47 protein-coding genes and 4 tRNA genes (1 of these 51 running past the window's edge) are annotated in these 57,671 nt (G+C 64.1%); 40 read left to right on the top strand and 11 right to left on the bottom strand.

What is annotated here, in order from left to right:
• Both ACLCGK_RS27310 and ACLCGK_RS27305 read left to right on the top strand, forming a co-directional pair.
• A protein-coding gene (locus tag ACLCGK_RS27310) for a tRNA dihydrouridine synthase (RefSeq protein ID WP_410953328.1) crosses the window boundary here: on the top strand, positions 1-506 show its 3' portion. Its footprint begins 466 nt before the window's first position; the window shows 506 of its 972 coding nt (coding positions 467-972); the start codon falls outside the window, past its left edge; it ends in the stop codon at positions 504-506.
• 234 nt (positions 507-740) lie between these two features.
• Positions 741-1,184: an Hsp20 family protein gene (locus ACLCGK_RS27305; protein WP_003260273.1), complete on the top strand. Its 444-nt coding sequence runs from the start codon at positions 741-743 to the stop codon at positions 1,182-1,184.
• A gap of 100 nt (positions 1,185-1,284) precedes the next feature.
• Here the strand turns inward: ACLCGK_RS27305 and ACLCGK_RS27300 are convergent, their stop codons facing one another.
• On the bottom strand, positions 1,285-4,581 hold the full coding sequence (locus tag ACLCGK_RS27300; RefSeq protein ID WP_169775189.1) for a PAS domain S-box protein: 3,297 nt from the start codon (positions 4,579-4,581) through the stop codon (positions 1,285-1,287).
• Between the two features lie 62 nt (positions 4,582-4,643).
• Positions 4,644-5,522, bottom strand: a complete 879-nt coding sequence (locus tag ACLCGK_RS27295; RefSeq protein WP_410953327.1) for a LysR family transcriptional regulator — start codon at positions 5,520-5,522, stop codon at positions 4,644-4,646.
• Between the two features lie 131 nt (positions 5,523-5,653).
• Between ACLCGK_RS27295 and leuC the strand changes: the two genes are divergently transcribed.
• The 22 genes from leuC to ACLCGK_RS27185 all read left to right on the top strand — a co-directional run bounded on the left by leuC (position 5,654) and on the right by ACLCGK_RS27185 (position 26,666).
• Positions 5,654-7,087: a 3-isopropylmalate dehydratase large subunit gene (leuC, locus tag ACLCGK_RS27290; protein ID WP_013971600.1), complete on the top strand. Its 1,434-nt coding sequence runs from the start codon at positions 5,654-5,656 to the stop codon at positions 7,085-7,087.
• Entirely contained in the window at positions 7,084-7,728 is a 645-nt protein-coding gene (leuD, locus tag ACLCGK_RS27285; RefSeq protein WP_410953326.1) for a 3-isopropylmalate dehydratase small subunit, read from the top strand. Before leuC ends, leuD begins: the two co-directional genes overlap by 4 nt.
• 66 nt (positions 7,729-7,794) lie before the next feature.
• The gene (locus ACLCGK_RS27280) at positions 7,795-8,559 is read left to right on the top strand and encodes a class I SAM-dependent methyltransferase (protein ID WP_015269432.1); all 765 of its coding nucleotides are present in this window, start codon (positions 7,795-7,797) and stop codon (positions 8,557-8,559) included.
• Between the two features lie 54 nt (positions 8,560-8,613).
• Positions 8,614-9,696 carry a 3-isopropylmalate dehydrogenase gene (gene leuB, locus ACLCGK_RS27275; protein ID WP_013971603.1) on the top strand — a complete coding sequence of 361 codons (1,083 nt, stop codon included), beginning with the start codon at positions 8,614-8,616 and terminating at the stop codon, positions 9,694-9,696.
• Between the two features lie 63 nt (positions 9,697-9,759).
• Positions 9,760-10,872 carry an aspartate-semialdehyde dehydrogenase gene (gene asd / locus ACLCGK_RS27270; protein ID WP_023660790.1) on the top strand — a complete coding sequence of 371 codons (1,113 nt, stop codon included), beginning with the start codon at positions 9,760-9,762 and terminating at the stop codon, positions 10,870-10,872.
• Between the two features lie 673 nt (positions 10,873-11,545).
• Complete coding sequence (locus ACLCGK_RS27265) at positions 11,546-11,746, top strand: hypothetical protein (protein WP_410953325.1); 201 nt, start codon at positions 11,546-11,548, stop codon at positions 11,744-11,746.
• Positions 11,743-12,747 carry an aspartate-semialdehyde dehydrogenase gene (locus ACLCGK_RS27260; RefSeq protein WP_410953324.1) on the top strand — a complete coding sequence of 335 codons (1,005 nt, stop codon included), beginning with the start codon at positions 11,743-11,745 and terminating at the stop codon, positions 12,745-12,747. Before ACLCGK_RS27265 ends, ACLCGK_RS27260 begins: the two co-directional genes overlap by 4 nt.
• A 71-nt stretch (positions 12,748-12,818) precedes the next feature.
• Positions 12,819-15,551 (top strand): FimV/HubP family polar landmark protein, encoded by a 2,733-nt coding sequence (locus tag ACLCGK_RS27255; RefSeq protein ID WP_410953323.1) that lies wholly within the window; start codon positions 12,819-12,821, stop codon positions 15,549-15,551.
• 197 nt (positions 15,552-15,748) lie between these two features.
• A complete protein-coding gene (gene truA / locus ACLCGK_RS27250; protein ID WP_025338241.1) occupies positions 15,749-16,609 on the top strand; it encodes a tRNA pseudouridine(38-40) synthase TruA in 861 nt (286 codons plus the stop codon).
• Positions 16,610-16,670: 61 nt separating this feature from the next.
• The gene (locus ACLCGK_RS27245) at positions 16,671-17,291 is read left to right on the top strand and encodes a phosphoribosylanthranilate isomerase (RefSeq protein ID WP_013971608.1); all 621 of its coding nucleotides are present in this window, start codon (positions 16,671-16,673) and stop codon (positions 17,289-17,291) included.
• Between the two features lie 223 nt (positions 17,292-17,514).
• Positions 17,515-18,408 carry an acetyl-CoA carboxylase, carboxyltransferase subunit beta gene (accD, locus tag ACLCGK_RS27240; protein ID WP_013971609.1) on the top strand — a complete coding sequence of 298 codons (894 nt, stop codon included), beginning with the start codon at positions 17,515-17,517 and terminating at the stop codon, positions 18,406-18,408.
• Complete coding sequence (folC, locus tag ACLCGK_RS27235) at positions 18,408-19,715, top strand: bifunctional tetrahydrofolate synthase/dihydrofolate synthase (RefSeq protein WP_410953322.1); 1,308 nt, start codon at positions 18,408-18,410, stop codon at positions 19,713-19,715. The genes accD and folC overlap by 1 nt, the downstream gene beginning before the upstream one ends.
• Positions 19,699-20,364 (top strand): SPOR domain-containing protein, encoded by a 666-nt coding sequence (locus tag ACLCGK_RS27230; protein ID WP_410953321.1) that lies wholly within the window; start codon positions 19,699-19,701, stop codon positions 20,362-20,364. The genes folC and ACLCGK_RS27230 overlap by 17 nt, the downstream gene beginning before the upstream one ends.
• A gap of 287 nt (positions 20,365-20,651) precedes the next feature.
• Positions 20,652-21,209: a CvpA family protein gene (locus ACLCGK_RS27225; RefSeq protein WP_013971612.1), complete on the top strand. Its 558-nt coding sequence runs from the start codon at positions 20,652-20,654 to the stop codon at positions 21,207-21,209.
• Positions 21,210-21,251: 42 nt separating this feature from the next.
• Complete coding sequence (gene purF / locus ACLCGK_RS27220) at positions 21,252-22,757, top strand: amidophosphoribosyltransferase (RefSeq protein ID WP_013971613.1); 1,506 nt, start codon at positions 21,252-21,254, stop codon at positions 22,755-22,757.
• A 16-nt stretch (positions 22,758-22,773) separates the two neighbouring features.
• Positions 22,774-23,985, top strand: coding sequence for an O-succinylhomoserine sulfhydrylase (locus ACLCGK_RS27215; RefSeq protein WP_003258500.1), 1,212 nt, complete (start codon positions 22,774-22,776; stop codon positions 23,983-23,985).
• Complete coding sequence (locus tag ACLCGK_RS27210; RefSeq protein WP_013971614.1) at positions 23,982-24,755, top strand: SDR family oxidoreductase; 774 nt, start codon at positions 23,982-23,984, stop codon at positions 24,753-24,755. Before ACLCGK_RS27215 ends, ACLCGK_RS27210 begins: the two co-directional genes overlap by 4 nt.
• A 258-nt stretch (positions 24,756-25,013) precedes the next feature.
• Positions 25,014-25,089: transfer RNA gene (locus ACLCGK_RS27205), tRNA-Val, on the top strand.
• Positions 25,090-25,155: 66 nt separating this feature from the next.
• A tRNA-Asp gene (locus tag ACLCGK_RS27200) sits at positions 25,156-25,232 on the top strand.
• Between the two features lie 99 nt (positions 25,233-25,331).
• A tRNA-Asp gene (locus tag ACLCGK_RS27195) sits at positions 25,332-25,408 on the top strand.
• Between the two features lie 141 nt (positions 25,409-25,549).
• Positions 25,550-25,626: transfer RNA gene (locus tag ACLCGK_RS27190), tRNA-Asp, on the top strand.
• 200 nt (positions 25,627-25,826) lie between these two features.
• Complete coding sequence (locus ACLCGK_RS27185; protein ID WP_410953180.1) at positions 25,827-26,666, top strand: DUF2242 domain-containing protein; 840 nt, start codon at positions 25,827-25,829, stop codon at positions 26,664-26,666.
• A gap of 207 nt (positions 26,667-26,873) precedes the next feature.
• Here ACLCGK_RS27185 and ACLCGK_RS27180 read toward each other — a convergent pair whose 3' ends face one another.
• Positions 26,874-27,743, bottom strand: coding sequence for a DMT family transporter (locus ACLCGK_RS27180; RefSeq protein WP_410953181.1), 870 nt, complete (start codon positions 27,741-27,743; stop codon positions 26,874-26,876).
• Positions 27,744-27,864: 121 nt separating this feature from the next.
• Between ACLCGK_RS27180 and ACLCGK_RS27175 the strand changes: the two genes are divergently transcribed.
• Entirely contained in the window at positions 27,865-29,274 is a 1,410-nt protein-coding gene (locus tag ACLCGK_RS27175) for a PLP-dependent aminotransferase family protein (RefSeq protein ID WP_410953182.1), read from the top strand.
• A gap of 347 nt (positions 29,275-29,621) precedes the next feature.
• Here the strand turns inward: ACLCGK_RS27175 and ACLCGK_RS27170 are convergent, their stop codons facing one another.
• The 3 genes from ACLCGK_RS27170 to ACLCGK_RS27160 form a co-directional block, all read right to left on the bottom strand.
• Positions 29,622-30,662 carry an AraC family transcriptional regulator gene (locus tag ACLCGK_RS27170; protein ID WP_410953183.1) on the bottom strand — a complete coding sequence of 347 codons (1,041 nt, stop codon included), beginning with the start codon at positions 30,660-30,662 and terminating at the stop codon, positions 29,622-29,624.
• 4 nt (positions 30,663-30,666) lie between these two features.
• Positions 30,667-31,785, bottom strand: a complete 1,119-nt coding sequence (locus tag ACLCGK_RS27165; RefSeq protein WP_410953184.1) for a nitrilase-related carbon-nitrogen hydrolase — start codon at positions 31,783-31,785, stop codon at positions 30,667-30,669.
• Positions 31,786-31,953: 168 nt separating this feature from the next.
• Positions 31,954-32,919 (bottom strand): GlxA family transcriptional regulator, encoded by a 966-nt coding sequence (locus tag ACLCGK_RS27160; RefSeq protein ID WP_410953185.1) that lies wholly within the window; start codon positions 32,917-32,919, stop codon positions 31,954-31,956.
• A gap of 96 nt (positions 32,920-33,015) precedes the next feature.
• On the opposite strand from ACLCGK_RS27160, the gene ACLCGK_RS27155 reads away from it, so the two are divergent.
• From ACLCGK_RS27155 to ACLCGK_RS27145, 3 genes are all read left to right on the top strand, one after another.
• A complete protein-coding gene (locus ACLCGK_RS27155) occupies positions 33,016-33,465 on the top strand; it encodes a tautomerase family protein (RefSeq protein WP_410953186.1) in 450 nt (149 codons plus the stop codon).
• Positions 33,466-33,669: 204 nt separating this feature from the next.
• Complete coding sequence (locus ACLCGK_RS27150; protein WP_410953187.1) at positions 33,670-35,706, top strand: FAD-dependent oxidoreductase; 2,037 nt, start codon at positions 33,670-33,672, stop codon at positions 35,704-35,706.
• Between the two features lie 135 nt (positions 35,707-35,841).
• Positions 35,842-36,732, top strand: a complete 891-nt coding sequence (locus ACLCGK_RS27145) for a 1-aminocyclopropane-1-carboxylate deaminase/D-cysteine desulfhydrase (protein WP_410953188.1) — start codon at positions 35,842-35,844, stop codon at positions 36,730-36,732.
• Here ACLCGK_RS27145 and ACLCGK_RS27140 read toward each other — a convergent pair.
• On the bottom strand, positions 36,723-37,268 hold the full coding sequence (locus ACLCGK_RS27140; protein WP_003260150.1) for a cytochrome b: 546 nt from the start codon (positions 37,266-37,268) through the stop codon (positions 36,723-36,725). The genes ACLCGK_RS27145 and ACLCGK_RS27140 overlap by 10 nt on opposite strands.
• 224 nt (positions 37,269-37,492) lie before the next feature.
• Positions 37,493-38,425, bottom strand: coding sequence for a DUF1853 family protein (locus ACLCGK_RS27135; protein WP_410953189.1), 933 nt, complete (start codon positions 38,423-38,425; stop codon positions 37,493-37,495).
• An 88-nt stretch (positions 38,426-38,513) separates the two neighbouring features.
• Here ACLCGK_RS27135 and ACLCGK_RS27130 point away from each other — a divergent pair, with 88 nt between their 5' ends.
• From ACLCGK_RS27130 to ACLCGK_RS27080, 11 genes are all read left to right on the top strand, one after another.
• A complete protein-coding gene (locus ACLCGK_RS27130) occupies positions 38,514-39,404 on the top strand; it encodes an NAD(+) kinase (protein ID WP_013971624.1) in 891 nt (296 codons plus the stop codon).
• Complete coding sequence (locus tag ACLCGK_RS27125; protein WP_013971625.1) at positions 39,404-40,375, top strand: metallophosphoesterase; 972 nt, start codon at positions 39,404-39,406, stop codon at positions 40,373-40,375. Before ACLCGK_RS27130 ends, ACLCGK_RS27125 begins: the two co-directional genes overlap by 1 nt.
• Complete coding sequence (locus ACLCGK_RS27120; protein WP_410953190.1) at positions 40,372-41,250, top strand: rhomboid family intramembrane serine protease; 879 nt, start codon at positions 40,372-40,374, stop codon at positions 41,248-41,250. The genes ACLCGK_RS27125 and ACLCGK_RS27120 overlap by 4 nt, the downstream gene beginning before the upstream one ends.
• A 13-nt stretch (positions 41,251-41,263) precedes the next feature.
• A complete protein-coding gene (locus tag ACLCGK_RS27115) occupies positions 41,264-41,524 on the top strand; it encodes a YeaC family protein (protein WP_003260154.1) in 261 nt (86 codons plus the stop codon).
• Entirely contained in the window at positions 41,521-42,351 is an 831-nt protein-coding gene (locus tag ACLCGK_RS27110) for a DUF2797 domain-containing protein (protein WP_075044170.1), read from the top strand. The genes ACLCGK_RS27115 and ACLCGK_RS27110 overlap by 4 nt, the downstream gene beginning before the upstream one ends.
• Before the next feature lie 13 nt (positions 42,352-42,364).
• Complete coding sequence (gene pepN, locus ACLCGK_RS27105; protein ID WP_410953191.1) at positions 42,365-45,022, top strand: aminopeptidase N; 2,658 nt, start codon at positions 42,365-42,367, stop codon at positions 45,020-45,022.
• Positions 45,023-45,316: 294 nt separating this feature from the next.
• Positions 45,317-46,336, top strand: coding sequence for a WD40/YVTN/BNR-like repeat-containing protein (locus ACLCGK_RS27100; protein WP_410953192.1), 1,020 nt, complete (start codon positions 45,317-45,319; stop codon positions 46,334-46,336).
• Between the two features lie 20 nt (positions 46,337-46,356).
• A complete protein-coding gene (locus ACLCGK_RS27095; RefSeq protein WP_024086538.1) occupies positions 46,357-48,732 on the top strand; it encodes an efflux RND transporter permease subunit in 2,376 nt (791 codons plus the stop codon).
• 163 nt (positions 48,733-48,895) lie between these two features.
• Entirely contained in the window at positions 48,896-49,186 is a 291-nt protein-coding gene (locus ACLCGK_RS27090) for a DUF5629 family protein (protein WP_013971631.1), read from the top strand.
• A complete protein-coding gene (locus ACLCGK_RS27085; RefSeq protein WP_410953193.1) occupies positions 49,152-50,282 on the top strand; it encodes a lactonase family protein in 1,131 nt (376 codons plus the stop codon). Before ACLCGK_RS27090 ends, ACLCGK_RS27085 begins: the two co-directional genes overlap by 35 nt.
• Before the next feature lie 122 nt (positions 50,283-50,404).
• On the top strand, positions 50,405-50,584 hold the full coding sequence (locus tag ACLCGK_RS27080; RefSeq protein WP_012271225.1) for a hypothetical protein: 180 nt from the start codon (positions 50,405-50,407) through the stop codon (positions 50,582-50,584).
• A 121-nt stretch (positions 50,585-50,705) separates the two neighbouring features.
• Here ACLCGK_RS27080 and ACLCGK_RS27075 read toward each other — a convergent pair whose 3' ends face one another.
• The 3 genes from ACLCGK_RS27075 to ACLCGK_RS27065 are packed head-to-tail and all read right to left on the bottom strand — an operon-like array spanning position 50,706 to position 56,175.
• Complete coding sequence (locus ACLCGK_RS27075) at positions 50,706-51,299, bottom strand: glutathione S-transferase (protein ID WP_047595235.1); 594 nt, start codon at positions 51,297-51,299, stop codon at positions 50,706-50,708.
• Positions 51,296-54,940, bottom strand: a complete 3,645-nt coding sequence (locus ACLCGK_RS27070) for an AAA family ATPase (protein WP_410953194.1) — start codon at positions 54,938-54,940, stop codon at positions 51,296-51,298. The genes ACLCGK_RS27075 and ACLCGK_RS27070 overlap by 4 nt, the downstream gene beginning before the upstream one ends.
• Complete coding sequence (locus ACLCGK_RS27065; RefSeq protein WP_013971635.1) at positions 54,937-56,175, bottom strand: exonuclease SbcCD subunit D C-terminal domain-containing protein; 1,239 nt, start codon at positions 56,173-56,175, stop codon at positions 54,937-54,939. Before ACLCGK_RS27065 ends, ACLCGK_RS27070 begins: the two co-directional genes overlap by 4 nt.
• A 307-nt stretch (positions 56,176-56,482) precedes the next feature.
• On the opposite strand from ACLCGK_RS27065, the gene ACLCGK_RS27060 reads away from it, so the two are divergent.
• Positions 56,483-57,671: DUF6531 domain-containing protein (locus ACLCGK_RS27060; protein ID WP_410953320.1), on the top strand; the 1,189-nt coding region annotated here is incomplete at its 3' end.

The following is a 57,671-nucleotide window of genomic DNA, read 5'->3' as shown; positions in this document are numbered from 1 at the left end:
CGCTGGCCGAAGGCGGTTCGGCGCACCTGGTGGTGCATGCGCGGACGAAGGTCGAGGGCTACAAGCCCCCGGCCCACTGGGAGTGGGTGGCGCGGGTGCAGGATGTGGTCAAGGTGCCAGTGTTCGCCAACGGCGAGATCTGGACCGTGGATGACTGGAGGCGTTGTCGTGAGGTCAGTGGCGCCGAAGATATCATGCTGGGCCGTGGGCTGGTTTCGCGCCCCGATCTTGGGCTGCAGATTGCCGCGGCGCGTGACGGGCGGGAGTACCGGCCGATGAGCTGGGACGACCTGCTGCCGTTGCTTCGCGAGTTTTGGCGTCAGGCCCAGGCCAAGTTGTCGCCGCGCTATGCACCGGGGCGGATGAAGCAGTGGCTGGCGATGCTGACCCGCAGTTATCCCGAAGCGGTTGTGCTGTTTGCCGAATTGCGGCGGGAGGATGACTGTGCGCGGATCAGCCGGTTGCTGGGGGTTGAGGCGGTTTCCTTGGAGGCTTGTGTTGCCTGATCCGGCCCTTTCGCGGGCTCGCCCGCTCCCACAGGGACCTCACGGATTCTGAGCCCTGTGCAGTACCTGTGGGAGCGGGCGTGCCCGCGAAGAGGCCATCAAATCCAGTGCAGGAATCCAGATTTTTTCTCCCCGCCCCTTGAAAGCATTTCCCTCGGCCATATCTCTTGAGTACGCGATGCCGAAGTCGGGTCGCGTAATGACTTACTTGCTGAATCTCAGGAGTTCATGACCATGACTACCGCTTTCTCTCTCGCTCCACTGTTCCGCCATTCCGTTGGTTTCGACCGTTTCAACGACCTGTTCGAATCCGCGGCACGTAACGAGGCCGGTAGCAGCTACCCGCCCTACAATGTGGAAAAGCATGGCGATGACCACTACCGTATCGTGGTTGCTGCAGCCGGTTTCCAGGAAGAGGACCTCGACCTGCAGGTTGAAAAAGGTGTCCTGACCGTGACCGGTGGCAAGCGCGACAATGGCCCTGCTGAAGTGACCTACCTGCATCAGGGTATCGCGCAGCGCGCCTTCAAGCTGTCGTTCCGCCTGGCCGACCATATCGAAGTCAAGGCCGCCGGCCTGGCCAATGGCCTGCTCAGCATCGACCTGCTGCGCATCGTGCCTGAAGAGGCCAAGGCCAAGCGCATTCCGATCAACGGCGACAAGCCAGCGCTGAACTGATCGTGTAGATGTGAAAAAGGGCACCCCTAGGGGTGCCCTTTTTTGTGGCGGCTGTCTTGCACAACATCCAGAAGCTGGCGCGATCACTGTGGGAGCGGTTTCAGTAATCCGCCGGCGCCTCCAGCAACATCTGCCGGAACTCCGGCAACGGCAGCGGCCGGCTGTGCAAGTACCCCTGGTACAGGTGGCACCCCAGCCGTTCCAGAAACTCCAGTTGTTCGGTCAGTTCCACCCCTTCGGCAATCACCGTCAACTCCAGGCTGCGAGCCATGGCGACGATAGCGCGGACGATTTCGGCGTCGTTGGGGTCTTCCGGCGCATCGCGCACGAAGGTCTGGTCGATCTTCAGCGCATCCACTGGCAGGCGTTTCAGGTAGGTCAGCGAGGAATAACCGGTGCCGAAGTCATCCATGGCAAAGCTCACCCCGTAGCGCTTCAGCTCGCGCATCTTGCTGATGGTGTCCTCCAGGTTCTGGATGACGATGCCTTCGGTAATTTCCAGCGTCAGCATTCGCCGTGGCAGGCGGTAATCGTCCAGGCTGCGCAGCACCCGCCCGACAAAGTCGTTCTGGCGGAACTGCCGTGGGCTGATGTTCACGCACAAGCTGAAATCATCGGCGTCGATCAGCCCGTCGCCGAGCATGCGTGCGCAGGCATCGCAAGCTTCGTCGAGTATCCAGCTGCCAACTTCCAGGATCAGGCCGCTTTCTTCCAGCACCTGAATGAATTGCGCCGGTGGCTGCTGACCCAGTTGTGGATGATGCCAGCGCAGCAGCACCTCGGCACCGACGATGCGGTTGTCGCGCGCATCCACCTGTGGCTGGAAGTGCAGCGCCAACTCGCCGCGGGCCAGGGCCAGGCGCAGGTCGTTTTCCATGCGCAGGCGCTCGCTGGCAGCCTTCTGCATGGTGGTATGGAACAGCTGGGTGGTGTTGCGCCCGGAATCCTTGGCACGGTACAGGGCGATATCGGCACGCTTGAGCAGGTCGGCCGGGGTGGCGCCGTGGTCAGGGATCAGCGCCACGCCGATGCTGGGTGTTACCTGCAGGCGCTGGCCATCCAGCGACATCGGCTCGGCCAGCAGTTCGCGCAGGGTATCGGCCAGCCCGCGGACTTTCTCTTCGACCAGCTCGCGGCTGCCTTCCAGGCCGCTGAGCAATACCACGAACTCATCGCCACCCAGGCGCGCCACGGTGTCTTCCAGGCGCACACTGGCTTCCAGCCGCGCTGTGATGATCTTCAGCACCGTGTCGCCCACCGGGTGGCCCAGCGAGTCGTTGATGTGCTTGAAGTGGTCGAGGTCGAGGAACAGCAGGGCGCCGCGAAGGTTGTGGCGCCTGAGCAGGGCGATCTGCTGGCTCAGGCGGTCCATCAGCAGGGCGCGGTTGGGCAGGTTGGTCAGCGGGTCGTGGTAGGCCAGGTGGCGAATCTGTGCCTGGGCGTTTTTCAGCTGGCTGACATCGCGGGCGGTTACCAGCAGGCAGTCCACCTCATTGAGGGTGATCGGCTCCACCGACACTTCCACGGTGAGGATGTCGCCGCGCTTGTTGCGCCCTAGCATCTCGCGATGATGCACCCGGCCACGCTCGCGCAACTCGGCCAGCAGGGCGCTGCGCTGCTTGTCGTCGGCCCAGATGCCGATCTCGTACACCGTGCGGCCGACCACGTCGGCGGCGTTGTAGCCGGTCAGGCGGCAGAAACCGTCGTTGATTTCCAGGTAGCGACCGCTGTAGCGTTCGGTGATGGTGATGGCGTCAGGGCTGGAGTGGAAGGCCTTGGCAAACTTCTCCTCGCTGGACTTCAGCGCCGCCTCGGCGCGCTGCTGCTGGGTGATGTCGCGCAGGGTGGTAACACTGCAAGGCTGGTCATCGACGGTGATCAGGCGGCTGGAAATCACGCAGGTCAGCGGTGCCCCATTGCGGTGGTTGACCACTACGGCGACGTTGCTCAGGGCCTGTTCGCGGATTACCCGCTCTATGCGTTGCGCGCGCTCGATGGACTCCGCCCACAGGCCGATTTCCTCGGCGGTGCGGCCGATCACCTGCTCGGTGCTCCAGCCGAAGGTCTGGGTGAACGCCGGATTGATCTCGATGAACTGCCCGGTGTCCTGGCGGGTGACACAGATTGGGTCGGGGCTGACCTGGAACAGGCTGGCGAACTTCTCTTCCGAAGCGCTCAGGCGCTGTTCGCGCTCCACCTGGTCGGTGATGTCGAGCAAAGTGCCAGCCATGCGCAGCGGGTTGCCCTGCTCGTCGCGGTACAGCCGGGCGCGGCTTTCGATGTAGCGCGAGATGCCGTTTTCCAGCTGTACCCGGTAGGTGATCTGGTAGTTGCCTGCAGGTCCTTCGCGCAGGCTGCGGTAAGCCTGGCGCATCGAATTGCGCTCTTGCTCCGGGACCCCTTCGAAAAACGCGTCGAACGATTCGTGAAACGGGATGGGCGGCAGGCCGTGCAGCTGCGCGGCGCGCGCCGAACCGTAGAGCATGCCGCTGGGAATATGCCAGTCCCAGGTGCCCAGCTGTGCCGAATCCAGGGCCAGGTCCAGGCGCTCCTGGCTGTCCTTCAAGGCCTGCTCGGCACGTTTGCGCTCGGTGGTGTCGATAAAGGTGCTGAGCAGGAAGGTCCCGCCCTCCAGTTCGATGCCCTGGGTACAGAGGATGCCGTCATGTACCTTGCCGCTGGTAGCGCGGAACTGGACTTCCATTATCAAAGGGCCAGTGTTGCCACGGGTCGACTCCAGCAACTGGTGGCGCTGTTCGGGGTTTGCCCACAGGCCAAGCTCCAGGCTGGTCTTGCCGATCACCTGGCTGCCGGGCCAGCCGAACATGTCTTCGAAGTGCTGGTTGACCTCGAAAATCATGCCGTCGTGGCGTCGGGTGAGCAAAATGGCATTGGGGCTGAGGTGGAACAGGGTGGCGAAGCGTTTTTCCGAATTGATCAACGCCGTTTCCCGCTCGCGCTGGCGGGTGATTTCACGGATCACCCCGATCATCTGCGGCCGGCCGTTCGGGTCGTGGGTCAGGCTGCCGTTGATCTCCAGCCAGTGCAGGCTGCCGTCCGGCCAGCGGATACGGTGGCGCATGGCCTGCTCCACCGGTTCGCCGTTGAACACTGCCTGGAACACCTGGCGTGTGCGCGCACGGTCTTCCTCCGGCAGCAGGTCGAGGTAGTCGATATCTGCGGGGAGCGGGCGCTGCGGGTCGAAGCCGAACAGGGCCTGGGTGCCCCGTGACCAGCTCACCCGGCCGCTGTCGATATCCCATAGCCAGGCACCCAGCCGTGCGCCGTTGAGTGCGGCCAGCAACTGTGGGGCGTTCTGCCAGGCCTGTTCCGACTCCTGAGGGTCGGCCGCTGGTATGCGCGGCAGGCGCAAAAAGCGATTCGCTGATTTGGGCATCGGTACCAGACCTTTGGCGTATGACGCGTCCTTGGAGGTGGCAATACCGGGCTGACGACCGGTCAGGCGGGCCCCGCGTGGCTGTCGAGCAGGGCCATGAATGCCCTGGCCGCGTTCGAAAGCGTACGCTCCGTGTGCAAAATGTAGCCTAGCTGGCGAGACAGCTGTATGCCCGGCAAGGCGATGGGTGCAACCTGTTCGTCGAGCATGGTGCGCGGCAGCACGCTCCAGGCCAGGCCGATGGACACCATCATCTTGATGGTTTCCAGATAGTTGGTACTCATGGCGATGTTCGGCGTCAGGCCCTGGCTTTCGAACAGGCGCTGAACAATGTGGTGGGTAAAAGTGTTGCCGCCCGGGAACACGGCCGGGTGGCGGGCGACGTCGGCCAGGCTGACCGTGTTGTTGTTGGCCAGCGGGTGCTCGGGAGCGGCGACGAAGTCCAGGGCGTCGTCCCATACCGGCACGGCCTTGACCAGGTGGTGCGGCTCGGGTGCCAGGGTGATAACGGCAATCTCGGCGCGGCCATGGAGGATTTCGTCGTAGGCCTGTTCCGAATCCATGAACTGAATATCCAGCGCCACTGCCGGGTATTCCCGGGTGAAGGCCCGCAGCAGCGGGGGAAGGCGGTGCAAGCCGATATGGTGGCTGGTGGCCAGGGTCAGGCGACCACTCACTTCACCGGTCAAATTGGTCAGTGCGCGCCGGGTATCATCGAGGACGTTGAGGATCTGGTAGGCGCGGGGAAGCAGGGCGCGGCCCGCCTCGGTCAGGGTCACCTCGCGGCCCAGCCGGTCGAACAGGCGCACATCCAGTTGCTGTTCCAGTCCGGCGATGCGTTTGCTGACGGCCGGTTGAGTCAGGAACAGGCGGTCGGCCGCCCCGGAAAAACTACCGGTTTCGGCAATTGCGATGAAGGCGCTAAGGTTGGCCAGATCCATGGGGTCGCATTCCTGTTGGTTATCCAAAGCATAAAAATTATGAATTTGAGTTATTCAATCTAACCCCCTAGCATCGACCGCACAAGCCAAGGGGTCTTTGGCATAGAAAGACGCTGATGAGGAACAGTCTGATGGCTGGCAAAACGCTCTACGACAAACTCTGGGAAGCCCATGAGGTCAAGCGCCGTGATGACGGCTCGTCCTTGATCTACATCGACCGTCACATCATCCACGAAGTGACGTCGCCCCAGGCCTTCGAAGGCCTGCGCCTGGCCAACCGCAAACCTTGGCGCATCGACGCCAACATCGCCACGCCTGACCACAACGTGCCGACCACGCCAGAGCGCAAGGGCGGTATCGAGGCCATCGTCGACCAGGTGTCGCGCCTGCAGGTGCAGACCCTTGACGAGAACTGTGACGAATATGGCATCGTCGAATTCAAGATGAATGACGAGCGTCAAGGCATCGTCCACGTCATCAGCCCGGAGCAGGGTGCCACCTTGCCTGGCATGACTGTGGTCTGCGGTGACTCGCACACCTCCACCCACGGCGCCTTCGGTGCCCTGGCCCACGGTATCGGCACTTCCGAGGTAGAGCACGTGCTCGCTACCCAGTGCCTGGTCGCCAAGAAAATGAAGAACATGCTGGTGCGCGTGGAAGGCCAGTTGCCTGCCGGCGTAACCGCCAAGGACATCGTCCTGGCCGTGATCGGCAAGATCGGTACCGCCGGTGGTAACGGCCACGCCATGGAATTTGCTGGCAGCGCCATCCGCGAATTGTCGATGGAAGGCCGCATGACCATCTGCAACATGTCCATCGAAGCCGGTGCCCGCGTAGGCCTGGTGGCGGTGGACGACACCACTGTTGCCTATGTCGAAGGCCGCCCGTACGCGCCGAAGGGCGAGCAGTGGAAGCAGGCGGTCGAAGCCTGGAAAGGCCTGGTCTCCGACGCTGACGCGGTGTTCGACACCGTGGTCGAGCTCGACGCTGCGCAAATCAAGCCGCAGGTCAGCTGGGGCACTTCGCCGGAGATGGTCCTCGCTGTCGACCAGCGCGTGCCGGACCCGGCTGCCGAGCCTGACCTGATCAAACGTGGTTCGATCGAGCGTGCCCTCAAGTACATGGGCCTCGCCGCCAACCAGGCGATCACCGATATCAAGCTCGACCGCGTGTTCATCGGTTCGTGCACCAACTCGCGTATCGAAGACCTGCGCGCTGCCGCCGAAATCGCCAAGGGCCGCAAGGTCGCGGCCAACGTCAAGCAGGCGCTGGTGGTGCCGGGCTCGGGCCTGGTCAAGGCCCAGGCCGAGCGCGAAGGCCTGGACAAGATCTTCCTCGAGGCCGGTTTCGAATGGCGTGAGCCAGGCTGCTCGATGTGCCTGGCGATGAACCCGGACCGCCTGGAGAGCGGCGAGCATTGCGCGTCTACCTCCAACCGCAACTTCGAAGGCCGTCAGGGGGCCGGTGGCCGCACCCACCTGGTCAGCCCGGCCATGGCCGCCGCCGCCGCGGTGACCGGCCACTTCATCGATGTCCGCGAGTTGATCCAAGGGAGCGCAGCATGAAAGCCTTTACCCAGCACACTGGCCTCGTCGCGCCGTTGGACCGTGCCAACGTCGACACCGACCAGATCATCCCCAAGCAGTTCCTGAAGTCGATCAAGCGCACCGGCTTCGGCCCCAACCTGTTCGACGAGTGGCGTTACCTGGACGTGGGCCAGCCTTACCAGGACAACAGCAAGCGCCCGCTGAACGAGGAGTTCGTGCTCAACCACGAACGCTACCAGGGTGCCAGCGTGTTGCTGGCGCGGGAGAACTTCGGTTGCGGCTCCAGCCGTGAGCACGCCCCATGGGCGCTGGACGAGTACGGCTTCCGCAGTGTGATCGCGCCAAGCTTTGCCGACATCTTCTTCAACAACAGCTTCAAGAACGGCTTGCTGCCGATCATCCTCAGCGACGAGGAAGTCGACGAGCTGTTCAAGCAGGTCGAAGCCATCCCGGGCTATCAGCTGACCATCGACCTGCAGGCGCAGGCGGTGACCCGTCCGGATGGCAAGGTGCTGCACTTCGAGATCGATGCGTTCCGCAAGCACTGCTTGCTCAACGGCCTGGACGACATCGGCCTGACCCTGCAGGACAGCGATGCGATCAAGGCCTTCGAAGGCAAGCACCGCGCCGGGCAGCCTTGGCTGTTCCGTGATGCCTGAATGATGTAGTTGGGTTTGCCGGCGATAGGGCCAGTAGAGACAACCCAAAACCAAAAGGATCGAGACATGACCAGCACCCAGCACACCGATGTGGTCCAACGCCAGTTCGGCGAACAGGCCAGCGCCTACCTCAGCAGCGCCGTGCACGCCCAAGGCAGTGAATTCGGCCTGCTGCAAGACGCGCTGGCAGGGCGGGGCCATGCCCGCGTGCTCGACCTTGGCTGCGGTGCCGGTCATGTCAGTTTCCACGTCGCCCCTCTGGTTGCCGAAGTGGTCGCCTACGACCTCTCGCAAGCCATGCTCGACGTGGTCGCCAGTGCCGCCGCCGAGCGCGGCCTGGCCAATATCACCACCGAACGCGGTGCCGCCGAACGCCTGCCGTTCGCCGACGCCTCGTTCGACTTCGTCTTCAGCCGCTACTCGGCCCACCACTGGAGCGATCTGGGTCTGGCCCTGCGCGAAGTGCGCCGAGTGCTCAAGCCGGGTGGCGTGGCGGCGTTCATCGACGTCATGTCGCCGGGCAGCCCGCTGCTCGACACCTACCTGCAAACGGTCGAAGTACTGCGCGACACCAGCCACGTGCGCGATTATTCCGCTGCCGAATGGCAACGCCAGGTCAGCGAGGCTGGCCTGCATGTACGCAGCCACACCCGCCAGCCGCTGCGCCTGGAGTTTTCCAGCTGGGTCGAGCGCATGCGCACCCCCGAGCCAATGCGCGTGGCAATTCGCCAATTGCAGCAAGCCATGGGCGAAGAAGTACGGCAGTATTACCAGATCGAGGCCGATGGTTCGTTCAGCACCGATGTGCTGGTGTTGTGGGCCGAGCGTTAAGAACTTTTCGGTGGGGCCCGCTTGGCCGCACCGCGTGATTGGATAGAGGAAAGCATGAGCAAGCAGATTCTGATTCTCCCAGGTGACGGTATCGGCCCGGAAATCATGGCCGAGGCGGTCAAGGTGCTGGAGCTGGCCAACGACAAGTTCCAGCTCGGCTTCAGCCTGGAGCACGATGTGATCGGTGGCGCCGCCATCGACAAGCACGGCGTGCCGCTGGCCGACGAGACCCTGGAGCGTGCGCGCAAGGCCGATGCCGTGCTGCTGGGCGCCGTGGGCGGGCCGAAGTGGGACAAGATCGAGCGTGACATTCGCCCCGAGCGCGGCCTGCTGAAAATCCGTTCGCAACTGGGCCTGTTCGCCAACCTGCGCCCGGCCATCCTCTACCCGCAACTGGCCGATGCCTCGTCGCTCAAGCCAGAGATCGTTTCCGGCCTGGACATCCTCATCGTCCGTGAGCTGACCGGCGGTATCTACTTCGGTGCCCCGCGTGGCCAGCGCGAGCTGGAAGGCGGCGAGCGCCAGGCCTACGACACGCTGCCGTACAGCGAAAGCGAAGTGCGCCGCATTGCCCGTGTCGGTTTCGACATGGCCCGCGTGCGCGGCAAGAAGCTGTGCTCGGTAGACAAGGCCAACGTCCTGGCTTCCAGCCAGCTGTGGCGTGAAGTGGTCGAGGACGTGGCCAAGGACTACCCGGATGTTGAACTGAGCCACATGTACGTCGACAACGCCGCCATGCAGCTGGTGCGTGCGCCCAAGCAGTTCGATGTGATGGTGACCGACAACATGTTCGGTGACATTCTGTCGGATGAAGCTTCCATGCTGACCGGCTCCATCGGCATGCTGCCTTCGGCGTCGCTGGATGCCGACAACAAGGGCATGTACGAGCCGTGCCACGGCTCGGCCCCGGACATCGCAGGCCTTGGCATCGCCAACCCGCTGGCGACCATCCTGTCGGTGTCGATGATGCTGCGTTACAGCTTCAATCAGTCGGCTGCCGCCGAGGCGATCGAGAAGGCCGTGAGCCTGGTCCTGGACCAGGGGCTGCGCACCGGCGACATCTTCTCGGAAGGCTGCCGCAAAGTTGGTACGCAGGAAATGGGCGACGCAGTAGTCGCAGCGCTGCGGAATCTGTAATCTCTCTGGCCCGCCACCCAAAATTCCCGGTGGCGGCCCACTTTTAGCAAAGGTGTAGTTGCGATGAAACGTGTAGGTCTGATCGGTTGGCGCGGTATGGTCGGTTCCGTGCTCATGCAGCGGATGCTGGAGGAGCAGGATTTCGACCTCATCGAGCCGGTGTTCTTCACCACCTCCAATGTTGGCGGCCAGGGCCCGAACGTGGGCAAGGATACAGCACCGCTCAAGGATGCTTATTCGATCGAAGAACTCAAGACCCTCGACGTTATCCTGACCTGCCAGGGCGGCGACTACACCAACGAGGTCTTCCCCAAGCTGCGTGAAGCCGGCTGGCAGGGTTACTGGATCGACGCCGCCTCGTCCCTGCGCATGCAGGATGACGCGGTGATCATCCTCGACCCGGTCAACCGCAAGGTCATCGACCAGCAGCTGGACGCGGGTACCAAGAACTACATCGGCGGCAATTGCACCGTCAGCCTGATGCTGATGGGCCTGGGTGGCCTGTTCGAAGCCGGCCTGGTCGAGTGGATGAGCGCCATGACCTACCAGGCGGCCTCGGGTGCCGGTGCGCAGAACATGCGCGAGCTGATCAAGCAGATGGGTGCTACCCATGCTGCCGTCGCCGATGACCTGGCCAACCCGGCCAGCGCCATCCTCGACATCGACCGCAAGGTTGCCGAGACCATGCGCAGCGAAGCGTTCCCGACCGAGAACTTCGGCGTGCCACTGGCTGGCAGCCTGATCCCGTGGATCGACAAGGAACTGCCGAACGGCCAGAGCCGTGAAGAGTGGAAGGCCCAGGCCGAGACCAACAAGATCCTCGGCCGCTTCAAGAGCCCGATCCCGGTCGACGGCATCTGCGTGCGCATCGGCGCCATGCGTTGCCACAGCCAGGCGCTGACCATCAAGCTGAACAAGGACGTGCCGCTGGCCGATATCGAAGGCATGATCAGCCAGCACAACCCTTGGGTGAAGCTGGTACCTAACCAGCGTGAAATCAGCATGCAGGAGCTGACACCGACCAAGGTTACCGGCACCCTGAACATCCCGGTTGGCCGCCTGCGCAAGCTGAACATGGGGTCCCAGTACCTGGGCGCGTTCACCGTAGGTGACCAGCTGCTGTGGGGCGCGGCTGAGCCGCTGCGCCGCATGCTGCGGATTCTGCTGGAGCGTTGATCGCTCCGGTCTGACCGAAAACCCGCGCTGGCGACAGCGCGGGTTTTTTTATTTCCGATCCATCTTCGCTTTCGCTTTCGCTTTTGCTTCTAGGCGCGCGATAGATCAGGCGCCGCCGATTGCGACTTCAGGAGGCCGAGCGAAGGGATTGCGGAGGGAGGTGACGGGCATGGATGCCCGTCAAGCGCTGAGGCCCCATGGATGGGGCCTGCAGCGCGTCCTCCCGGGAGCAAGCCCGTAGCGAGGGGACCCCGGAGCGAAGCGCAGGGGCCGGATGATGGGAGCCGACGGTTTTTGGTTCCTTTTTGCCACGACAAAAAGGGACCCGCCGTAAGGGCGGAAAGGTGACTTGGCGCCACCATCGCGAATGAATGTCTACTCGATGCGAATGCCCACATCCAAAAGCCAAAAAGCCAAAAAGCCAAAAAGCCAAAAAGCTTAAGCGACGGTTTTGATATGGCGAACAGTCCGTTTGCGATGGCGACGCTGATTCACCTTTTCGCCCTTACGGCGAGTCACTTTTTGTCAAACGCGACAAAAAGTAACCAAAAAACGCTGCGCTCCCATCATCCGGCCCCTCCGCTACGCTACGGGGTTCCCTCGCGCCGGTCTTGCTCCCGGGAGTACGCGCTGCAGGCCCCATCCATGGGGCCTCAGCGCTTGACGGGCATCCATGCCCGTCACCTCCCTCCGCAAGACCTCTGCTCGGCCTCCTGAAGTCGCGAAGATCAAGATCAAGATCAAGATCAAGATCAAGATCAAGATCAAGAGCAAGAGCAGCGCAGCTCTAGGTTTGGGCCAGCACAGACAAAACTCTACAATCCGAGTAAAGTGCCGCCCCCCGCCGTTTTCAGCAAAAGGATCCCTTCCATGACACACCCTTTGGACATCGCCGTCGTTGGCGCCACCGGCAGCGTCGGTGAAGCCCTGGTGCAGATCCTCGAAGAACTGGCTTTCCCGGTCGCCACCCTGCACCTGCTGGCCAGCATGGAATCGGCGGGCAGTAGCGTGATGTTCGCCGGCAAGAAGCTGAAGGTACGTGAGGTGGACAGCTTCGACTTTGCCCAGGTCAAGCTGGCCTTTTTCGCCGCAGGCGCCGCAGTCAGCCGAAGCTTTGCCAGCAAGGCGCTGCAGGCAGGCTGCACGGTCATCGACCTGTCCGCTGGTCTGGACGACGCCCTGGCTCTGGTGCCCGAAGCCAACGCCGAACGCCTGGTTGACCTGGCATTGCCCGCGCGCATCGTCAGCCCGTGCTCGGCCGCGGTTGCCCTGGCCGTTGCTCTGGCACCGCTCAAGCGCCTGCTGGATATCGAGCGGGTGCAGGTGATGGCCGCGCTGGCGGTGTCCGCACAAGGTCGGGAAGCTGTCAACGAACTCGCCCGGCAAACTGCCGAGCTGCTCAATGCCCGGCCCCTGGAGCCGCGCTTCTTCGATCGCCAGGTGGCGTTCAACATGTTGGCCCAGGTCGGTGCCGCCGATAAGCAAGGCCACACCGCCCTGGAGCGCCGCCTGGTCGGTGAGCTGCGTGTGCTGCTGGGCCTGCCTGAACTGAAGATTTCCGTGAGCTGCGTTCAAGTCCCGGTATTTTTCGGCGATAGCTTCAGTGTGGCGGTACAGAGCCGTCGCCCGGTCGACCTGGAGGCGGTCAACCAGGCCCTCGAGGCGGCTGACAGCGTCGAACTGGTGGAGCGCGACGATTATCCGACTCCGGTAGGCGACGCAGTAGGCCAGGACGTGGTCTATGTTGGTCGTGTACGGCATGGTGTTGATGAAGACCAGCAACTCAACCTCTGGCTGACCACCGACAACGTGCGCAAAGGCGCCGCGCTCAATGCTGTGCAAGTGGCACAATTGTTGATTAAACACATGCCGTAAAAGATACTGGCGAGCACTATTGTCCTGCTCTGCATGCAGGTTTCAGGACGCTTCATACAAGGGAAGAGGTCATGCTTCGAATTCGCAAACTGGTTCTGGCCATGGCTGCAGCATCGGCGCTGTCGTCGGGCATGGCGAATGCCCTGGGCCTGGGGGAACTGACCCTCAAATCGGCACAGAACCAGCCCCTGGACGCCGAGATCGAACTGCTCGACGTGCGCGACCTCACCGCTGCCGAAGTGGCACCGAGCCTGGCGCCGCCGGAAGATTTCAGCAAGGCCGGGGTGGCATTCCCAACCTACCTCGAAGACCTAACCTTCACACCGGTGATCAACCCCAACGGCAAGAGCGTGCTGCGTGTTACCTCCAGCCAGCCGCTACCGGAGCCGGTGGTAAAGTTCCTGGTCCAGGTGATGTGGCCGCAGGGCCGCCTGCTGCGTGACTACAGCGTGCTGCTCGACCAGGCCAAGGCCCAGGGCGACAAGCCTGCGGCAGGCAATGTCGCGCCAGCGGTGACCGCTGCCGACAGCTATACCACCCAGCGCCGGGACACCCTGTGGCAGATTGCCGCGCGCAATACCCAGGGCGGCTCGATCCAGCAGACCATGATCGCGATTCAGGCCCTGAACCCGGACGCGTTCATCGGCAACAACATCAACCAGCTGAAGGTTGGCCAGGTGTTGCGCCTGCCCGACCAGCAGCAGATCCAGAACATCCCGCAGGGCGAGGCGACCGCCGAGGTGGCCGAACAGTATGCTGCCTGGCGTGAAGGCCGTCGCCTGGGCCCGCGTGCCCGCCAGCTGGACGCCACTCGCCGCGGTGCCGCCGAGGCAGCTCCGGCGCGTATCGCCCAGGGCGACAACCTGCGCCTGGTCAGCCCGGGCAACCAGGCCGGTGCTGGCCAGGCCAAGGCCCTCAATGACAAGCTGGCGGTGGCCCAGGAAAGCCTGGACACCAGTCGACGCGACAACGAAGAGCTCAAGAGCCGCATGGCCGACCTGCAGAGCCAGCTGGACAAGCTGCAGCGTCTGATCGAGTTGAAGAACAACCAGCTGGCCCGCCTTGAAGCGCAGGGGGCGGCTGCACCGGCCGAACCGATCGTTAAGCCTGCGCCTGACGCTGTCGATACCTCACCCAAACCGGTGTCTGCCGCCGAAGCTGCACCTGCCGCCGGCCAGCCAGGTAGCGTCGTCGACGAAATCATGGGCAACCCGCTGCTGCTCGGGCTGATTGCCGGTAGTGCCTTCCTCGTACTGTTGCTTCTGCTGCTGTTGCTGGCGCGCAAGCGCAAGGCCCAGCAGGAGGCTGAAAAGCACCTGCGCATGGCGCGGGCGCTGGAAGAAGAGCAGGGCGCAGGCTTTGACAGCGATAGCGCAAGCTTCGATGGCGTAGAAGTCTCGGCGCCGAGCGTGACCCTGTCGCCGGCCGTGGTCGCCGCTTCGGCTGCCGCCGCCACCGCCGCGGAAAAAACGGCGGCACCCGCCTCCGAAGCGCAACCTGAACCGCAAGCCGACCCCCATGCCGCGCTGCTGGCGGAAGTCGAGCAATGCGTGGCCGAAGGCCGCCTGAACCGCGCTACCGACCTGTTGGAACCTGCCGTGGCCGCCGCGCCGCAGCGTGACGACCTGCGCCTGAAACTGATGGATGTGTACGCCCGCCAGGGTGACCAGAGCGCGTTCGTCGAGCAGGAGCGCAAGTTGCCGGCCAGTGAGCAGAACAGTGAAGCGGTTGCCGGGCTGAAAGAGCGCTACCCGGCCATGCTCGGCCTGGCCGCTGCCGGCCTGGGCGCGGCGGCCCTGGCTGCCGAGATGGATGAGCAGTACGTGCAGGAGCTGTTGCAGGATCAGCCTGATACGCCAGTGGTTGCCGATGTGGCGCCGGAGGAAGTGCCGGCGGTCGAGCCAGAGGTGGCGATAGAACCAGAGGCTGTTGCCCTGGCGGAACCTGAAGCAGCGCTCGAACCCGAAGTTGATCTGGATGCTGAGCTGGATGCCTTCGATGAAGTGCCGACCCTCGATGCGCCGGGCCTGGACGAGCAGGACCTGGACAGTGCCTTCGACCTGAGCCTGGGTGACGACCTGCCTGAGCAAGACCCGCTGGCAGCGCCGCTGCTGGACGAATCTGTGGCCAAGCAACCTGTAGTCGAAGAGCCGGTACTGGATGAACCTGTACTGGAATCGGTTCAGCCGGAAGACGAGCCGTTTGCGGTGGACGCCGAGCTACAGGCCGACGCTGACGCCGAATTCGAGGCCATGCTGGCACAGGCCGAGCCACAGCCCGCTGTGGACCTTTCCGACTTCGACCTCGACATCAGCGAGCCGGTTGCCCCGGCAGCCCCGGCTGCGGTCGACGAAACCCCGGTAGATGTCGCCGCCGAGTTGGCTGCCTTCGACAGCGAGCCAGCGTTCGACCCGCTTTCCGAGTTCGATCTGCCATCCGACTTCGATCTTTCGCTGTCGCTGGAAGACGATTCGCCGGCAGCCAAGAGCTTTACCTCGGAGCTGGACGACGTCAACGCTGAGCTGGACAAGCTGTCGCAGAGCCTTGAGTCGCCGTCGCTGGAGCCGCATTTCACCAGCGAGGATGCGGCTGCCCAGCCCGAGCCCGAGCCCGAGCCACTGGACGACCTGGACTTCGACTTCTTCTCCGGAAGCGACGAAGTGGCCACCAAGCTAGACCTGGCCCGGGCCTATATCGACATGGGCGACAACCAAGGCGCACGCGACATTCTCGATGAAGTGGTCAAGGATGGCGACGACAGCCAGCGTCAGGAGGCCGAGGACATGCTCTCCCGGTTGGTCTGATGTAAGCAGGGCCGGCCTCTTCGCGGGCTTGCCCGCTCCCACAGGATCTCCAAAGATTTTCGACCTTGTGAGTAACCTGTGGGAGCGGGCGAGCCCGCGAAGAGGCCCTCAAATGCGGTGCATATTCAACGGCAGCCCTACACGGCTGCCGTTGTCGTTATAATCCCCGCCATTCCGTACACCCCCCCACAGGTTTCATGCTCTTGGACATCATCGACACCGCCGCCGCCGAGTCCGCGGCCGAAGGCTACTCCCGCATCGCCCTGGGCGTGGAATACAAAGGCGCGCGCTACCGTGGCTGGCAGCGCCAGGCCAGTGGCGTGCCCAGTGTCCAGCAGGCCCTGGAGCAGGCGCTGTCCAAGGTGGCCAACGAGCCCATCTCGGTAATCTGCGCCGGGCGCACCGACGCCGGTGTGCATGGCTGTGGGCAGATCGTGCACTTCGACACCCGCGCCGTGCGCGATGAGCGCGCCTGGACCATGGGCACCAACTTCAACCTGCCCCATGACATCAGCGTGGTCTGGTCGCGGCCGATGCCGGCCGACTTCCATGCCCGCTTCAAGGCCTGCGCCCGGCGTTACCGCTACGTCATCTACAACGACCCGATCCGCCCGGCCCACCTGGCCGAGGAAGTCACCTGGAACCACCGCCCGCTGGATGTCGAACGCATGGCCGAAGCCGCGCAGTATCTGCTTGGTACCCATGACTTCAGTGCCTTCCGCGCCAGCCAGTGCCAGGCCAAGTCGCCGATCAAGCACATCTACCATCTGCGCGTCACCCGCCATGGCCAGATGATCGTGCTGGACGTGCGCGCCACGGCTTTCCTGCACCACATGGTGCGTAACATTGCCGGTGTACTGATGACCATCGGTGCCGGAGAGCGCCCGGTCACCTGGGCGCGTGAGGTGCTGGAAGGGCGCAACCGCCGCGAAGGTGGGGTCACGGCGCACCCATACGGCCTCTACCTGGTGCAGGTGGAGTACCCCGAGGAGTACGCGCTGCCCAAGCGTTACATCGGTCCACACTTTTTGACCGGTTACGAAGCATTGGCAGACTGACGGGCGAAAAGTCATTTGCTAACATCCGGCCTTTCACCGTAACAAGCAGGGTTCGCTGTCCATGAGCAATGTTCGCAGCAAGATCTGCGGGATTACCCGCATCGAAGACGCACTGGCTGCTGCCGAAGCGGGGGCCGATGCCATCGGCTTCGTCTTCTATGCCAAGAGCCCGCGCGCCGTGGACGTGCGCCAGGCGCGGGCGATCATTGCCGAGCTGCCGCCGTTCGTGACCACGGTCGGTTTGTTCGTCAATGCTTCGCGCTGCGAGCTGAACGAGATTCTCGAAGTGGTTCCGCTGGACCTGCTACAGTTCCACGGCGACGAAACCCCACAGGACTGCGAAGGCTACCACCGCCCCTGGATCAAGGCCCTGCGCGTACGCCCGGGCGACGACCTGGAGGCGGCCTGCCGGCTTTACGCTGGTGCCCGCGGCATTCTGCTGGACACCTACGTGCCGGGCGTACCCGGAGGCACCGGTGAAGCGTTCGACTGGTCGCTGGTGCCTGCGCGCCTGAGCAAGCCGATCATTCTGGCGGGCGGGCTGTCTGCCGACAATGTCGGCCAGGCCATCGCCCAGGTACGGCCGTACGCGGTGGATGTCAGTGGCGGCGTGGAGCAAGCCAAGGGCATCAAGGATGCGGCGAAGATCGAGGCCTTCATGCGTGCGGTGAAACAGGCGTGATGGCAGATGTGACGGCTGGCTGCGCGCCATCGTCCATAGCTTTCGCAGCCCTGCGGGGCAGCCGCCTGCGCCTGTGGCGGCAACACAACACATTAGCGGTGGGGTGGCGCGCTGGTAGTCCCGGCGGCCGGTCCATCATCGTTTCATAAAAGATTTTGAGCTCAAGGGCAGGGTAGGGCCCGGCGACACCGGACCACGCCTGCCAATACTGGAGAAAGAAAGCATGAGCAACTGGTTAGTCGACAAACTGATCCCTTCGATCATGCGTTCCGAGGTGAAGAAGAGCTCGGTGCCTGAAGGCCTGTGGCACAAATGCCCGGCCTGCGAGGCCGTGCTGTATCGTCCGGAGCTGGAAAAGACCCTGGATGTCTGCCCCAAGTGCAACCACCACATGCGCATCGGCGCACGTGCGCGCATCGACATCTTCCTCGACGCCGATGGCCGTGCCGAACTGGGCGCCGACCTGGAGCCGGTCGATCGCCTGAAGTTCCGTGATGGCAAGAAGTACAAGGACCGCCTGGCTGGCGCGCAGAAGCAAACCGGCGAGAAGGACGCCCTGATCTCCATGAGCGGCACCCTGATGGGCATGCCGATCGTGGTCAGCGCCTTCGAGTTCTCGTTCATGGGCGGCTCCATGGGTGCCATCGTCGGCGAGCGCTTCGTGCGCGCGGCCAACTATGCCCTGGAGCACCGCTGCCCGATGGTCTGCTTCTCCGCCTCGGGCGGTGCACGCATGCAGGAAGCGCTGATCTCGCTGATGCAGATGGCCAAGACCTCGGCCGTGCTGGCGCGCCTGCGCGAAGAAGGTATCCCGTTCATCTCGGTACTGACCGACCCTGTGTACGGTGGTGTCTCCGCCAGCCTGGCCATGCTCGGTGACGTGATCGTCGGCGAGCCGAAGGCACTGATCGGCTTCGCCGGCCCGCGCGTGATCGAGCAGACCGTGCGCGAGAAGCTGCCGGAAGGCTTCCAGCGCAGTGAGTTCCTGCTGGAGCACGGCGCCATCGACCTGATCATCTCTCGTGGCGAGCTGCGCCCGCGTCTGGCCCGCCTGCTGGCGCAGATGACCGGCCAGGAAACCCCGGAGCAAGCGCGTGAGGCGGCTGCCGTCGCGTGATGAAACAACGATCCCTGGGCGAATGGCTCGCCTACCTCGAGCAGTTGCACCCCTCGGCCATCGACATGGGCCTTGAGCGGTCGCAGAAGGTGCTTGCCCGGCTGGCGCTGGGCAAGCTGGCGCCACGTGTGGTAACGGTGACCGGCACCAACGGCAAGGGCTCGACCTGTGCCTTTGTGGCCTCGCTGCTGCGTGCCCAGGGGTTGAAGGTTGGCGTGTACAGCTCGCCGCACCTGTTGCGTTACAACGAGCGGGTGCTGATCGATGGCCAAGAGGCCAGCGATGAGCGCCTGTGCGAAGCCTTCGCCGCCGTCGAGGCGGCGCGGGGCGAAATTTCCCTGACCTACTTCGAGATGGGCACTCTGGCCGCGTTCTGGTTGTTCTACCAGTCGCAGCTGGATGCCGTGGTACTGGAAGTGGGGCTTGGTGGCCGCCTGGACACCGTGAACGTGGTGGATGCCGACTTGGCCCTGGTGACCAGCATCGGCGTCGATCATGTCGATTACCTGGGTGATACCCGCGAGCTGGTGGCCTTCGAGAAGGCAGGCATCTTCCGTCAGGGCAAGCCGGCACTGTGCGGTGACCTGGATCCGCCTCAGCCGCTGCTGGACAAGGCCGCCGAACTGGCTGCGCCGCTGTTCCTGCGTGGTCGTGACTTCGACCTGGCCATTGCCGATGGCAGCTGGAACTGGCGGGGTACTGCGGCTGATGGAGCGCCGGTAGAGCTGCTTGGCCTGCCTTTGCTCGACCTGCCCATGGAAAACGCCACGCTGGCCCTGCAGGCCTACCTGCTGATGGGTCTGCCCTGGGACGCCGGGCAGATTCGCCAGGCGCTGCTGGATACCCGCATCACGGGTCGCCTCGACCGTCGCCAGCTGAGCTGGCAGGGCAAGCCGGTGGAACTGTTGCTGGATGTCGGGCACAACCCGCACGCCGCGGGGTATCTGGCCCGGCGCCTGGCGGCCCGGCCGCTGAAGGGGCGCCGCCTGGCGGTGTTCGGCCTGCTCGCCGACAAGGACCTGGACGGTGTTGTCGCGCCGCTGCAGGGGCTGGTCGACGACTGGGCAGTGGCGCCACTGGATACCCCGCGCAGCCGCCCGGCTGCGGAGCTGGCCACGGCCTTGACGAACGTCGGCGCCGCGGTGAAGTCTTATGCCAGCGTCGATGCTGCCCTTGAAGGGCAATGCGCGCAGGCAACGGCGGATGACCAGATCTTGCTGTTCGGTTCGTTTTTCTGTGTTGCCCAGGCACTGGAATGGCTGGAGCGGCACGCCCAGGAGGGTGGAGTAGATGGCAGTGCTGGATAAAGGGATGAAACAGCGCATGGTGGGTGCGTTGGTGCTGGTGGCGCTGGCGGTGATTTTCCTGCCGATGCTGTTCACCCGCGAGGACGAGATGCGTCAGGTGCGCGTCGATGCCCCGCAGGCGCCGGCCATGCCAAGCCTGCCGGAAGTGAAGGTGGAGCCGGTCGCCGTGCCGGAGCCGCAGGCCATTGCGCAAGAGCCGCAACAGCCACCGGTGGTGGTGGACGAGTCCACCGCGCCGGCGAGCACGCCCAGCCAGCCGATTACACCGTCACCACAGACCCAGCCTCAAGTGCAGGTGCAGCCCCCGCCTCAGCCTGCCAAGCCGCAGGCGCCTGTGGCCAAGGTCGAGCCTCAGCCGGCAGCCAAGCCGGCCGCGCCGACGGCGCCATCGAAGATCGACGTCAATGGCCTGCCGGTCAGCTGGTCGATCCAGTTGGCCAGCCTGTCCAACCGTGCCGGGGCCGAAAAGCTGCAGCAAACCTTGCGTAGCCAGGGTTACAACGCCTATATCCGCTCGGCGGGTGGCATGAACCGCGTGTACGTGGGGCCGCTGATCGAGCGGGCCGAGGCCGAGCGCGTGCGCGACGCCATCAACCGCCAGAACAGCCTCAAGGGCTTCGTGGTGCGCTTCCAGCCTGAGCGCAGCTGATAACCCGGAGGGCGGCTTTGCCGCTCATTCGCGGGTTCTGTATAGGTCTTGCAGCGGCGCGGTCCATGTGGGAGCGGCCTTGTGTCGCGAAAGGGCCGCGAAGCGGCCCCAAGATCTCAACGACACAGCCAGAATCGCCGGGGCCGCTTTGCGGCCCTTTCGCGACACAAGGCCGCTCCCACAAAGATCGCGTAAGCCCGGGTAGCGCTAATCACCTGACATTCCGCTTACCCAAGCCCCCGCCGCTCTGTTAAAATGCGCCGCCTCAAACGTCTGCAGGCAGCACCGTGGCATTTACCTTGGTTGATTGGGCGATCATCGCGATCATCGCCGTCTCCACACTGATCAGTCTCAAGCGCGGCTTCGTCAAGGAAGCCTTGTCCTTGCTCATCTGGATCATTGCCGGTGCGGTTGCCTGGATGTTCGGCGGTTCGCTCTCGGTGTATCTTGAAAGCTACATCCAGACGCCGTCGATGCGCGTCATCGCCGGCTGCGCCATTCTTTTCGTCGCCACCTTGCTGGTGGGGGCCATGATCAACTTCCTCATCGGCGAGCTGATTCGCGTGACCGGGCTGTCCGGCACCGATCGTTTCCTGGGCATGGCCTTCGGCGCCGCGCGCGGGGCCTTGCTGGTGGTGGTGGCCATCGGGCTGATCAGCCTGGGGCCGGTTCAACAAGATACCTGGTGGCAGGAATCACGCCTGATACCACAATTTCTCTTGGTCGCCGACTGGTCGAAAAACCTGATCCTGGGTTTTACCGGCCAGTGGACACCTAGTGGGCTGATCGGCACTCCAGCTGATCTTCCGTTCAAGGAACAGTTGCTCGGGCCGGCAAAGCCCTGAGCACTATTCACTCAAGTTTCGTCAAAGTAGGGGTTGCGTCGCATGTGTGGCATCGTCGGTATCGTCGGTAAGTCGAACGTCAATCAGGCGCTGTATGACGCGCTTACGGTCCTCCAGCACCGCGGCCAGGACGCTGCCGGTATCGTGACCAGCCATGACGGCCGGTTGTTCCTGCGCAAGGATAATGGCCTGGTGCGCGACGTGTTCCAGCAGCGCCACATGCAGCGCCTGGTCGGCAGCATCGGTATTGGCCACGTGCGCTACCCGACGGCGGGCAGCTCGACCTCGGCCGAGGCGCAGCCGTTCTACGTCAACTCGCCGTATGGCATCACCCTGGCACACAACGGCAACCTGACCAACGTCGAGCAGCTGGCCAAGGAAATCTACGAGTCCGACCTGCGCCACGTCAACACCAACTCCGACTCGGAAGTACTTCTGAACGTGTTCGCCCATGAGCTGGCGGTGCGTGGCAAGCTGCAGCCGACCGAAGAAGACGTGTTCGCCGCGGTTTCCCACGTGCACAGCCGCTGCGTCGGCGGTTACGCCGTGGTGGCGATGATCACCGGCTACGGCATCGTCGGCTTCCGTGACCCCAACGGCATCCGCCCGGTGGTGTTCGGCCAGCGTCACACCGACGAAGGCGTGGAATACATGATCGCTTCGGAAAGCGTGGCCCTGGACGTGCTCGGCTTCACCCTGATCCGCGACCTGGCGCCGGGCGAAGCGGTGTACATCACCGAAGAAGGCCAGCTGTACACCAAGCAGTGCGCCGAAGCACCAAAGCTGCAGCCGTGCATCTTCGAGCATGTCTACCTGGCCCGTCCGGACTCGATCATGGATGGCGTGTCGGTGTACAAGGCCCGTCTGCGCATGGGTGAAAAACTGGCCGACAAGATCATGCGCGAACGTCCCGAGCATGACATCGACGTGGTCATCCCGATCCCGGACACCAGCCGCACCGCGGCCCTGGAGCTGGCCAATCGTCTGGGCGTGAAGTTCCGCGAAGGTTTCGTCAAGAACCGCTACATCGGCCGTACCTTCATCATGCCAGGCCAGGCCGCGCGCAAGAAATCGGTACGCCAGAAGCTCAATGCCATCGAACTGGAGTTCCGCGGCAAGAACGTGATGCTGGTGGACGACTCGATCGTGCGCGGCACCACCTGCAAGCAGATCATCCAGATGGCCCGCGAAGCCGGCGCCAAGAACGTCTACTTCTGCTCCGCAGCCCCTGCCGTGCGCTACCCCAACGTCTACGGCATCGACATGCCGAGTGTTCACGAACTGATCGCCCACAACCGTACCACCGAACAGGTGGCCGAGTTGATTGGCGCCGACTGGCTGGTCTACCAGGACCTGCCGGACCTGATCGACTCGGTCGGTGGCGGCAAGATCAAGATCGATCAGTTCGATTGTGCGGTGTTCAACGGTGAGTATGTTACTGGCGATATCGACGAAGCCTACCTCGACCGCATCGAGCAGGCTCGTAACGACCTGGCCAAGGCCAAGAACCAGGCGGTCAGTGCGATCATCGACCTCTACAACAACTGATTTCGGGAGCGACGGCATGACGGATCAATGGGATGCCGGACGACTGGACAGTGACCTCGAGGGTGTCGGTTTCGACACCCTGGCGGTGCGCGCCGGTCAAAACCGTACACCGGAGGCCGAGCACAGCGAAGCGCTGTTCCTGACCTCCAGCTATGTGTTCCGCACGGCTGCCGATGCGGCCGCGCGCTTTGCCGGCGAAACGCCGGGCAACGTCTATTCGCGCTACACCAACCCGTCGGTGCGTGCCTTCGAGGAGCGCCTGGCGGCCATGGAAGGCGCCGAGCAGGCTGTGGGCACCTCCACCGGCATGGCGGCGATCCTCGCCGTGGTGATGTCGCTGTGCAGTGCCGGTGACCATGTGCTGGTGTCGCAGAGTGTGTTCGGCTCGACCATCAGCCTGTTCGAGAAGTACTTCAAGCGCTTTGGCGTGCAGGTGGACTACGTGCCACTGGTCGACCTCGCCGGCTGGGAAAAGGCCATCAAGGCCAATACCAAGCTGCTGATCGTCGAATCGCCGTCCAACCCGCTGGCAGAGCTGGTCGATATCACCGCGCTCAGCGAAATCGCCCATGCCCACGGCGCCATGCTGGTGGTGGACAACTGCTTCAGCACCCCGGCGCTGCAGCAGCCGCTGAAGCTGGGTGCCGACATCGTGTTCCACTCGGCCACCAAGTTCATCGACGGCCAGGGCCGCTGCATGGGTGGCGTGGTTGCCGGCCGTGCCGAGCAGATGAAAGAAGTGGTGGGCTTCCTGCGTACCGCAGGCCCCACCCTCAGCCCGTTCAACGCCTGGATCTTCACCAAGGGCCTGGAAACCCTGCGCCTGCGCATGCGTGCGCACTGCGAAAGCGCCCAGCTGCTGGCCGAATGGCTGGAGCAGCAGGAGGGCGTGGAGAAGGTGCATTACGCCGGCCTGCCGAGCCACCCGCAGCACGAACTGGCCAAGCGCCAGATGAGTGGCTTCGGTGCGGTGGTCAGCTTCGAGGTCAAGGGTGGCAAAGAAGGCGCCTGGCGCTTCATCGACGCTACCCGGGTGATTTCCATCACCACCAACCTGGGTGACAGCAAGACCACCATCGCCCACCCGGCCACCACCTCCCACGGTCGCCTGACGCCGCAGGAGCGTGAAGCCGCGGGTATCCGCGACAGCCTGATCCGGGTTGCCGTGGGTCTGGAAGATGTGGCCGACCTGCAGGCCGACCTGGCGCGCGGGTTGGCGGCACTGTGATTGAAATCCGCGGCGGTACGCCCGGCCATAACGGCCGGGTAGCCCTGGTGACCGGTGCCGCACGCGGCATCGGCCTGGGTATTGCCGCCTGGTTGATCTGCGAAGGCTGGCAGGTGGTGCTCAGCGACCTCGACCGCCAGCGCGGCGCAAAGGCGGCCAAGGCGCTGGGTGACAATGCCTGGTTCATCACCATGGACGTTGCCGACGAGGCCCAGGTCAGCGCCGGGGTGTCGGAGGTGCTGGGGCAGTTTGGTCGCCTGGACGCGCTGGTGTGCAATGCGGCCATCGCCAACCCGCACAACCAGACCCTGGAAAGCCTGAGCCTGGCGCAGTGGAACCGGGTGCTGGCGGTCAACCTCAACGGCCCGATGCTGCTGGCCAAGCATTGTGCGCCGTACCTGCGTGCGCACAATGGGGCGATCGTCAATCTCACCTCCACCCGGGCGCGGCAATCCGAACCCGATACCGAGGCCTACGCAGCGAGCAAGGGCGGGCTGGTGGCCTTGACCCATGCCTTGGCCATGAGCCTGGGCCCGGAGATTCGCGTCAATGCGGTGAGCCCGGGCTGGATCGATGCCCGTGATCCGTCGCAGCGCCGTGCCGAGCCGTTGACCGAGGCGGACCATGCCCAGCACCCGACGGGCAGGGTAGGGACGGTGGAAGACGTGGCGGCCATGGTTGCCTGGCTGTTGTCTCGGCAAGCGGCGTTCGTCACCGGCCAGGAGTTCGTGGTCGATGGCGGCATGACCCGCAAGATGATCTACACCTGAGCATTCTGCATATCCTGTACCGGCCTCTTCGCGGGCACGCCCGCTCCCACAGGTATTTCTCATATGCCAGCATCTGTGGAGATCCTGTGGGAGCGGGCGTGCCCGCGAAGAGGCCAGTACAGGCTATCGACAGCCGCAGACAGGTAAACCGCTTTTTGCTCCTTTCTGAAAAAAATTCAATGGGGCTATTGACTTAGCTTCGCCACCTGCGTAAATTTCGCGGCCTCAGCGAAGCAAACGCAACAAGCAACATCGCGAGGGTGATTAGCTCAGCCGGGAGAGCATCTGCCTTACAAGCAGAGGGTCGGCGGTTCGATCCCGTCATCACCCACCACTTCCTGAGATGTTCCTGGTGCTTCAGGTTTCGCAAGAAACCGATAGCCAGAGAGGAACGCACTGCGCAGCGGTAGTTCAGTCGGTTAGAATACCGGCCTGTCACGCCGGGGGTCGCGGGTTCGAGTCCCGTCCGCTGCGCCATTTTTCAGTATCAGATGGGTGCCTGGCACCGGTCTGAAGCCACAAGGTAAACGCCTTGGGCTGATCCCAGTTTCAATCGGGCGAAAGCCTGAACGATACGCAGCGGTAGTTCAGTCGGTTAGAATACCGGCCTGTCACGCCGGGGGTCGCGGGTTCGAGTCCCGTCCGCTGCGCCATCTTCGTTTCAAGGTCCCTTGAACACCTTGAAGAAAACACAAAAGAAGCGATCACGTTATCGCTTTTTTTGTGCCTGTCCTGAGGCCATCGCGCCGGAAGGGTAGACCCAGGTTTCAATCGGGCGCAAGCCTGAATGATACGCAGCGGTAGTTCAGTCGGTTAGAATACCGGCCTGTCACGCCGGGGGTCGCGGGTTCGAGTCCCGTCCGCTGCGCCATCTTCGCTTCGAGGCCCCTTGAACGTCTCGAAGCAACGAGAAAGCGACCTTAGGGTCGCTTTTTTCGTTTCTGCGTCTGGCAATTGCCGGCCTTGACCCAGATTTACACGAACCTGACAGACTCTTCACCGATCAGCGGTTCCTGTGCCTGCCTGCTGTGTTGCACAATAGGCACCTTCTTGACTTACCCGGAATTCGCAATGACCAGATCTTCCGTCTTTGGTGCGCTCGGGCTGGCCCTGGTGCTGGCGGGCGTGACCGGTTGTTCCTCGAAAAAAGCCGCCGTCTACGAGCACGAGAACTTCGATGACTCGGGCACCTTCTCGCGCAGCTTCCCGGTGAGCGATGCCGGCTCCTGCGAGGCCGCCCGACGCGCCTTGCTCAGCCAGGGTTACATCATCACCAGCAGCGGCGCCAACCAGGTGGTGGGCAACAAGAGCTTCCAGCAGAACAGCGAGAACCACCTGCAGATCAGTTTCAACGTCACCTGTGCGCCGGATGTGAGCGACGAGCAGCGTTCGACCATGTTCGCCAACGCCCTGCAGGACCGCTACGCCCTGAAAAAGTCCAACACCTCCGCCAGCCTGGGGGTTGGTGTACTGGGGTCGGTATCGATGCCGATCGGCTCCAGCGACGACTCGATGGTCAAGGTGGCCAGCGAGACTGTGACAGCGGCTCAGTTCTATGACCGCTATTTCGCCTTGGTTGAGAGCTACTTGCCAAAGCCCAAGGCTAGGCAGGAGAGCAAGGCCAAGGTCGAGGAGCCCGCACCGAAGGTCGACGCGCCAGCGGCTGCCTTGGGGTTGCCGGAGCCGGCCGCCGCAGCGCCGGTGGCACCGGCCCCGGTTGCTGAGCCTTTGGTTGATGCGGCGCCAGCCCCGGCCCCTGTAGCCCCGGCCAGCGAGGCGGTAGCAGCGCCGGTGCTGGATGACAGCCAGGGCTCGCAGCCAGTGGCACCGCCGGCTGAGGCTGCGCCTATTGAAGTACAACAGCAAGCACAGCCTGCCGAGGCCGCTGAGCCCGCGTCCCCCGCCCTCTGATGGCTTGCCTGTAGGGGTAAACCCGCTCCCACAGGTACTGCGCAGTTCTCAACATCTGCGCGGTACCGCCATGGGGCAAAATCCTCCGTGCCCATGAACTTGGCCCTGTGCTGTGCAACTGCCCCGGTCCGAACAGCTTACGGAGGTCCCCAAGGCGCGCTGCGGCTTGGCGAAGCCTTCCCAATTCGCTTTTTTCTGGATCGACATCTACAAGGCGTACTTCTTGGCCCCGGCAACACAGATGACAGCCCCCAGCGTCACCACAAGCATCATCCAGCTGACCTGTTCGTGCAGCAGCAACGCTGCCAGCCCAAGCCCCATGAACGGCTGAAAGAGTTGCAACTGGCCCACTGCTGCAATGCCACCCTGGACCAGCCCTCGGTACCAGAACACAAAACCGATCAGCATGCTGAACAGTGAAACGTAGCCGAGGCTGAACCACGCAGGGGCGCTTACTTTGGCGAAGGCATCTGGTGTCGGAAGATTAGTGATTGTCAGTAGTAGCATCAGCGGCAACGCCACCAGCAACGCCCAACTGATCACCTGCCAACCCCCCAACGTCCGCGACAGCCGCGCCCCTTCGGCATAACCCAACCCACAGACGATGACCGCCCCCATCATCAGCAAATCGCCCAGCGCCGATGCCTCCCCACCATTCATAAGCGCATAACCAACGACGATTCCGGCACCCGTCAACGAGAACAACCAGAACAGTGGCCGAGGTCGCTCACCGCCCCGCAGCACGGCAAACCCTGCGGTACACAGCGGCAGCAGCCCGACAAAGACAATGGAATGCGCAGAGGTTACATGCTGCAGGGCCAGTGCCGTCAGCAGCGGGAAACCGATTACCACGCCCAACGCTGTTACCGCCAATGACCACAGGTCACCGCGTTCAGGGCGAGGCTGGCGCAGCACAAGCAAGAAAAGCGCCCCCAACAGAGCGGCAATCGTTGCCCTGGCACAGGTCAGGAACGTCGGTTCGAAGGCCGTCACTGCCACACGGGTGGCCGGCAGCGAGCCGGCGAAGATGGCGACGCCTATGAAGCCGTTGATCCATCCGCTTGTTGATTTTTCCATCGCCCAGTCCTCGATAAGTCTGGGTTCAGTACATCACTGACGCGTTCACCAAGGCCATGTACAATCCAATACAGTTTGACCGAACTGTTATGCACATTAATCCAGCACAGTTGAGGGTGCGATGAAACGCAGTGGAACGCTGATTCGGACCGTCATGGGTGAGGTGCAGGCGAGGATAGCCTCCCGGACCTACACACCCGGTACGCGGATCCCTTCGGTCCGGGCAATGGCGCAGGCCATGCAGGTATCGGTTTCTACCGTACTTGAGGCCTATGAACGGTTGATGGCAGAGGGGGTGCTCAGCGCCCGCCCTGGCTCTGGCTACTACGTGGCAGGGCCCGTGGCGCCCTTGGCACTGACCGAACTCGGCCCCAGGCTCGATCGTGAGGTCGACCCGCTGTGGATCTCGCGCCAGTCTCTTGAAACCTCCAGCGATGCGCTGAAACCAGGGTGCGGGTGGCTGCCTGCCTCCTGGATGTACGAAGCCGGCATGCGTAAAGCGCTGCGAGTCGCTGCCCGTTCCGACACGGTAAAACTGGCCGAGTACGCGTCGCCGCTCGGGCATCCGCCGCTCAGGCAGTTCCTGTCGCGACGGCTGGCTGGCATCGGCATCGAAGCCCCGCTGGAACAGATCATGCTCACCGAATCGGGCACCCACGCCATCGACCTGATTTGCCGTTTTCTGCTGGAACCGGGGGACACGGTCCTGGTCGACGACCCCTGCTATTTCAATTTTCACGCACTGCTCAAAGCCCACAGGGTGAACATTGTCGGGGTACCCTACACGCAGACAGGCCCGGACATCGAGGCGTTCGGCGCAGCCCTGCTCAGGCACGCACCCAGGTTGTACATCACCAATTCCGGCATCCACAACCCAACCGGGGCCAGCCTGTCCCCGGTCACCGCGCACAGGCTGCTGAAGCTGGCCGACACCTCTAGCCTGGTGATCGTGGAGGACGACATCTTCGCTGATTTCGAGAATACGCCCGCGCCACGGCTGTCTGCCTTCGACGGCCTCTCGCGTGTGATTCAGATAGGCAGCTTTTCCAAGACCATCTCTGCTTCAATCCGATGCGGCTACATCGCCGCCCGTGGTGAATGGATCGAGAGCCTGGTCGACCTGAAGATCGCGACCACCTTCGGCGGCGGACGCTTGGCCGCGGACATCATCTATCAAGCGATTACGGATAGCGGGTACCGAAAACACATGGAAGGTGTCCGCCACCGGTTAGGCGAGGCAATGGACAGAACGGTGCCGAGGCTTCAGGCCATTGGTATCAAGCCGTGGATAATTCCCCAGGCAGGCATGTACCTCTGGTGCCAGCTCCCTCAAGGCAAGGATGCAGCAACGCTGGCCAGGACCTGCCTGAATGAAGGTGTAGTGTTGGCGCCCGGTAATGCGTTCAGCCAATCCATGACGGCGGGGGATTTCCTGCGCTTCAACGTTGCTCAATCGGGTGACGGCAAACTCTACGAAGTGTTGAAAAGGGCGCTGAGTGCGCAGTCGCCAGAGCACTTAGTGCCAAGCTGAGCTTGTCATGGGGCACACCTGCGACAGAAATGGCTACGGCATGCTCGCGCACCGCACGGGGGAGCGCAGCCAGCACTGTGCACGCGTAGTTCGGCTTGGGCCTGCCGTCTAAAGCCTGCATGACCTACAAACGGCTAATATCAAGTAGCACGGGGCTAACGATTGCTGGGCACCGGATCATAAGCTTGTCATCAATCCTTCATCCTTCCTGCCTAGGGTGAGGCGACAGTTACCAGGAAAAATGAGTGAAGAGGGCTTAGGGCTATGGACGAATACCAAGAAGAACTTCTCGAATTCCAGGCTTATGAACTGGACACCCCGGAACCGGCTGACGACGCCACCGAGCTCTAGCCCACCCGCCGCTGGCTGCGGCGAAACTCCCCCGGCGTAAGGCCCGTCCAGCGCTTGAAAGCGCGCTGGAAGGCCTCGGCCGATGCAAACCCCAACAGATAGGCGATCTCGCCAAAGGCCAACTCCGTATCGCGGATATAGGTCTCGGCCAGGTCGCGCCGTGTTTCACTGAGCAGGTCGCGAAAGCGCGTGCCTTCCTCGGCCAGTTTGCGGCGCAAGGTCCAGGTCGGCAGTTGCAGGTGCAGCGCCACTTCTTCCAGGTCCGGTTCACGGCCACCATTTAGCAACGGGCCCAGCAGGTGGGTAATGCGCTCACCCAGGCTGCGCACCCGCGTACGCTGCAGCATTTCCGCCTCGCACAGCTGCAGCAGGTGCTGCCAGGTGCTCGGGCAATGCCTGGGGTTGACCAGCTGCAGCGTGGCCCGGCTCAGGCGCAGCTGGTTACCAGCGGCCGCGAACTGCACGGGTGTGCTGCACAGCGGCTGGTAGCGCGCGGCATAAGCGGGTGCGGCGAACTCGATGTCCATATGTTCGGCCTGCACCGCCGTACCGGCCAGGTCGGCAAGCTGGGCGAGCCAGCCGGCAAGTAGCGAATCGACCACGAAACGGTTGTAGGCGTTGTAGGGGCTGATGGAGTAGAAGCGCAGCCAGGCGCCCTCGGCATCTTCCTGAAAACTGGAGTGGCCGCGGTAGTTGGCGGCGTACAGCGGCTCGAAGCGCAACAGGGTACGTGCCGCCTCGCCCAGGTTCGGTGCCTGGGCAGCGGTGACCCCGGCCAGGCCGGCATGCGCCAGGCGGCTCAGGCGCCCCATGTGCAGGCCCAGTGCGGCCTCGCCGCACAGCTCGATGGCAGCGTGCCCAAGGTGCATGTAGCGCGGGATCGACAAGCGCGCGCCGGCTTCGCCCAGGCGCGCCGCATCCAGGCCATAGCGGCGCAGCAGCGGCTCGGGGTCATGGCCCAGTTCGCGCAGGGCCTCGGTCAGCGGCTGGACAAAACCAACCGACAGGTCACCCAGGCGCACGCGGGGGCGGGCCATGGGCTTACAACCACAGGTTCAACAGGCGGGCTCCAGGGCTGGGGGTGCCTGCCAGCAATTCACCCGCCTGGCGGGCAAAGCCCTGGCCGTCGCTGCCCTGTTCCCAGAACTGCCCACGCATGAACACGCTCATGCTGCTGACGCTGGTTCCGGCCGATTGGGTCAGTCGCTGCCATGCAGCCTGTTCGCTGACTTCGCCGCGCCGCAAGGGCAGCCCGGCGCTGGCATCCTGATGGCGATTGCCGCGCCAGGGCGCTTGCCAGCTGCCCTTGCCGCTGAGGAACACCGGGTTGGCGATCAGTTGTACTGCCTGTTGGGCCAGTTGTTGGTGGTTTTCCGGGTACCAGCTGTCGCTGCCCACCAGCACGCCCAGGCGCCCGGCAGGGGTTTGCAATACCTGCAGCGGGTGCTGGCGGCCATCATGTACATAGCGGCGCATTTCGCTGTCGGGGAACTGCTGGCGTTGCGGTTGGCCCAGCAGCGAGCCGTCGCCGGCGAACACCACGCTGCTGTTGAACAGCGGGCCGCTGCCGGCATGCAGCACGCCCTGTTTCACGTAGGGGGCGGGCAGTACGATAGAGCCGGCCACCAGGGTGACATTGAATTCCTTGGCCAGGCCACCGAACAGTTGCTGGTAGTCCGCAGCCATCTGCTCGGCTTTCATGCGCAGGTGCGCGTCGGCGCGCCAGTCGTCCCCGTCGGCACGGAGCATGGCCAGGCCATAGCGCAGCGGGTTGCTCAGTTCCAGCCATTGCAGGGCTTCGCGGCTTTGCGTGACTTGATAAAGCTCGTTCTTTTCGCCGCGCGCCCACAGCCAGGTACCAATGTGCTCGGGCAGCACCACCACCGTGCGCGGGCCCACCAGACCCTGGGTACGGGCCTGTTCCAGGTAGGCTGCGAGCTTGCGGTGCAGGCGTTGAAGGTTCTGGTAATCGCCTGGGTAGAGCAGCGGTTCGACGCCGAGCAGGTTGCCGTGCTCGCCCGGCACGCCATGGTTCAGCGCCAGTTCGATGCGCAGGTCGGACAGGTAGTGGCCTTCCGGGCGCTGCTGGGTCCAGAAACCGTAGCCGCAGAGGGCGGCGATCATCACCAGCGCCAGGGCGCTTGCCAGGATTTTTCGCATGAAGCCTTCAGCTTTCGAAGAAAAATGAAGTTGCCATGAAGACAATCAGGGGCATAGTGCGGCCGTATTCATCAGCTTGGGAATCCTTGTTGCACTGTTTTTGCAAAATCGCGTTTTGGATCATACCAAAGCACTATCCGGGTCTGCAGCGTCCGCTGCGGTTCCCGGTCAGCTCTGGCGCAACTGTCGCGGGGTTGCGTTCAGCAGGCGGCGCATCAAGCGCCGGAGAGCCGTCGGGTCCTGGTAGCCGACCCGCGCCGAGACCGCTTCGACCGAATATTCGCCAGACTCGAGCAGCGCCCTGGCCTTGTGCAACTGCACCCGCTGAATGAGTTGACGGGTCGAGTGCCCCGTTGCCTTGTGAACATGACGCGACAGGGTCCGCTCAGACATGCCGATGCTTGCGGCCAGTGTCTTGACGCTCGTAAGTTCAGGCAGCGACTTCTCGATATCTGCGATCAGGCGAGAGATCAGTGCATTGCCTTGCACCAGTACGGCAGGGATGACGAAAGGCGACTGCAGTTGCCTGCGGTCGAGCAGCAGTGCCTTGCCCACCGCGTCGGCGATTGCAGGTGACAGGCGCCGACGAAGCAGGTGCAGCATGAGGTCGGTTTGAGCGAAGGCAGCTCCTGCCGTGGTCAGTGGATGATCGGCCAGCACCATGAAGTCAGGGTCGACACGGCAGCCTGGTGCGAGCTTCTGCAGGTGCGGTGCCAGCCACCAGGAGGTTGTCACCTTCCTGCCGTCCAGCAGCCCGGCTGCATGCAGCAGAAAGACGGCCGAGCATGACGCGGCAATTTCCTTGCCGTTGGCGATGTGATCGCTCAGTGCACAGAGAAAGGGAGCTGTCCATGGTTCCGCGAGGCGGCTCTCGAGCAGGTCGATGTCACTGACGCCGATTCCCGGTATGACCCAGCAAGACTGGTCATCGGTGCTTTGCTCGATCGGTTGCACATGCAGCTGCAGGCCATGGCCCAGCGCTACCGGTCCCGGCTGGGGGCCGCAAACCCGCCAGCGTGGTGCGGCCAGGCCGAGTCGCTCGCTAACGGTTGTTGCGGTGGCGAGGATGTCCAGGGTGGAGGCTACGCTTGCGGCGAATGCCCCAGGTACGACCAGGATGGTGAAATCGTGCATTGTCGGATTATGCTCGAAAGAGGACGGATCCGACACTTTTGCATGAGAGGAGCGCCAGGCCTAATGGCGCTTCAACTCATCACAAAGGTATCAGCAATGCCCAATATCCTGATCAAGGTACCGACCGGGGCTTTCAACGAGCCGCAACGCGAGCATCTGTTGAAGCGCGTCAGCGAGGCCGCAATCGCGCATGAGCACATAGGTGACGCTCTGCCGCAGCGCAGCCTGTGCTGGGTGCTCATCGAGGAGGTGCGGGGCAGTGATTGGCTATGTGGCGGGGTGAACATGCACGCCCACGCCATCCCCTGCATCGTCATGGTAAAGGTGCCTGCCGGCGTCCTCGATGAACAGATGCGCAAGGACTACGTACTGGGCCTGCACCAGGCCATCGAACAATGCGTCGGGAAGGATGACGGGAGGATGCTGATGACTTCGATACAGCTGGTCGACATCGCCGATGGCACTTGGGGTGCGAACGGGAGTCTCTGGCATCTTGCCGATTTCACTGGTGCTGCCGGTTACCGGCATCTTCTCGCTCGCACTTAGGCGAACATGCCCAGCTGGAACCTGCGGGGCCAAGGATTCGTGAGTCCTCGGGTGGTGTCGCTGTACGCCAGGATCAATAACTTGTCAGTTTCGATCATTGAGCCCGTTCAAACGTCTGTTTAATGTCGCAGGCAGACAAACGACGGGGTCCGCCAGCCGGTGAGGCACCCGCATTCCGTGAATACGCCACCTGGGGACCTTTCCATGGCCGCCGACCGCTACCCGCACCTGCTCGCACCGCTGGACCTGGGCTTCACCACCTTGCGCAACCGCACCCTGATGGGCTCGATGCACACCGGCCTCGAAGAGCGCCCGGGCGGCTTCGAGCGCATGGCGGTGTACTTTGCCGAGCGCGCCCGCGGTGGCGTCGGCCTGATGGTCACCGGCGGCATCGCGCCCAACGATGAGGGTGGGGTGTATTCCGGGGCGGCCAAGCTCAGCACCGAGGAAGAAGCCGACAAGCACCGCATCGTCACCGAGGCGGTACACGCTGCCGGCGGCAAGATTTGCCTGCAGATCCTGCATGCCGGGCGCTACGCCTACAGCCCGCGCCAGGTGGCGCCCAGCGCGATCCAGGCGCCAATCAACCCGTTCAAGCCCAAGGAACTGGACGAGGCGGGTATCGAGAAGCAGATCGCCGACTTCGTCAATTGCGCGGTGCTGGCCCAGCGCGCCGGTTACGACGGCGTCGAGATCATGGGTTCGGAAGGCTACTTCATCAACCAGTTCCTCGCCGCCCACACCAACCACCGCACCGACCGCTGGGGTGGCAGTTATGAAAACCGCATGCGCCTGGCGGTGGAGATCGTCAGCCGGGTGCGCGGCGCGGTCGGGCCGAACTTCATCATCATCTTCCGCCTGTCGATGCTCGATCTCATCGAGGGCGGCAGCACCTGGGATGAAATCGAGCTGCTGGCCAAGGCCATCGAGAAGGCCGGCGCGACCTTGATCAATACCGGCATCGGCTGGCACGAAGCGCGTGTACCGACCATTGCCACCAAGGTGCCGCGCGCGGCGTTCAGCAAGGTCACCGCCAAGTTGCGCGGCGTGGTGAACATTCCGCTGATCACCACCAACCGCATCAATACTCCGGAGGTGGCCGAGGCGGTGCTGGCCGAAGGCGATGCCGACATGGTCTCGATGGCACGTCCGTTCCTGGCCGACCCGGACTTCGTCAACAAGGCCGCTGCTGGTCGCGGCGACGAGATCAACACCTGCATCGGCTGCAACCAGGCCTGCCTGGACCATACTTTCGGCGGCAAGCTGACCAGTTGCCTGGTCAACCCGCGTGCCTGCCACGAGACCGAGCTCAACTACCTGCCCGTGCGCACCGTGAAGCGCATTGCCGTGGTCGGCGCAGGCCCGGCCGGCCTGGCGGCAGCCACGGTGGCGGCCGAGCGCGGCCACGCGGTGACCCTGTTCGATGCCGCCAGCGAGATCGGCGGGCAGTTCAATGTGGCCAAGCGGGTACCGGGAAAGGAAGAGTTCCATGAAACCCTGCGTTACTTCCGCAACAAGGTCAAAAGCACGGGCGTGGACTTGCGCCTGAACACCCGGGTCAATGTGCAGGCCCTGGTGGACGGTGGCTACGACGAGATCATCCTGGCCACCGGCATCGCCCCGCGCACACCGGCCATCCCCGGTGTCGAGCATGCCAAGGTGCTCAGCTACCTCGACGTGCTGCTCGAGCGCAAGCCGGTGGGCAAGGCTGTCGCGGTGATTGGCGCGGGTGGCATCGGTTTCGACGTTTCCGAGTACCTGGTGCATCAGGGCGTTGCCACCAGCCAGGACCGAGAGGCGTTCTGGAAGGAGTGGGGTATCGACACCCATCTGCAGGCGCGTGGTGGCGTGGCCGGGATCAAGGCCGAGCCGCATGCCCCGGCGCGGCAGGTGTACCTGTTGCAGCGCAAGAAATCCAAGGTGGGTGACGGCCTGGGCAAGACCACTGGCTGGATTCACCGCACCGGGTTGAAGAACAAGCGGGTGCAGATGCTCAACAGCGTCGAGTACCTGGGCATCGACGATGCCGGCCTGCACATTCGCGTGGCCGATGGCGAGCCGCAGGTGCTGGCGGTGGACAACGTGGTGATCTGTGCAGGGCAGGAGCCGTTGCGCGAGCTGCAGGACGGGCTGGTGGCAGCGGGGCAGTCGGTGCACCTGATTGGTGGGGCCGATGTGGCGGCCGAACTGGATGCCAAGCGGGCGATCAACCAAGGTTCGAGATTGGCGGCTGAGCTCTGAGATCGCCGGGGCCGCTTTGCGGCCCTTCGCGGGCTTGCCCACTCCCACAAGGATAGCGCACCCCTGACTGTGGGAGCGGGTAAGCCCGCGAAGGGCTGCAAGGCAGCCCCGGGATATCACTGGTAAACTCGCACGATGCACTTTGACCTGCCCCAAGCCCCCCTGCAGCCCCTGATCCTGCCCTGGCTCCAACAAGCCCAGGTAGAAGCCGCCATCCTGCGCCTGGACCTGATCGATCCGCTGATCAGCGGCAACAAATGGTTCAAGCTACGCCATCACCTGCAACAGGCCAGCGCCAGCAACGCCCCGGGCCTGATCAGCCTCGGCGGCAACCATTCCAACCACCTGCACGCCCTGGCCGCTGCTGGCAAGCGCTTCGGCTTCGCCACCGCCGGCCTGCTGCGTGGTCACGCCCAGGACACGCCAACCGTGCGTGACCTGCAGACGCTGGGCATGGAACTGCACTGGCTGGGTTATGGCGGCTACCGCGCACGAAACCAAGCGGGTTTCTGGGACCCTTGGCAGGCACGCTACCCGGGTTGGCACTGCATCCCCGAAGGGGGAGGCGGGCTTGCCGGTGCACAGGGCTGCGCGCTGATCATGCAGCAGGCACGGGCGCAGATCGCGGCACTGGGCTGGTCGGGCTACGACGCCTGGTGGCTGGCTGCTGGAACGGGGACTACCCTGGCCGGTCTGGTAATGGCCGAGGCGGGCGCACATGTGGTGCATGGTGCATTGGCGGTACCCAGGGACCATGGTGTGCCGGAGGCGGTAGCGACACTGGCCGGCGCGCATGGCTACCAACTGCACGACGCCTGCCGTGGCGGTTTCGGCAAATTCGACGCTGATCTGTTGGCGTTCATCGCTGATTGCGAGCGGCACACAGGCGTGCCGCTCGAAGCCCTCTACACTGGCAAGGCCCTGCTAGCCCTGCGTGAGCAGGTCGAGGCCGGGCTGTTCGCGCCCGGCACCCGCCTGATCGTGGTGCACACCGGCGGCCTGCAGGGCCGGCGCGGTTACTTGTAGGGCAGCATGCGCAGCAGCGTGTTGTCGCGCTGCACATAGTGGTGATACAGCCCGGCCAGAGCGTGCAGGCCGATCAGCCAGTAGCCCCAGCTGCCGATGCGTTCATGCCAGCCTTTGATGAACTTGGCCTGATCCGGGTTCGGGCCGATCAGGTGCGGCAGCTCCAGGCCGAAGAACGGCACTGGTTTGTCGGCGGCGCTGAGGATCAGCCAGCCGGCCAGCGGCAGGATGATCATCAGCAGGTACAACGCCAGGTGCATCAGGTGCGCTAGGCCGGTCTGCCAGGCCGCAGGCTTGGGCACGATGGGTGGAGTCGGGCGGCTCAGGCGGATGGCCAGGCGCAACCAGACCAGCACGAACACGCTGAGCCCGAGCATGAAGTGCAGGTCCTTCATCAGGTTGCGTTCGACGCTGTCCTTGGGGAACAGGCCACGCAGTTCGATTAGGGCGTAGACAGCGGCCAGCAGCACCAGCATCAGCCAGTGCAGGGCGATGGACAGGCGCGCGTAATGGGTCGCGGGGGTGGATGAAACCATGATCGGTCCTCGTCATCAGGTCGGGATAGCGCTCTTGCCGGCGCTCAGGAAGTACTGTAGTGGCTACGGGGTAACAAATCTTTGCGCCAGGTCTGTGAAAATTGTGTTGTCTGCACCGGCCCTTTCGCGGGTGAGCCCGCTCCCACAGGCACAGCGCTGAGCCAGAGACCTGTGCAGTACCTGTGGGAGCGGGCAAGCCCGCGAAGAGGCCGGAACAGCCTGCATCATGCCTTGGATGTAAATGGCCAACTGTCAGCCACCAGAAACACCCGCTCGGCCTCCTGCCACGCCCCGTCAGCCTCTTGCTCCAACCTCACCAGCAACTGCGCCGGAGCCTGCCGCTCCAGCACATGCAGCCACGCCGCAAACTGCTCCACCGCCCAGCACTCATGCGCCTCGACCCGCGCCGGCGCCAGCCAGGCATGCCGTTGCAGCGGCTGCCATTGCTCACCTTCGCCCATGACCCAGTCCCGCCGCCGCAGCCAGCGCCCGCGCAAGTGCTGCGGGTTGGCGCCCTGTGGTGGCTGCGCATACCCAGGCCGCGGGTAGAACAGGTAGCCACCCAGCCACACATGCGCCTGCACCTGCTCCACCCCCAGCCGGGCCAGCACCTCGCGGCTGTGCGCCCCCGCCGACATGGGCAACTGGTGCCGTGCCAGGTGCGCCAGTTTGCTTCCCAGTCGGTCATGGCAGCCCGGCCCCAGCCAGGCGTCGGGGTCGTGCCCGGAATGCTCCGGGCCCAGGTACAGCTTGATGGCCAGTTCCAGGTGGTGCACACCGTCGCGGTCGCGCAGCACCACATCCAGCTCGCCCAGGGTGCGCCCGCCGTCGCGAATCGCCAGGTTGGCCGCCAGCAGTTCGATGCCCGGGGCCTGGCCCAGGGCGAATTGCCACAGCCGTTCGTAGTAGTGCCCCAGGCGCCGGCTACCCAGCTGCGCCAGCCAGTCGCGCAATGGGCGGTCATCGTCATCCAGCGCCCGCAGCCAGTCTGCCAGGCGCTGTGGCTGGTCCGCCCACAGGCTGCCCGCCAGCGGGTGGCGCTGGGGGCAGGGCGGGGCGCTGAGCAACGGAGGCGACAGCAGGGCCCAGGCCAGGTCGCGCACGTTGGGGCGGCGTAGCTGCCGGGGCAGGTCGTGGAGCAGGGCGAATGGCATCATCCTGCGAGCATAGCCGGTTTGCCGCTACCCGGTGGTTTCGCCCATAATCGCGGCATAGTCACCCGCCGCAGAGCCTCGCAGGAGCCCCATGGAGCAATTTCGCAATATCGGTATCATTGGCCGCCTTGGCAGCTCCCAGGTGCTCGACACCATTCGCCGACTGAAAAAATTTCTTATCGAGCGCCACCTGCACGTGATCCTCGAGGACACCATCGCCGAAGTGTTGCCTGGCCATGGCCTGCAAACCTCCACCCGCAAGCTGCTGGGCGAGGTCTGTGACCTGGTCATCGTGGTCGGCGGCGACGGCAGCCTGCTGGGCGCCGCCCGCGCCCTGGCCCGGCACAACATTCCGGTGCTGGGCATCAACCGTGGCAACCTGGGCTTCCTCACCGACATCCGCCCCGACGAGCTGGAAGAGAAGGTCGCCGAAGTGCTCGACGGCCACTACCTGGTGGAAAACCGCTTCCTGCTGCAGGCCGAGGTACGCCGCCACAACGAAGCCATCGGCCAGGGTGATGCGCTGAACGATGTGGTGCTGCACCCGGGCAAGTCCACGCGCATGATCGAGTTCGAGATCTACATCGATGGCCAGTTCGTCTGCAGTCAGAAGGCCGACGGCCTGATCGTCGCCACCCCCACCGGCTCCACCGCCTACGCGCTGTCGGCCGGCGGCCCGATCATGCACCCCAAGCTCGACGCCATCGTCATCGTGCCGATGTACCCGCACACCCTGTCGGGCCGGCCGATCGTGGTCGACGGCAACAGCGAGCTGAAGATCGTGGTGTCCAAGGACCTGCAGATCTACCCGCAGGTATCCTGTGACGGCCAGAACCACTTCACCTGCGCCCCCGGCGACACCATCACGGTGAGCAAGAAACCGCAGAAGCTGCGCCTGATCCACCCGCTGGATCACAATTACTACGAGGTCTGCCGCACCAAGCTCGGCTGGGGCAGCCGCCTGGGAAGCAGGGACGACTGATGCTCGATCCGGCGCGAAGTTTCGACATCATCGGTGACGTGCACGGTTGTGCGCTGACCCTTGAACGCCTGCTCGACGCCCTCGGTTACAAGCGTGTGGCCGGCGTGTGGCGCCACCCGCGGCGCCAGGCGCTGTTCCTTGGCGACATCGTCGACCGCGGGCCACGCATCCGCGAGGCGTTGCACATCGTCCACGACATGGTCGAGGCCGGCCAGGCGTTCTGCATCATGGGCAACCATGAGTACAACGCCCTGGGCTGGGTCACCCCGGCACTGCCTGGCAGCGGCAAGGCCTTCGTGCGCGAGCATACGCCGCGCCACGCCCGGTTGATCGACGAAACCCTGACTCAGTTTGCCCACCACCCCGCTGACTGGCACGACTTCGTCAACTGGTTCTACGAATTGCCGCTGTTCGTCGACGCCGGGCGCTTCCGCCTGGTGCATGCCTGCTGGGACCCGCGGCTGATCGAGCCGCTGCGCCAGCAGTACCCCGACGGGCGCATCGACGAACACTTCATCCAGGCCTCGGCGGTGAACGGCAGCTTTGCCGCCACCGTGTGCAACCGCCTGCTGCGCGGTACCGACATGCGCCTGCCGGACGGCCTGACCCTCACCGGTGGCGACGGCCTGACCCGTGCCTTCTTCCGTACCAAGTTCTGGGAAGAAGACCCGCAAACCTACGGCGACATCGTGTTCCAGCCAGACGCCCTGCCCGCGGAAGTGGCCAGCACCCCGCTCAGTCACAGCCAGAAGAACGCCTTGCTGCGCTATGCCGAAGACGAGCCCATGCTGTTCGTCGGCCATTACTGGCGCAGCGGCCGCCCGGCGCCGATCCGCGCCAACCTGGCCTGCCTGGACTACAGCGCCGTGCTCTATGGCAAGCTGGCCGCCTACCGGCTGGATGATGAAACCCGCATCGACCCGCACAAGTTCGTCTGGGTCGACGTCGACCGCCCACAGGCCAACCAATGAACATTATCGAAGTGATGCGCCTGCCGCTGTCGGTCGACCTCAGCGGCTTCGTTCACCTGCTGCAGCGCCTGCAGGTGCCGCACCGGGTCAGCGAGGAGGGCGATGCCCAGGTGCTGTGGGCCCCCGACACCCTGGCAGCGGACGTCCGCGAACTCTACCAGCGCTACCCCGACGGCAACGCCGACCTGCCGGCCACCACCGATCCTGTGGGAGCGGGCGAGCCCGCGAAAGGGCCCTCCCTGGCGGAACAGGCCCGCGCCTGCAAGATCACCACCCTGACCCTGCTGCTATGCTTCATCGTCGCCGGCCTCACCGGCCTTGGCGACAATTTCACCACCATCAGCTGGTTCACCTTCCTCGATTTCCGCGTCCAGGGCGACTACCTGTACTTCAACCCGCTGGCGCAAAGCCTGGACCAAGGCCAGTGGTGGCGCCTGGTATCGCCCATGCTGCTGCATTTCGGCGTGCTGCACCTGGCCATGAACAGCCTGTGGTACTGGGAGCTGGGCAAACGCATCGAACTGCGCCAGGGCCCGTTGGCGCTGCTGGGCCTGACCCTGCTGTTCAGCCTGGTGTCCAACCTGGCCCAGCATTACAGCAGCGGGCCGAGCCTGTTCGGCGGCCTGTCCGGCGTGCTGTACGGCCTGCTCGGGCACATCTGGCTGTACCAGTGGCTGGCACCCGACCGTTACTTCAACCTGCCCAAGGGCGTGCTGGTGATGATGCTGATCTGGCTGGTGGTGTGCCTGAGCGGCGTGATCGACACCCTGGGCCTTGGCCAGATCGCCAACGCCGCCCACGTCGGCGGGCTGCTCATCGGATGCCTGACCGGGCTCTTGGGTGGGGCGCTTGCCCGGCGTAAACTGTCGGCTTGAATCAGGAGACACTATGTCCACTTTCGCGCAAATGATCGAAAACATCACCCCGGAAATCTACGAGAGCCTGAAACTGGCCGTGGAAATCGGCAAATGGTCGGATGGCCGCAAGCTCACTGCCGAGCAGAAAGAGCTGTCGCTGCAGGCGGTAATCGCCTGGGAGATGAAAAACCTGCCCGAAGACCAGCGTACCGGCTACATGGGCCCGCAGGAATGCGCCTCGAAGTCCGCGCCGATCGCCAACATTCTGTTCAAGTCGGACTCGGTACATTGATCGAACTCGCTCGTGGCTCGTTGAGCAAGATGGCGGTAAGCCTGCAGGCGCCAGTGGTGCAGTACAGCTTTCGCCTTGATGACACGCAGGTGCCGGTCAACCCGCTGATCGGCCAGCGCCTGCGCCTTGAGTACCTTGGCGCCATTCACTGCAGCCATTGTGGCAAGCGCACCAAGACCAGCTTCAGCCAGGGTTACTGCTACCCGTGCATGACCAAACTGGCCCAGTGCGACGTGTGCATCATGGCCCCGGAAAAGTGCCATTACGACGCTGGCACCTGCCGCGAACCGTCGTGGGGCGAACAGTTCTGCATGACCGACCATGTGGTCTACCTGGCCAACTCGTCGGGGATCAAGGTCGGTATCACCCGCGCCACCCAGCTGCCCACCCGCTGGCTCGACCAGGGTGCCAGCCAGGCCCTGCCGATCGTGCGCGTGGCCACCCGCCAGCAGTCCGGCCTGGTCGAAGACTTGCTGCGCAGCCAGGTGCCGGACCGCACCAACTGGCGCGCCCTGCTCAAGGGCGATGCCGAGGAGCTCGACCTGGTGGCCATTCGTGAACAGGTCTTCGACGCCTGTGCCGATGGCCTGCGCGAGCTGCAGGGGCGCTTCGGCCTGCAGGCGATCCAGCCGCTGGCCGACGCCGAAGTGGTGCAGATGAAGTACCCGGTCGAGGCCTACCCATCGAAGATCGTCAGTTTCAACCTCGACAAGGACCCGGTAGTGGAAGGCACGCTGCTGGGCATCAAGGGCCAGTACCTGATCTTCGACACCGGTGTGATCAATATTCGCAAGTACACGGCCTACCAGTTGGCCGTGCTCCAGTAAAAAGGACCTGCACATGCGTACCGAACAACCGCAAGTGATCTACCTCGAGGATTACCAGGCGCCCGAGTACCTGATCGACGAGACGCACCTGACCTTCGAGCTGTTCGAGGACCACACTCTGGTTCACGCGCAACTGGTCATGCGCCGCAACCCGGCACGCGGTGCCGGCCTGCCGCCACTGGTACTCGATGGCCAGCAGCTGGAGCTGCTGCGCGCCTCGCTGGATGACCAGGAACTCCAGCCGGGCGACTACCAGCTCGACGCCGACAGCCTGACCGTGCAGCCCAAGGCCGAGCGCTTCACCCTCGACACCAGCGTGAAGATCCACCCCGAAAGCAACACCGCACTGGAAGGCCTGTACAAGTCGGGCAAGATGTTCTGCACCCAGTGCGAGGCCGAAGGCTTCCGCAAGATCACCTACTACCTCGACCGCCCGGACGTGATGAGCACCTTCACCACGACGGTGATCGCCGAGCAGCATCGCTACCCGGTATTGCTGTCGAACGGCAACCCGATCGGCAGCGGGCCGGCAGACGATGGTCGCCACTGGGCGACCTGGGAAGACCCGTTCATGAAGCCGGCCTACCTGTTCGCCCTGGTGGCCGGTGACCTGTGGTGCGTCGAGGACAGCTTCACCCGCCAGTCCGGCCGTGACGTGACCCTGCGCATCTACGTCGAGCCCGAGAACATCGACAAGTGCGACCACGCCATGGTCAGCCTGAAGAAGTCAATGCGCTGGGACGAAGAAGTCTATGGCCGCGAGTACGACCTGGACATCTTCATGATCGTCGCGGTCAACGACTTCAACATGGGCGCCATGGAAAACAAGGGCCTGAACATCTTCAACTCCAGCTGTGTGCTGGCCCGTGCCGAAACCGCCACCGATGCCGCACACCAGCGCGTCGAAGGCGTGGTTGCCCACGAGTATTTCCACAACTGGTCGGGCAACCGCGTCACCTGCCGTGACTGGTTCCAGCTGTCGCTGAAGGAAGGCTTCACGGTGTTCCGAGATGCCGAGTTCAGCGCCGACATGAACTCGCGCACGGTCAAGCGCATCGAAGACGTGGCCTACCTGCGTACTCACCAGTTCGCCGAAGACGCTGGCCCCATGGCCCACCCGGTGCGCCCGGACAGCTTCATCGAGATCTCCAACTTCTACACCCTGACCGTGTACGAGAAGGGCGCCGAAGTGGTGCGCATGGTTCGTACCCTGCTGGGCGCCGACGGCTTCCGCAATGGCAGCGACCTGTACTTCGAACGCCACGATGGCCAGGCGGTGACCACCGACGATTTCATCAAGGCCATGGAAGACGCCAACGGCGTCGACTTCACCCAGTTCAAGCGCTGGTACAACCAGGCCGGCACCCCGCGCCTGGAAGTCAGCGAGGCTTATGACGCGGCCGCGCAAACCTACAGCCTGACCTTCCGCCAAAGCTGCCCGCAGACCCCGGACAAGGCCGAAAAACTGCCGTTCGTGATCCCGGTGGAGCTTGGCCTGCTGGATGCCGCAGGCAACGACCTGCCGCTGCAACTGGCCGGCGAAGCGACGGCGCAGGGCACCAGCCGCGTGCTGTCGGTGACCGAGGCCGAGCAGACCTTCACCTTCCAGGGCATCCAGGCCAAGCCGCTGCCTTCGCTGCTGCGTGGCTTCAGTGCACCGGTCAAGCTCAGCTTCCCCTACGACCGCGACCAGCTGATGTTCCTGATGCAGCACGACAGCGACGGCTTCAACCGCTGGGAGGCGGGGCAGCAGTTGTCGGTGCAGGTGCTGCAGGAGCTGATCGGCCAGCATCAGCGCGGCGAAGCACTCAAGCTCGACCAGCGCCTGATCAGCGCCCTGGGCACCGTGCTCGGCAACGAGTCGCTGGACCCGGCCATGGTTGCCGAAATGCTCTCGCTGCCGGGTGAGGCCTACCTCACCGAAATCAGCCAGGTGGCCGACGTGGACGCCATCCACGCCGCCCGCGAGTTCGCCCGCCAGCAGATCGCCGAGCAACTGTTCGACGCCCTGTGGTCGCGTTACCAGGCCAACCGCGACGTGTCGCGCAACACCGCCTACGTGGCCTCGGCCGAGCATTTCGCTCGCCGCAGCCTGCAGAACATCGCGCTGTCGTACCTGATGCAGAGCGGCAAGCCGCAGGTGCTGCAGGCGACTTTGGAGCAGTTCGAGCACTGTGACAACATGACCGAGCGCCTTACCGCCCTGGCCGTGCTGGTCAACTCGCCGTTCGAGGCCGAGCGGGCCAAGGCCTTGGAGGCGTTTGCCGAGCACTTCAAGGACAACCCGCTGGTCATGGACCAGTGGTTCAGCGTGCAGGCGGCCAGTACGCTGCCGGGCGGGCTGGCGCGGGTCAAGGCGCTGATGCAGCACCCGGCGTTCACCCTGAAGAACCCGAACAAGGTACGTGCGTTGATCGGCGCCTTTGCCGGGCAGAACCTGGTCAACTTCCATGCGGCGGATGGCTCCGGCTACCGCTTCCTGGCGGACCTGGTGATCGAGCTGAATGCGCTGAACCCGCAGATCGCTTCGCGGCAACTGGCACCACTGACCCGCTGGCGCAAGTATGACTCTGCGCGTCAGGCCCTGATGAAGGGCGAGCTGGAGCGGATTCTGGCTTCTGGTGAGCTGTCCAGTGATGTGTATGAAGTGGTGAGCAAGAGCCTGGCTTGAGCCTGGAAGAGCTTGGGGCTGCTGTGCAGCCCTTCGCGGGCACGCCCGCTCCCACAGGGATATCACTGCTTTCAAGGCCTGTGATACCCCTGTGGGAGCGGGCGTGCCCGCGAAGGGCCGCACAGCGGCCCCGGCTTTTTACAGCCGACAACAAAACATAACACCCCGCCCGTTGTGTTCCCGCAAATATCCCCGCTACGATCCCCTCAAGCTATTGCAAGCCTCTAGATCAGGCTTTTCGCAGTACCTGCAGTGCATTGACCCACCAGACAAGAACACAACAGGGGGACAGTCATGAGGGAACAGAACAGGCGCTTTGCCTGGCCATTGGCAGCCAGCGCGGTACTGGCGCTGGGGCTCGGCGTGTGGGCTAACAGCGTGCAAGCCGCTGCCGCCGACGAATATTCCACCGAATCGGCCAAGGCCAGCCAAAGCCTGCTGATCGACGCCACCCATGCCGGTAAGCGCCTGGTGGTAGTGGGCGATCGCGGTCATATCCTGTTCTCCGACGATCAGGGCAGAACCTGGACCCAGGCGCGGGTGCCCACCCGACAACTGCTGACCGCGGTGTTCTTCCTTGACGACAAGCGCGGCTGGGCCGTCGGCCACGATGCGCTGGTGCTCGCCAGCAGCGATGGTGGTGCCACCTGGAGCAAGCAGTTCGAAGACCTGCCCCGCGAAGCCCCCTTGCTCGATGTCGCCTTCCTCGACGCCCGGCACGGCTTTGCCGTAGGTGCCTACGGCGCCTTGCTGGAAACCACCGACGGCGGCCAGCACTGGCAGGACGTGGCCGAGCGCCTGGACAACCCCGACCAGCTGCACCTGAACGGTATCGCCCAGGTGCGTGACGCGGGCCTGTTCATTGTCGGCGAGCAGGGCGGCATGTTCCGCTCGGCCGACAACGGCCAGACCTGGGCCAAGGTTCAAGGCCCCTATGAGGGCTCGCTGTTCGGCGTGATAGGCACTGCACAGCCGCGCACATTGCTGGCCTACGGCCTGCGCGGCAACCTGTTCCGCTCCACCGATTTCGGTGACAGCTGGCAACCGATCGAGCTCAAGGCCGCACGTGGCACCCTCGAATTCGGCCTGGCAGGCGCTACGCTTGTCGAGGACGGTAGCCTGGTGCTGGTCGGCAATGGCGGCAGCGTGCTGCGCAGTACCGATGACGGCCAGACCTTCAGTGTCTACAACCGCGCCGACCGCATTGCCCTGGCCGGCGTCAGCGGCCTGGCCGATGGCGGCCTGCTGCTGGTAGGGCAGGGTGGCGTGCACCTGGCTGATCCGCAGGGTGCTGACCAGGAGGTGCGTCCATGACCAGCAGGGAGAGCATCACCATGCACCCGCATCACCAGGACAAGGCCACGTTGCTCGAACGCCTGATCTTCAACAATCGCCCCGTGGTCATCGCCCTGTGCGTGCTGGTCAGCATCTTCCTGTTCTGGCAGGCCACGCAGATACGCCCGTCCACCAGCTTCGAGAAGATGATCCCGCTGCAGCACCCGTTCATCGAGCAGATGATGGAGCACCGCAACGACCTGGCCAACCTCGGCAACACCGTGCGCATTTCGGTGGAAGCTGTGAATGGCGACATCTTCGACAAGGACTACATGGAGACCCTGCGGCAGATCCATGACGAGGTGTTCTACATCCCTGGCGTCGACCGTGCCGGGTTGAAGTCGCTGTGGAGCCCCAGCGTGCGCTGGAGCGAGGTCACCGAGGAAGGCTTCTCGGGTGGCGAGGTGATTCCCAACACCTACAACGGCTCGCAGGACAGCCTCGACACCTTGCGCGACAACGTGCTCAAGTCGGGCCAGGTGGGGCGACTGGTGGGCAACAACTTCAAGTCCAGCATCGTCGATGTGCCACTGCTGGAGAGCTACCCCGACCCGCAGGACCCGGGCAAGCAGGTGAAGCTGGACTACCAGCAGTTCTCGCACCAGCTTGAAGAAAAGATCCGTGACAAGTTCCAGGCGCAGAACCCCAACGTGAAGGTGCACATCGTCGGCTTCGCCAAGAAGGTCGGCGACCTGATCGACGGCCTGGTGATGGTGGCGATGTTCTTCGGCGTCGCCCTGGCCATCACCTGGGTGCTGCTGTACTGGTTCACCTGGTGCATCCGCAGCACCATCGCCGTGCTCATCACCACCCTGGTGGCAGTGGTCTGGCAGCTGGGCCTGATGCATGCGGTGGGCTTTGGCCTGGACCCGTACTCGATGCTGGTGCCGTTCCTGATCTTCGCCATCGGCATTTCCCACGGGGTGCAGAAGATCAACGGTATCGCCCTGCAGTCGAGTGATGCCGACAACGCCCTGACCGCTGCCCGGCGCACCTTCCGCCAGCTGTTCCTGCCGGGGATGATCGCCATTCTCGCCGACGCCGTGGGCTTCATCACCTTGCTGATCATCGACATCGGCGTGATTCGTGAGCTGGCCATCGGTGCTTCCATCGGTGTGGCGGTGATCGTGTTCACCAACCTCATCCTGCTGCCGGTAGCCATCTCCTACGTCGGCATCAGCAAGAAGGCCGTCGAGCGCAGCAAGCAGGACGCCACCCGCGAGCACCCGTTCTGGCGCCTGTTGTCGAACTTCGCCAGTGCCAAGGTGGCGCCTGTATCGGTGGCCCTGGCGCTGGTCGCCTTCGCCGGTGGCCTGTGGTACAGCCAGAACCTGAAGATCGGCGACCTCGACCAGGGCGCGCCGGAACTGCGCCCCGATTCGCGCTACAACCAGGACAACAACTTCATCATCAGTAACTACTCGACCAGTTCCGACGTGCTGGTGATCATGGTCAAGACCCCGCCGGAAAGCTGCTCGATCCACTCGACCATGGCGCCGATCGACGAGCTGATGTGGACCATGCAGAACACCCCGGGCGTGCAGTCGGCAATTTCCCTCGTGACCGTGTCCAAGCAGGTGATCAAGGGCATGAACGAGGGCAGCCTGAAATGGGAAACCCTGTCGCGCAACCCGGACATCCTCAACAACTCCATCGCCCGCGCCGATGGCCTGTACAACGGCGACTGCTCGCTGGCACCGGTGCTGGTGTTCCTCAACGACCACAAGGCCGAAACCCTGGAGCGGGTCACTGCCGTGGCCAAGGCGTTTGCCGACAGCCACAACAAGGAAGGCCTGCAGTTCCTGCTGGCGGCGGGCAATGCCGGAATCGAGGCGGCGACCAACGAGGTGATCAAGTCGGCCGAGCTGACCATCCTGATCCTGGTGTACATCTGCGTGGCGGTGATGTGCCTGATTACCTTCCGCTCGTTCGCCGCCACCCTGTGTATCGTCCTGCCGCTGGTGCTGACCTCGGTGCTGGGCAACGCGCTGATGGCCTACATGGGCATCGGGGTCAAGGTGGCGACCTTGCCGGTGGTGGCGCTGGGTGTGGGCATTGGCGTGGACTATGGCATCTACATCTACAGCCGGCTGGAAAGCTTCCTGCGCGCCGGGTTGCCGTTGCAGGAGGCTTATTACGAGACCCTGCGCTCGACTGGCAAGGCGGTGCTGTTCACCGGGTTGTGCCTGGCCATCGGCGTGTGCACCTGGATCTTCTCGGCGATCAAGTTCCAGGCGGACATGGGGTTGATGCTGACTTTCATGTTGTTGTGGAACATGTTCGGGGCGCTGTGGTTGTTGCCGGCGTTGGCGCGGTTCCTGATCAAGCCGGAGAAGATGGTGGGCAAGGAGGGCGGGTCGATTTTTGCCCATTGAATTGCAGGGGGCCGCTTTGCGGCCCATCGCCGGCAAGCCAGCTCCCACAGGTACAGCGCAAGCCTCCAGATTTGTGCGATCCCTGTGGGAGCTGGCTTGCCGGCGATGGGCTGCAAAGCAGCCCCAGGGCTATAATGCCAACTCATTTCAGATTGGTACCCCCATGTCCCCCCTCGCCACCGCCCTGCAGTCCTGCGACATGCTCCTGATCGACGGCCTGCACGCCTTCGACTTCACCTCCGATGAATCCGGCCTCACCATCGAATGCATGGACGGCCGCCAGCTCCGCCGCTGGACCTTCACCCCCGAGCAGATCACAGCTGCCATCGCCGTGGGTGACGAGTGGCAACTCGACGATGCCGACGGCGCGCATCGGCTAGTCTGTATGAGTGCCTTTCGCGCCCCGGATGATGACGAAGATGAATCGGATCTGGACGAGCCTGCTGACCGCTAGCCTGATGAGCCTGACCATCCATGCCCACGCCGCCACCTTGCTGGTGGGCAGTTACACCGATGGCGCCAGCGAGGGCATCTACCGCTACGGGTTCGACGAAAAGACCGGTCATATCGACCCGTCGCCGCAGCAGGTGGTGGAGAGTGTCAGCCCTTCATGGCTGGTGCTGTCGGCCGATCAACGCCAACTCTTTGCGGTCAACGAAACGCCGAAGGGCGGGGTCAGCAGTTTCGCCGTCAGTGCAAAAGGCGAGATCAAGCTACTCAACCAGGTGCCCAGCCAAGGTGACGAGCCTACCCACGCCAGCCTCAGCCAGGACCAGCGTTATCTGTTCGTGGCCAACTACGCGGTCAAGCCCGATCCCGGCGGCAGCCTGGTGGTAGTCCCGGTGGCCAGGGACGGCAAGCTCAAGCCGGTGGTGCAACAGGCCCGGCACAAGGCGAGCGGGGTCAACCCCGAGCGCCAGGCTGGCGCCCATGTGCATTCACTGGTGCTGTCACCGGACGGCCGCCACCTGTATGCCAGCGACCTGGGGGCCGACAAGGTGTTCATCTACCGCTACGACGGTGCCAGCGCAGACCACCCGTTGACGCCAGCGATCCCCGCGTCGGTGGACCTGCCGCGGGGCAGCGGGCCGCGCCACCTGTTGTTCGACGCCAAGGGTCGGCACGCCTACCTGACCCTGGAAATGAGTGCCGAAGTGGTGATGTTCGACGTGCAGGAGGGCAACCTGGTCGAACGCCAGCGCCTGCCCCTGACCGAGAGCAAGGAAGCTGCGGCGAAAGCGGCAGGTGGCTTGCACCTGTCGGCAGACGGGCGCTTTCTGTATGTGAGCAACCGCGGCACGGCCAACGAGATCGTGGCGTTCAGCGTGGGCAAGCAGGATGGCCAGCTGACGTTCCTGCAGCGCCGTTCGGTGGAGGGGGATCATCCCCGCGAGTTCGCCCTCGACCCGAGCGACAACTTCCTGCTGGTGGCCAACCAGAAGAGCAACCAGATCGTGGTGATACGCCGCGATCCCCGCAGCGGCAAGTTGTTGGAGACGGTGCAGAAGCTGAAGCAGGAGGCACCGTCGGATCTGAAGTTCATCGAGTGATATCGATCGGCGTGATAATCGATACTGCCGCAATGAATTTTTGCCTGCGGCTTCGGCGGCGTAAGTTTGACCCAAGGCCCAAACGGGCCAACGTCAAACCACCGCCGTCGAGGTCAGCCCAGATGAACTTCAATCTCTTCCCGGTCATTGCCGCATCCGCCATTTCCGCTTCGGTCGTATTGCCAGCGCATGCCCATGCCGACAGCAGCGGCAAAGCGTCCGCTACCCATAGCTACACCGAACAGTACCTGCGCCAGAGTGCCAATTTCCATGCGGCATTGAGTGGCAAGCACAACCACTGAATCCTGTACTGGCCCTATCGCCGGCAAGCCAGCTCCCACAGGGGGTGAGCAGGCCTCAGGTCCAGCGCCGTACCTGTGGGAGCCGGCTTGCCGGCGATAGGGCCAGTACAGGAAACAGGGTTCATTTGGCCATTACGGCCTTGAACAGCTCCGAAGCCAGCCACCCCTCCAGCCAGCTCCGCACCCGCGGATAAGCCGCCTCGGCGAACCACTGCGGTTCGACCCCGGCAAACTGGCGCATCAGGGGCAGCAACGCGGCATCGGCAATGCTCGGGTGCGTGGCCAGCAAGTAGGGCCTGCCTGCCAGCAGGCCCTCGAGCTCCGCCAGCCAGGCCTCGGCCTGCTGGCGGTAATGCTCGCGGGTATGCTCGGGGTAGCGCTCGGCATACTTGTACAGGTTCACCTGCGCCTTGAACGTGCTGTCGTTGCGCGCAATCAGTGTTTCAGCCTGCTGCGCCGCCGCAGGGTCGGCCTGCAGCCGCCAGTCCTGCGGGTCGTTTTGCGCCAGCGCCCAGCGCATGATGTCCAGGCTTTCTTCGAGCACCCCGGCACCGGTATCCAGTACCGGCACCGTGCCCTTGGGTGACAAGGCCAGCAGTTCTGCCGGCTTGTTCTTCATCGCTACCTCGCGAATCTCCACCTCGCACCCCGCATAGCGCAGGGCCAGGCGCGCGCGCATGGCCCAGGGGCAGCGGCGGAACGAGTAGAGGATCACCCGCACACCTCCACGTCACTCAGGCCATTGCCTTGGCGGCGCACCTGGATCTGCACCGGGATGCGTTCGTGCATTTCCTGCACGTGGGAAATCACTGCCACCTTGCGGCCCTGGGCCTGCAAGCCGTCGAGGGCGTCCATGGCCAGTTGCAGCGACTCGGGGTCGAGGCTGCCGAAGCCTTCGTCGATGAACAGCGATTCGATGCGCAGCGTGCTGGAGGCCATCGAGGCCAGGCCCAGGGCCAGGGCCAGCGACACCAGGAAGGTTTCCCCGCCAGACAGCGAGTGCACCGAACGCAGTTCGTCACCCATCTCGGTGTCCAGCACCAGCAGGCCGAGGGCGCTGCCGCCGCGCTTGAGGCGGTAACGGCGGGCCAGCTGGCGCAGCTGGGCGTTGGCGTGGTGCAGCAGCAGGTCGAGGTTGTAGCCCTGGGCGATCTTGCGGAACACATCGCCCGAGGCCGAGCCGATCAGGGCGTTCAGGCGAGCCCAGCGTTGCCACTGCTGGTGGGCCTGTTCGATTTCCGCCGCCAGCGCCTGGTGCGCCTGTTGGCGACGCTGGTCATCGGCCTGCTGTGCACGCAGTTCGGCGCATTGCTGCTCATGGCCGGCCAGGCGTTCGCGCAGTTCGGTCAGGGCCTGTTCCAGGGCGTCGGCCGAGGTGTCCACAGTCATTTGCGCGGCATGTTGCTGCAGGCGTTGTTCACGTTCCTGCAGCAGCACGCGGCCCTGTTCGATGGCCTTTTCGGCGCCTTGCAGGCGCTGGCGCAGCTCATTTACCTGCGCGTCCTCCATGCCCAGCAGGCGATCCAGGCCGGCGTCGTCCAGTTCCGGGTGTTCTGCGCGCCACTGGGCGATCTGGCCCTGCAACTGCTGGCACTCGGCGTCCAGCGCCTGCTGCTGCTGGGTGTTGGCCTTGAGTTCGCTGGCCAGTTGCACGCCTTGGGTACGCAGCTCCTGCAGGCGCTGGGCAGTGTCGGCATCGAGGGCGCGGGCCTGCTCCAGCGCGGCGTCCATATGCAGTTGCCAGGCTTCGGCGCTTGCATGCCCGCCAAGCAGTTCGCCGAGCGAAGCCTGAGCCTGCTGGCGCTGCTCGTCGAGGGCGGCAAGTTTCTGCTGCAGCTGCTGCTGGGTCTGCACGCGTGCCTGCTGCTGGTCGCGCAGCTTGTCCAGCTGGGCCTGGCGGGCTTGCTGTTCTTCCTGTTCGTCCTTGCGCTGCTCCAGTTGCTGCAGGCGTTGGGCGATCTGCTGGTCCAGGGCGAGGAAGGCATTGGCCGGGTCGTCGTTCAAGGCCTTGAGGGCCTCTTCGGGCAATACGCCGGCAAGGTCCGCGAGGCCTTGCTGCAACTGCTGCTCGTCGCTGGACAGGGCCTGGTGCTGTTGCTCCAGGTGGCGCTGGGCCTGCTGTTGCGCCTGCTGGGCGGCCTGCAATTGCTGGTTGAGACGGGCTGCATCTTTTTGCAGGGCGAGCAGGGCGCTCTGGCGTTTCTCGTCCTGGCCGATTTCTTCGTCCAGGCGCCGCAGCTGGCTGTCGAGCCAGGCACTGCGGGCATTGTCGTCCTGCGGGGCCAGGGCGGGCCACAGGCTGTGCGCCTGCACCTGGGCCACCAGCGGTTGTAGCTGCTCGCCCAGTTGCTGCTGTTGCTGCTGGTAATCCTTGAGCTGGGCGTTGACCACGCCCAGCTGGGTGCGCAGCTCCACCAGCTTGCTGTTGAGGGTTTCGACCTGCTTCTGCGCGGCGTCTTCCTCGGCCTGGTCATGGCGACCCAGGCTTTGCAGCAGCGCTTCAGGCTGGTGGAACGGGTGCTCGGCGCTGCCGCACACCGGGCAGGGTTCGCCGTCGCGCAACTGGCCGCGCAACTCTTCGACGCTGGTGTTGCGTGCCAGGCGCTGGCGTTCCAGCAACTGGCGGGTGAGGTTGAGCGCTTGCTCGGCGGACTCCAGCTCGGCCTTGGCGGCGGTGCCTTCGGTAATCAGCTGCTGGCGCTGCTGCATGGCCTGCTGCTGACGCACGCGCACGGCCTCCAGTTGCTGGCGCAGTTCCAGTTCACGGCCATGCAGGCGTGACAGTTCTTCCACGGCGCGCTGCTGCTTGCGGTTGTCCTGCAGCATGCCACCCAGCAGGTCGATCTGTTCTGCCAGGGCCTGGGGTTCGGCCTTGGCTTCGCGGAACAGCAGCTCGAAGGCATCGCGCTCGGCCTGCAAGTGCGCATTGGCCTGGCTGGCCTGGGCCTGTAGGCCGGGCAGCTCTTCACGGCCCTTGGCCAGGCGGCCACCGATCAGCATCACTTGCTTCAGTTGCGGCAGGTAGGCGTGCCAGGCGTTGGCCAGGCCCGCCAGGTGCTGGCTGTCGGCGAGCGCGGTGTCGATCTGCGCCAGTTGCTGCAGGCTGCGCTGCTGGTTGTCTTCCAGCTGCTGCAGGTGCTGCTGGCCTTCGGCGACCTGCTGCTCGGCCTGCTGGCTGGCACTGCGCTGTGCTGCCAGCTCCTGGTCCAGGCGGGCCAGGTTGTCCTGGGCGGCAAAGGCCTGGCGCAGGCGAGGGGCGTTCTCGCTGTGTTGGGCCTGGCTGACGGCGAGCGCCTGGCGCGCGGCGTCCAGCGCCTGCTCGAGCTCGCTGGTGCGCACTTGCAGCTCGGCTTGCTGCTGCTGTTGTTCGGCGATCTTCGCTGCCAGCGGTGCCAGTTGCGCGGTCAATGTCTGCTGGCGGTGGAACTGGTGACGCTGCGGGGCCAGGCGCTCCAGGCGCACCAGGTCCAGACGCTGGTCAGCCAGTTGTTGCCAGTCCTGTTCGGCGGCCTGCAGCGCGGTGCCGGCTTCGGCGTGCTGGGCCTGCAGCTGGCGCTGCTCGTTCAGCCAGTTGCGTTGCTGTTCCAGCTGGCGCTCGCCGGCCTGGTCGGCCTTGAATTGCTGCTGCGCCTGTTCCAGGCGCTGGTCGAGCTCGGCGCGTGCTTCGGCGGCCATCGGCAGCAGATGGCTGGCACGGTCCTTCAGGGCATTGTGGGCCTCACCGGCTTCGCGTGCCTTGCTGAAGGCCCGCTGGCCCAGGCGGGTGTAGATGGCGGTGTTGGTGAGCTTTTCCAGCAGCTCGCTGCGTTCTTTGTCGTCGGCCTTGAGGAAGGCGCCGAATTCGCTCTGGGCCAGCATCACCGCGCGGGTGAACTGTTCGAAGTTCAGGCCCAGGCGGGCTTCGACCAGTTGTTTGTATTCGTTCTTGCCGCTGCCCAGCACCTGCTCGCTGTCCAGGTCGTAGAAGCTCTGGCGGCTGTGCTGCAGCTTGCCGTTGGCCTTGTCGCGGGCGCGGTTGGCTTCCCAGCGGGCGCGGTAGCGGCGGCCATCGATGCCGACGAAATCGACTTCGGCAAAGCCGCTGCCGGTGCCGCGGCGCAGCAGGTTGCGCGGGTCGGAGGTAGGGATCTCGCCGTCTGCATCCGGCACCTTGGCCTCGCGGCCAATGTCGTTCAGCCGTGGCACGGTGCCGAACAACGCCAGGCACAGGGCGTCGAGCAGAGTACTTTTGCCCGCCCCGGTAGGCCCGGTGATGGCGAACAGGCCTGCGCTGGCCAGCGGTTCGGCGGTGAAATCGATATCGACCGGGCCGGCCAGGGATGCCAGGTTCTTCAGGCGGATGGCAAGAATCTTCATGGCTGTTCCTCTTCCTGCTGCACGTCCTGCAACAGCAGGGCGAAGTCGGCCAGCGCCTGTTCGTCGGCGGGGTTGCCATAGGCCTGCTCCCAGGCGCGGCTGAACAGGTCCTGCGGGGTCATCTGGGCCAGTTCGACAAAGGCCAGGTCATCGTCTTCGGCATTGTTGCGGCCGGCGTATTCGGCGCTGATGCGGATCAGGCGCACGGCCTTGCCTTGCAGTGCGGTTTCGATCTGCTGGCGCAGGTCGGGTTGCGGCTCATCCAGTATCACCCGCACCTCCAGCCAGGGCTGGCGGTTGGGGTCTTCGAGCAGGTCGATCACTGGCAGCTCGGCCAACTGCTCCAGCAGTTCGCCCAGTGGTGCCGGGCCGACCCGTTGCAGGGCCACGGCGCGCGGTACCGGGCGCGGTTCGACGCTGACCAGGCCAGTGCCGTCCAGCTCCACTTCCAGCACTTGGTGCGGGTAGTTGATTTCGGCGAACGACAGCGGGATCGGCGAGCCGCTGTAGCGGATGCGTTCTTCGCGGTTGACCTTCTGCGGCTTGTGCAGGTGGCCCAGGGCGACGTAGCTGATGGCCTTGTCGAACAGCTTGGCCGGCAGCGCCTCGGCGTTGCCAATGATCAGGCTGCGCTCGGAGTCCTCCGACACCGCGCCACCGGCCATGTGCGCGTGGCTGATGGCGATCAGCGCCTGGTCCTTCTTGCGCTTCTTTTGCGCGGCGGCGATCAACTGCTGGTGCACCTGGGTGATGCCTTGCAGGTAGTCGTCGCCCAATTGCGGGCCGGTCACCTCGGCCGGGCGCAGGAAGGGCAGGGCCAGGCACCAGGCGGCGACCTTGCCACGGCCGTTGGTCAGCGGAATCAGCAGGCGCTCGGCGTCCAGCTGGCCCTCGTCCAGCCAGTGCACACGGCCCAGGGCATGGGTGCGCAGGCGGCGCATCAGCGCCGCGGGCAGCTCGATGCGCGAGCCGGAGTCGTGGTTGCCGGCGATCATCACGATGTCCAGCTTCGGCTGTTGTTCGTGGGCCTGGACGATGAAGTCGTAGAGACGTTCCTGGGCTTTGACCGGTGGGTTGACCGTGTCAAAGATATCGCCAGCGATCAGCAGCGCATCCGGCTGGCGCAGGCGCAGCTGGCCGAGCAGCCAGTCGAGGAAGCAGGCGTGTTCGAAGTCGCGTTCCTGGCCGTGCAGGCTTTGGCCCAGGTGCCAGTCGGAGGTATGAAACAGACGCATGGATGACCTGTTGGTGTCGAGTCGAGCAAGCGGGGGCTTGGCTTGGGTGATGGGTGTTGCGCAAGGGCGGTATGGTAACCCAAGCCAATGCGGCAAGGCAGTCGCTCCGGGCGGGTAAGTGCTTTCCTACAAGCAGGTCCGCGCACTGAACGCCTTGTTCATTGACGGCCTAACGGCATTTTCCTAGCGTCCTTGGGTTTCAAACCTCAAGGACGCAACAATGATCAAGGATCTGACCGAGCGGTCGCTGCTTCAGTCTCGTCGTTCATTCATGTTCCACAACTTGGCCGAACAGGAGTAACCCCTCATGTTCGAAGCGGCCAGGTTTGGCGACGAGATATCGCACACCAGCGCGCTGGGGGGCTTCCTGATCGGGGCAGCCCTGGGCATCGCGCTGGTGGCCACGGTGGCCATCGCCACCTTCACCTGTGGGTTCGGCGTGGCCTTGCTGGCCGGCCTCGCAGCCGGCATCGGAGGCAGCTTGCTGACCGCCGCCGGAGAGGCGATAGGCAGTATGTTCTCGTCCCCCTCAGGGACGATAACCACTGCCTCACCCAACGTTTTCATCAACAGCCGCAAGGCCGCCCGCGTCGAAAAAAGCATCGGCGCCTGCGACAACCATCCTGGCCCGGTGCAGATCGCCGAAGGCTCGACCAATGTCTTCATCAATGGCGTCGCGGCGGCGCGCAAGGGCGACAAGCTGACCTGCGGCGCGACCATTTCCGGGGGGGCGAACAACGTCTTCATCGGCGGTGGCACTTACCGCTACCTGCCCGTGGATGACGAAGTCCCGGAGTGGCTGCGCACCACTGTGGATGTGCTGATGGCGATTGCTGGCGCAGCCAGTGGCCTCGCGAATGTGCTCAAGATGGGTACCCAGGCCGGTATGAAGGCCGCCCTACCTTGTGCCCTGAAATTCACGGCCGGCTTCATTGCTGGCGAAGTGGCCGCCCGCTACGTGGTCGAACCCGTGGCACGCAGGGTGTTGGGTGGACTGGTTGGCAACCCGGTCGACCTCACCACCGGTCGCAAACTGATCCCCGATGAAATTGACTTCAGCCTCCCGGGCTTGATGCCGATCGAGTGGTCACGTTTCTACGCCAGCGACCTTACCGTCGACAGCGTGCTCGGGCGCGGCTGGGTGCTGCCCTGGGAGCAAAGCTTGCGTCGGCGGGGCTCATTCATTTACCTCACCGACAACCAAGGCCGCAAAGTCCCGTTCGTGACCCTGCAACCGGGCGAACGGATCTACAACCCGCACGAGCAGGTGTACCTGGTGTGCACCGAGGGCGGCCACTACATCCTGCAAACCCTCGACAACCTGTTCTTCTATTTCGGCGAAGTGCCAGACACCAACAGCGAAGTGCCGCTGCAACGCATCGAAAACGCCCTCGGCCACTTCCTGCATTTCACCCGCACGCCCGATGGTACGCTGACCGACATCAGCGCCACCGGCGGTACCCGCGTGCACCTGCACTACGACAACCCGCTGGGTC

The organism is Pseudomonas sp. S1(2024) (assembly GCF_046557535.1).
This window is presented reverse-complemented; position numbering and strand designations above follow the sequence as displayed.

Bases quoted from the DNA above. Each gene is read 5' to 3' on its own strand.
- ACLCGK_RS27180 (WP_410953181.1), bottom strand. From the start codon at position 27,743: ATGGAAAAATCAACAAGCGGATGGATCAACGGCTTCATAGGCGTCGCC.
- leuC (WP_013971600.1), top strand. From the start codon at position 5,654: ATGGCTGGCAAAACGCTCTACGACAAACTCTGGGAAGCCCATGAGGTC.
- accD (WP_013971609.1), top strand. From the start codon at position 17,515: ATGAGCAACTGGTTAGTCGACAAACTGATCCCTTCGATCATGCGTTCC.
- ACLCGK_RS27095 (WP_024086538.1), top strand. From the start codon at position 46,357: ATGCACCCGCATCACCAGGACAAGGCCACGTTGCTCGAACGCCTGATC.
- truA (WP_025338241.1), top strand. From the start codon at position 15,749: ATGCTCTTGGACATCATCGACACCGCCGCCGCCGAGTCCGCGGCCGAA.
- ACLCGK_RS27150 (WP_410953187.1), top strand. From the start codon at position 33,670: ATGGCCGCCGACCGCTACCCGCACCTGCTCGCACCGCTGGACCTGGGC.
- ACLCGK_RS27265 (WP_410953325.1), top strand. From the start codon at position 11,546: ATGCCCGTCACCTCCCTCCGCAAGACCTCTGCTCGGCCTCCTGAAGTC.
- ACLCGK_RS27160 (WP_410953185.1), bottom strand. From the start codon at position 32,919: ATGCACGATTTCACCATCCTGGTCGTACCTGGGGCATTCGCCGCAAGC.
- ACLCGK_RS27100 (WP_410953192.1), top strand. From the start codon at position 45,317: ATGAGGGAACAGAACAGGCGCTTTGCCTGGCCATTGGCAGCCAGCGCG.
- ACLCGK_RS27085 (WP_410953193.1), top strand. From the start codon at position 49,152: ATGAATCGGATCTGGACGAGCCTGCTGACCGCTAGCCTGATGAGCCTG.
- ACLCGK_RS27260 (WP_410953324.1), top strand. From the start codon at position 11,743: ATGACACACCCTTTGGACATCGCCGTCGTTGGCGCCACCGGCAGCGTC.
- ACLCGK_RS27305 (WP_003260273.1), top strand. From the start codon at position 741: ATGACTACCGCTTTCTCTCTCGCTCCACTGTTCCGCCATTCCGTTGGT.
- ACLCGK_RS27155 (WP_410953186.1), top strand. From the start codon at position 33,016: ATGCCCAATATCCTGATCAAGGTACCGACCGGGGCTTTCAACGAGCCG.
- ACLCGK_RS27080 (WP_012271225.1), top strand. From the start codon at position 50,405: ATGAACTTCAATCTCTTCCCGGTCATTGCCGCATCCGCCATTTCCGCT.
- ACLCGK_RS27215 (WP_003258500.1), top strand. From the start codon at position 22,774: ATGACGGATCAATGGGATGCCGGACGACTGGACAGTGACCTCGAGGGT.
- leuB (WP_013971603.1), top strand. From the start codon at position 8,614: ATGAGCAAGCAGATTCTGATTCTCCCAGGTGACGGTATCGGCCCGGAA.
- ACLCGK_RS27070 (WP_410953194.1), bottom strand. From the start codon at position 54,940: ATGAAGATTCTTGCCATCCGCCTGAAGAACCTGGCATCCCTGGCCGGC.
- ACLCGK_RS27175 (WP_410953182.1), top strand. From the start codon at position 27,865: ATGAAACGCAGTGGAACGCTGATTCGGACCGTCATGGGTGAGGTGCAG.
- ACLCGK_RS27165 (WP_410953184.1), bottom strand. From the start codon at position 31,785: ATGCGAAAAATCCTGGCAAGCGCCCTGGCGCTGGTGATGATCGCCGCC.
- ACLCGK_RS27130 (WP_013971624.1), top strand. From the start codon at position 38,514: ATGGAGCAATTTCGCAATATCGGTATCATTGGCCGCCTTGGCAGCTCC.
- ACLCGK_RS27170 (WP_410953183.1), bottom strand. From the start codon at position 30,662: ATGGCCCGCCCCCGCGTGCGCCTGGGTGACCTGTCGGTTGGTTTTGTC.
- leuD (WP_410953326.1), top strand. From the start codon at position 7,084: ATGAAAGCCTTTACCCAGCACACTGGCCTCGTCGCGCCGTTGGACCGT.
- ACLCGK_RS27300 (WP_169775189.1), bottom strand. From the start codon at position 4,581: ATGCCCAAATCAGCGAATCGCTTTTTGCGCCTGCCGCGCATACCAGCG.
- pepN (WP_410953191.1), top strand. From the start codon at position 42,365: ATGCGTACCGAACAACCGCAAGTGATCTACCTCGAGGATTACCAGGCG.
- ACLCGK_RS27295 (WP_410953327.1), bottom strand. From the start codon at position 5,522: ATGGATCTGGCCAACCTTAGCGCCTTCATCGCAATTGCCGAAACCGGT.
- ACLCGK_RS27230 (WP_410953321.1), top strand. From the start codon at position 19,699: ATGGCAGTGCTGGATAAAGGGATGAAACAGCGCATGGTGGGTGCGTTG.
- ACLCGK_RS27245 (WP_013971608.1), top strand. From the start codon at position 16,671: ATGAGCAATGTTCGCAGCAAGATCTGCGGGATTACCCGCATCGAAGAC.
- ACLCGK_RS27135 (WP_410953189.1), bottom strand. From the start codon at position 38,425: ATGATGCCATTCGCCCTGCTCCACGACCTGCCCCGGCAGCTACGCCGC.
- ACLCGK_RS27140 (WP_003260150.1), bottom strand. From the start codon at position 37,268: ATGGTTTCATCCACCCCCGCGACCCATTACGCGCGCCTGTCCATCGCC.
- ACLCGK_RS27255 (WP_410953323.1), top strand. From the start codon at position 12,819: ATGCTTCGAATTCGCAAACTGGTTCTGGCCATGGCTGCAGCATCGGCG.
- ACLCGK_RS27115 (WP_003260154.1), top strand. From the start codon at position 41,264: ATGTCCACTTTCGCGCAAATGATCGAAAACATCACCCCGGAAATCTAC.
- ACLCGK_RS27280 (WP_015269432.1), top strand. From the start codon at position 7,795: ATGACCAGCACCCAGCACACCGATGTGGTCCAACGCCAGTTCGGCGAA.
- asd (WP_023660790.1), top strand. From the start codon at position 9,760: ATGAAACGTGTAGGTCTGATCGGTTGGCGCGGTATGGTCGGTTCCGTG.
- purF (WP_013971613.1), top strand. From the start codon at position 21,252: ATGTGTGGCATCGTCGGTATCGTCGGTAAGTCGAACGTCAATCAGGCG.
- ACLCGK_RS27125 (WP_013971625.1), top strand. From the start codon at position 39,404: ATGCTCGATCCGGCGCGAAGTTTCGACATCATCGGTGACGTGCACGGT.
- ACLCGK_RS27090 (WP_013971631.1), top strand. From the start codon at position 48,896: ATGTCCCCCCTCGCCACCGCCCTGCAGTCCTGCGACATGCTCCTGATC.
- ACLCGK_RS27120 (WP_410953190.1), top strand. From the start codon at position 40,372: ATGAACATTATCGAAGTGATGCGCCTGCCGCTGTCGGTCGACCTCAGC.
- folC (WP_410953322.1), top strand. From the start codon at position 18,408: ATGAAACAACGATCCCTGGGCGAATGGCTCGCCTACCTCGAGCAGTTG.
- ACLCGK_RS27185 (WP_410953180.1), top strand. From the start codon at position 25,827: ATGACCAGATCTTCCGTCTTTGGTGCGCTCGGGCTGGCCCTGGTGCTG.
- ACLCGK_RS27145 (WP_410953188.1), top strand. From the start codon at position 35,842: ATGCACTTTGACCTGCCCCAAGCCCCCCTGCAGCCCCTGATCCTGCCC.
- ACLCGK_RS27065 (WP_013971635.1), bottom strand. From the start codon at position 56,175: ATGCGTCTGTTTCATACCTCCGACTGGCACCTGGGCCAAAGCCTGCAC.